The following is a 57138-nucleotide window of genomic DNA, read 5'->3' as shown; positions in this document are numbered from 1 at the left end:
GATAGCGTTGACCTTGACCTCTACGTGGGTCTGAAAGGCTTTTAAAAAAATCATTAATCTCCATTACAAAATATTATTTGGACAAAATTAATAAAATATCAGAACTTAACAACCCTGCTCTCAATAGGAGAGGGGTCGGGGGCGGCCGCCGCTGCGGTGAGGTTGAACACCAAATCTTTATTCAACAATTCTCATCATAAGCAAAATGTTTTTCTTATTTTCGCCTTTCATTCATCAATCTAAAACCCATGAACAAAAAACACTTCAAGCACATTCTGCTGATTCTTCTATTTATTCCCGCTGGGATTTTCGCACAAGGCATTAATTGGGACACTGACGGTACTTCTTACACACAATTGGAAGGTAGCCAAATCTCAAGAGTCATTTTGCCTTCTCTACAAAAAACTACTATCGTTACAGCGGATTTACTTACGCCAAAAGGGCAGTCACAACCTTTGCCTATCAGTGGCTATACTTTTTCGGAAGATGCCAAAAAAGTCTTGATTTTTACGAATAGCAAAAGAGTTTGGCGTTACGAAACTCGTGGCGATTATTGGGTACTTGACCTTGCCAGCAAACAGTTGAAGCAATTGGGCAAAGGTTTGCCAGAGGCTTCTTTAATGTTTGCGAAGTTTTCGGCAGATGGCTCAAAAGTAGCATACGTTTCAAAACATAATATTTATGTTGAAGACCTTGTTACCAACAAAATCAAAGCATTGACCAAAGACGGAACTACTAAATTGATTAACGGTACTTTCGACTGGGTTTATGAAGAAGAATTTGATTGTAGAGACGGTTTTCGCTGGAGTCCAGACGGAAAATCTATTGCTTATTGGCAAATTGATGCCAATACCATTCGTGACTACTTTATGTTGAATACTACGGATTCTATTTACTCGCAAGTAATTCCAGTAGAATATCCGAAAGTAGGTGAAAAACCTTCGGCTTGTAAAGTGGGTGTAGTAGATGTAGCAACTGCCAAAACTACTTGGATGAAAGTACCGGGAGAGTCAACCAATAATTATATTCCTAAAATGGAATGGGCGGCAAATTCTTCTGAAATCATTATTCAACAATTGCCTCGCAAACAAAACGAAACAAAATTGATGCTTTGCAATGTAAAAACAGGCGAAGCAAAAACTTTTTATAGCGAATCGGACAAGGCTTGGGTAAATGTAAACAACCGTGCAGGAGAATCTGTAGGTTGGGATTGGCTAAAAAATGGCAAAGAATTTATCTGGCAATCTGAAAAAGATGGTTGGAATCATTTATACATCATCGGTAAAGATGGCAAAGAAAAATTATTGACTGCTGGCGATTATGATGTAATTAGTCTATTGGCTTTCAATGAAGAAACGAATGTGATTTACTTCACAGCTTCGCCAGAAAATGCTACGCAACAATATTTATACAGAACTACTTTAGACGGAAAAGGTAAAGCTGAAAGAGTATCGCCATTGAACCAAGCAGGAACACATAGTTATAATATTTCGCCTACTGGAAAATTTGCTCAACATCGTTTTACAAGTTCAACGGTTAGTCCCGTAAGTGAAATGATTTCATTGCCAGACCACAAGCCTTTCAATGACGCTGAAAGTATCAATGCAAAAATCGCTAAACAAAAACCTAAAAAACAAAAGGTTGAGTTCTTGAAAATCAAGACAGAAGACAATATTACGGTTGACGCTTGGATGGTAAAACCTTATGATTTTGATTCTACGAAGAAGTATCCAATCGTGTTTTTTGTTTATACAGAACCTGCTTCGGCAACGGTAAAAGATACTTATTTTGCAGGCATGAATAATTTGTACATCGGCGATATGGCGAAAGATGGTTATATCTATGTTTCGATTGATGGACGTGGAACGCCTTCACCGAAAGGTCGTGAATGGAGAAAAGCGATTTACCGCAAAATCGGTCAAATCAATATCCGTGACCAAGCGATGGCTGCCAAAGAATTATTGAAAAATAAATATATCGACCCAACCAGAGTAGCGGTTCATGGTTGGAGTGGCGGAGGTTCAACTACCTTGAATTTACTTTTCCAATATCCTGAAATTTATCAAACAGGTATTGCGGTAGCAGCGGTAGCGAATCAGCTTACTTATGATAATATTTATCAAGAAAGATACATGGGGATTCCACAAGAAAACCGTGAGGATTTTGTAAAAGGCTCGCCAATTACTTATGCTAAAAACTTGAAAGGCAATTTGTTGTACATCCACGGAACGGGCGACGACAATGTGCATTATCAAAATGCAGAACAATTGGTAAATGAATTAATTAAGTACAACAAACAGTTTCAATTTATGGCTTATCCAAACCGTTCGCATGGTATTTACGAAGGCGAAGGAACAAGAGCCCATTTGAATACTTTGTTTACTAATTATTTAAAACAATATTGCCCTCCGGGAGGAAGATAGGTTGATTTGGAATTTTTTTTGGCTTTCGGATGTCAGATTTCGGTCTTCGGATTTCAGATGTTGGTTTTTAAATTTTATAGCTTTTGACTTTAGCTTTTTGTTCGTTTGAGAATACTCAAAACATCACTTCTAAGTAATGACACAAGTAAATCCAAAAACCGAAGACTGAAATCCGACATCTGATAACCGAAATCTGAACGCCGACATCCGAAAGCTATCTAAACATTAACAAAATGAAAAAAATACTCTCACTGATTTTCTCAGTTTCAATTTCATTAACAGCTTTTTCGCAGGCTTCTATCAAGGAGAGCGAAGTAGCACGCATCATCAAAACCCTCAGTGCGGATGATATGATGGGCAGAAGAACTTTTACGCCAGGTATCGAAAAGGCTTCTGTTTTTATTCAGCAAGAATTTAAAAAGATTGGCTTGAAACCTTTAAAAGGTTTAAGCTCTTTTGAGCAAAAATTCTCAATGTATTCGCTAAAACCTACGGAGGCTAAATTGACTTTAAATGGTGCTGATTTAGGCAAAGAAAATTTCTTTTTTGTTACTTCTTCCGAGTCTATTGCTTGGACTGAGCAGTCAAAACCAGAGATTTATTATATCAACGAAAAAAGTAATTTTCGTCAGGCTTTTAATCAAATCCGAAAGAAAAATACAGATGCGGTAATTTTGGTGAATCCGAAACATCAAAAAATGTTCTCGAATTATCGTAATTATTTTGGAGCAGGTTCTACCAGAGAAGCACTGAATCAAGATAAAACACAAGTATTTGCTTTGGCTGATTCAGTACAAGTAAATGCTTTAGCGGTGAATTTGAAAAATCAAGTAGAAACGCTTTCGTTGGCAAATGTGGCGGGAATGATTGAAGGCAAAAGAAAAGATGAGTTCTTAGTTTTTTCTGGACATTACGACCACCTCGGTTATATCAAAGCAGTTGAAGGTGATTCAATCGCCAATGGTGCTGACGACGACGCTTCTGGAACTACGGCTGTTATTTCATTAGCCAATTATTATAGCAAACAAGCAAAACCTGAGCGTAGCTTGATTTTTGTGTGTTTTACTGCCGAAGAAATTGGCGGATATGGTTCTCAGTACTTTTCAAAACAACTCAATCCCGACCAAATTGTAGCCATGTTTAATATCGAAATGATTGGCAAGCCTTCTAAATTCGGGGCAAATTCAGCATTTATTACAGGTTTTGAAAAATCAGATTTTGGAACAATTTTACAAGAATCCGTAAAAGGTTCGGTGTACAGTTTTCATCCAGACCCATATACTGAGCAGAATCTTTTCTATCGTTCAGACAACGCTACTTTGGCACGTTTGGGTGTACCTGCACATTCTATTTCATCTGACCAAATTGATATTGACAAACTCTATCATAGTGTAGATGATGAGTTTGAATCTTTGGATATTTCGCACATGACCAATATGATTCGTGCAATTGCTGTGGGTTCAAAAACGATGGCAGAAGGCAAAGCAACGCCAAAAAGAGTCAATAAAGCAGAGGTTGATTAATTATGAGTTATGAATTTTGAATTAAGAATTAATACTGTACGAAGGATTGTATTTTGTTCAAAAGCGTTCTTATCGTTAGCTTTTTTTGAGGTAGTGACAACCCTTGCAGTTGCCATTTAGAATAAGGTAAAGCAAGAGTTGCCAACATCAATATTACTTTAAAGGTAAAACTAAATACAGTACTAACTAAGAATTTAAGAATATCCAATAAGTAATTTCAAGACTAAAATAAAATGCACTCCTTTTTTGATTGGAGTGCATTTTATTTATACATAGCTTAGAGCTAACAAAATAACCACGTTATTTCACATTCTTTGCAAAATGCTTTCTGATAGCTGCCGTCCAGATTTTATAGCCTTTTTCGTTCAAATGTAATTTGTCTTCAATAAAAATATCTTGCATCAATTCTCCATTTGGCAAGTAAAAATCTTTTTGCATATCTATATACTGATACTTTTTCGACTGCTTACAAAAAGTTTGCAGTAATTGATTAAACCTTCTTTGCTTATCAAGAATATTAATCCTCAGAAGACAAGGACGAATAGAGCAAAAAGCAATTTTGGTTTTAGGCAATGTTTTCTTTACTTTCTCAGCAAAAATTTTGTAGTCTTCCAATACTTCTTCTGGACTTTTGCCCGATGCCAAATCGTTATCGCCTTCATATACAAAAATATATTTGGGCAAATACTTCGATACAATTCTATCAAAATATTCATTTACATCACTCATCGTAGAGCCACCAAAACCACGGTTAATAACATAATACCCCTCCATATCTTCTTTGTAAGTTTTCCACATCCGAATAGAGGAACTACCTACCAATAAAATTTGATGCGGCTGGGGCATCGAAACTAAATCGTGCATTTCAAATGCTACAATTTCATCTTCGTATCTTTTTTGAGCATACGAAACATGTACTTGATATAAGAAAAGAACAATAATTAATAAGATTTTTTGCATAAAAATGAGTTAAAATTTACAAAGGCAATGAACATAAAAATAATTAAAAATCATCATTATTTTCAAGCCTTTAAGATAGATTGTTATTGGGAATTTATATGATGTTACCAATTAATGGGCGAAAGTCCTCGGTTTAGCAAGTACTCGTTCGCTTTTGAAAAATGTTTTGTACCAAACCAACCGCCACTATTGGCTGCCATTGGCGAAGGATGTTTGGCTTTCAAAATCAAATGCTTTGAAGTATTAATAATTGCTCCTTTGTCTTGAGCGTACTTTCCCCAAAGCATAAATACTACACCTTCTTTTTCTTCTGAAATACATCTGATAACAGCATCGGTAAAATTCTCCCAGCCTTTTTTCTGATGCGAACCAGCCTCCGAAGCACGCACCGTCAAAGTAGCATTGAGCAATAAAACGCCCTGATTTGCCCAACGCTCTAAATTACCAGATTTGGGTACTGGAACGCCTAAATCGTCTTTTATTTCTTTAAAAATATTAATCAAAGAAGGCGGAGCAGGTATGCCATCATTTACCGAAAAAGAAAGTCCCATCGCTTGCCCAGCACCATGATATGGGTCTTGACCAAGTATCACTACTTTGGTTTCATCAAAAGGACATTTATCGAAAGCATTAAAAATTAATTTGCCGGGTGGATATACTTTTCCAGTGGCGTATTCATTTTTTACAAATTCTACTAAGTTTTTAAAGTACTCTTTTTCAAATTCTGGACTCAAGCGTTGCTTCCAAGAATCCTCCATTTTTACATTCATTCTTCAGTGGGTTTTAATTAATTTGTCAATTACATTGATTTTTCAGACAATCTAATGTAATTTTCGATAAAATATAACGTAAAAAATCCTAATAACAAAAATGGTGTCAGCTATCACAAATGGTGTAAAGGTAAGCGTTTTGACACACTTCCAAGCCGAATACTCAAATCCATTTCAAGGGAATTTTGTTTTTTCATATCATATTAAGATTCATAATGGAAGTGATTTCACGGTGAAATTATTGCGTCGTCACTGGTATATCCACGATGCCAACGGACTTGTGCGTGAAGTTGAAGGCGAAGGAGTTGTGGGTCAGCAACCTACTTTAGAACCCGGACAAAGTTATGAATATACAAGTGGCTGTAATTTGAATACTTCGCTTGGAAAAATGGCAGGAACATATCAAATGGAAAGAATTTTTGATGGAAAATTATTCAATGTAGTCATTCCAGATTTTACAATGATTGCTCCTTTCAGAATGAACTAACATGAATGCTGAGTGATGAGTTTTGAGTGCTGAATTTTCTTTTAAGAATGTGATAAATCCTCAATTCTTTATTCTCACTAAAACTATTGATACCAATACTTGCCTTAAATTGTTATTTTAAAATACTACTTATTTTGTTTAAAAGATATATCCAATACCTACTTGCTTCTAAAAACGAACACGCTATCCACTCGCCGTTTGTTTTTGAGCTTTACACACGCATTATCAAAGCTAAAGAGGCGAAATCAGAACAATTTCGTTTGATAGAATCACTCAGAAAGCGTTTGTTGAAAGATACTACGGTGATTGAAATTACAGACTTTGGGGCTGGCTCTAAAATTTATAATTCAAATCTTCGAGAAATCCGACAAATTGCTCAAGGTGCTGAAAAGCCTTCTAAATTTGGTAAATTACTCTTCCGTTTGATTCAGCATTTCAAGCCTAAAACTATTTTTGATTTAGGCACTTCTTTAGGAATGACTACCCTTTACGAAGCAAAAGCCAATGCCAATGCACAAGTAATTACTTTTGAAGGCTGCCCGACTACGGCAAAAATTGCTCAAGATAATTTCAACGCACTAAATGCTAAAAATATCGAAATCGTAGTCGGAAATTTAGATGAAACACTTCAATCAGAAATTCAGAAAATCGAGCAATTAGATTTCGCCTTTTTTGACGCCAATCATCGCTACGAACCTACGGTGAAGTATTTTGAAATCTGTTTACAAAAAGCCACCGAATCTTCTCTTTTTATCTTCGACGACATCCATTGGTCAGAAGAAATGCAAGATGCTTGGCATTATATCAAAGCTCATCCGCAAGTGATGATTACGATTGACTTGTTTTTTATAGGTTTGGTTTTTTTCAGAAAAAATCAACCAAAGCAAGATTATATTCTCAGATTTTAGGATTTATTTCAACCTAAAATTTTGTCGATACGTAAGAAAAAGGCTTTCTGAATGCTCGAAACTTCGATTGTTGAAATCCCAATAAGGTTCAAATCTGAAAGTTAGAAACAAATTATCAATCAGTTTCCAATCTTTCATTACTCTAACAATCAACAGTTTACGTTCTTTTTCAACGGTATTTGGATATTTGTAAACTCTTCCAACAGATTGGTACAAATCACCGCCAATTTCAGACATATATCCGCTCGACTGCCAATAACTCAGCATCAGATTTAGTACTTTGGTTTCCGTTAAAAGGTTTAAATAAATACCTGAGCCTTCCATAAAATAAGGATTTGCACCAGAATTTTGGCGGTAGCCCAGCCAATAATTTTGCGTTTTTACTTTCTGTACAAAACCTCTCATTCGCCATTCGGCTTCAATACCCAGAGCGGTATTCATTACCGTTATTACTTGTCCGCTGTCTTTGCTACTCGTAATTTGTCCGCCATGATGTTTCAAAGTCAATTGCAAAGGCAGAGAAAGCCTAAAGTTTTTCTTTTGGACTAAAGTCTTATTCCAAGAAATTCCTCCAAAAATTTGTTCTTGAAAATCAGAACCTTTGTAAATCATCTTTTGCCAGTCTATCCAGCTATCAAAAAAAGTTTTACTTTTTCTGATAGTGTATTGCAGACCGTACTCTTGTCGGTTTAGGATGACTCTCTCAAAATTCATCATGGGTTCTACCAAATGATGATTGAGTTGTCCTTCCAAATTTCCGAATAAAAATTGGGCTGAATCTTTCTGCACTTTTACTGTGAAAATGGGCTGAACCGCCGTAAAAGCATCATTGCCAAAATCTTTCCAAGCATATACTCCTGCTTCAACGCTAATATTCGGAGCAGGCTGATAAATCATTTTGGGAGAAAACTGATTCCCGAAAAGCGTGTAGCCATCCGCTATTTTACCAAAGTATTCATTATTTTTCAAAAAGCTAAAGCTATTGAACTGAAAATAAAGCTGTTGGTTTTTGGTGGAATCAATGCTTTGGAAAGTCTCCAAAGAAGTATTGTTTACCTGTGCATTCGAGCAAGCAGTACTAAACAAAAAAAGGGCGAGGTTTATTTGAAAAAATCGTTTGAACATTTACGCACAAAGTACTTTAATTTGCTGAAAAAATGGTAATTTCACCATAAAAAATTTTGTATTCGGGTCTTGAGTTCTACCAGTAAATTTCTTTCAAAAAAGAATCAAGATTGCCTATTGTAAACTGTTTTCAGAACAAAAAACAATAATAAAACTTAATGCTCCCGAATGATAACCAAAATTTAACCTAAAAAATCCATCATGGCAAAACAACAAGCGGAGGCAACGAATCCTGCCAACGAAAAATTAAAAGCATTACAAACAACGCTCGAAAAATTAGACAAAGCTTATGGTAAAGGAACGGTAATGCGTTTGTCGGATAGTAAAGTACTTGACGTACCCGTGATTTCAACAGGTTCATTAGGGCTTGATTTAGCTCTGGGTGTTGGCGGAGTACCACGTGGTAGAGTAGTTGAAATTTATGGCCCAGAATCTTCTGGTAAAACTACTTTAACGATGCACTGTATCGCTGAAGCTCAGAAAGCAGGCGGTTTGGCTGCATTCATCGACGCAGAACACGCTTTTGATAAAACTTACGCTGAAAAATTAGGCATTGATACAGCCAATTTATTGATTTCACAACCAGACAGCGGTGAGCAAGCTTTAGAAATTGCAGAACAATTGATTTCATCAGGTGCAATTGATATTTGTGTAATTGACTCCGTGGCGGCTCTTGTTCCAAAGGCTGAATTAGAAGGCGACATGGGCGATTCTAAAATGGGCTTACAGGCTCGTTTGATGTCTCAGGCTTTGCGTAAACTTACGGGTGTCATCAACAGAACTGGTTGTTGCTGTATTTTTATCAACCAATTACGTGATAAAATCGGCGTAATGTTTGGTAGCCCAGAAACAACTACGGGTGGTAACGCCTTGAAATTCTATGCTTCGGTACGTATTGATATTCGTAGAATCGGACAAATCAAAGACGGTGACAACGTAATCGGAAACCGTACAAGAGTGAAAGTAGTGAAAAACAAAGTAGCTCCTCCGTTCAAAGTAGTAGAATTCGACATTATGTACGGCGAAGGTATTTCTAAAGCAGGCGAAGTATTAGACTTGGCGGTAGATATGGAAATCGTGAAAAAATCAGGTTCTTGGTTTAGCTACGGTACAAACCGTTTGGGACAAGGACGTGACGGCGTGAAAGATATGCTGAAAGATAATCCAGATTTATTGGAAGAATTAGAAAACAAAATCAAAGAAAAAATCAAAGGTGACGAAAAAGCCTTGCTTGATACGCTTGAACCGAATATCGAAGACGATGGCGAATTATAGCCACAACGATTTTTTTTCAAAAAAACGTATTATTTCTATTAAAAAGGAGAAAACCAAACGGTTTTCTCCTTTTTTGTTAGTATTTTCAGCTAAAAATCTAAATCTCGATTTATAATTCGCTTCATTAATGTCTGAACATAAAAAACGAAGAAAAGTAGAAGTATGCCACAACTGCCATACACTTTTACAGCCAGAAGATAATTATTGCCCCCATTGTGGACAAGAAAACCACGACTTAAAAGTACCCTTGAGCCACCTTCTGCTTGAAGTAATTGAAGGCTTTACGCATTTAGATACCAAACTGCTGAATACTTTAAAATCTATTTTTCTTTCTCCCGGAAAGCTCACTAAAGACTTTTTAGAAGGACGACGAGGACGCTACATCCCTCCTATTCGTTTGTACTTCTTGGCTTCGTTTCTATTTTTCTTGCTACTCAGCACGATGATTGATAAGGCTTTGGACAGTAAAACTGGTGAAGATTTTATGAATGGCTTCATCGATAGTTTTTCAAACTCAAACAATAAGGCTAAAATAAAAGAATTAAATAAAGTAGTAAAAAATGCAAAAGCAGATTTAAAACAAATCAAAAATTCGAGTGATACCAATGGGCTTTATGCAGCACAAGTAAAATACGAGGCAGCTTTAGAGGAACTCAATGAAAATAAAGAAGAAGAAGGTGGCAGCAAATGGATTGATTTTGTAGAAGTAGATGCCTCGGAAATCTTGGATGAAATGAATATTCAACAAGAAGATACTTTACGAACACTCATCGAAAATTTGCCTAAACCTAAAAAAAGAGCAAGGCTAATTGAAATCCAAAAACAAATTGTATTAGATACCATCAATACAGAAGTACTCAACAATGTAAGCGAGGAAATCAACGATTATTTTACCGAAACACTGGGTAGAAAAAATCAGGTAAAGTATTCATTAAGATTACATTCATTAAAAAATAATGCTCAAATAAAAATCAATTATGATGCCGACACCGTCATTACGATTAAAGGAAGCGACGGCACTGTTGAAAACAAAGCCTACAAACAAAGGCTTTTGAAAATGTCAGACTCATCACTGGATAGCCTCTTGGCAAAGCGTAAAGCGGCGGGCAGAGACATCTCATTTTTTGGACTCAACGCATTAGAAAGAGGTTTTTTAAGAAATGTTACACACTATGAATTAGCTTTTCAGGAAGATGCCCAAGCGGCTATTAGGGAAATCATCCATTTTAGTATTGGCGTATTTTCGGTGATGATGTTTATCCTGATGCCTATCGTGGCTTTTTTATTGAAAATCATTTATAGCAAACGTACTCATAGCTTTTTTACTTTTCCACTAAGGCTCATTCGCTATTTATTCGACTGGATTTTGTATATCGTTAGAATACGTAAAATCAGAAAATATCAAAAGATTCCAAGAATTTTAGAAGGACACACTCGCTATTATTACGAGCATCTCATTTTTTCAATTCATATTCATAGCGTTTTGTTTTTGATGGTAGTATTTGTTGTAGGCGGAGGCGTATTGTTGGGTTATTGGAATTATGCCGTTCAATTAACCATGATTGGCTTTTTTGTGTACTTCATTGTTGCCTTAAAAGTAGTGTACCGACAAAGACTTTTTAAAACCATCTTCAAATCGCTGATTCTGTTTTTTATGTATGTGATTTCGTTTATTTCCATACTTAGCATAACAGGAGCAATCAAATTTGCGATGGAATAGGTTTTGGATTTCGGAATTCTGGTTTCAGATTTCGGATTTCGGCGGTCAGTTTTTAAAAGAAAAACTAATATTCCGATGACCGAAAGCTGAAGACGGAAAGCCAGCAACCGAAAGCTGAAAGCCGACAACCGAAAGCTAACAGCCAACAGCCAAAATCAACTCTTCTTTTCTCTTACCACTCGTAATTTAAAAGGAGGATTATCGGAAGCATCCATCAAAGAATTTAATACATTTTTGAGTTTTCCGAAAAAAGTCTTAGGTCTTGTAGTATCGCTTGAACTTTTTGGGTCGTTAAAAACAAATTTGATTTTCAATTTCCCTTTAGGATTATCAACGATAAAATTGAATGATGTCATTTGAATCATCGGATATGGGTCGATATCGTTAGCAAAAGAAGAAAAACTACTTATCGACAAGAATAGGCTAAAAATGAGGATATTTTTTTTCATAATACTTTAAGGAAAGTTAAGAGTTTATCAAAACAAAAATACAATCTGACTGATATTAAACAAGTATTTACATAAAAAAGCCCAAAGATTTAAACGATAATCTTTGGGCTTTTTTATGCAATGTGAATCTTTTAATTTTTTACACGCACTCTATTGAAGTACTTGTACAATTTCTGCATAGTTTTTTCTACTTCTTTGTCGGTTTCCAGCATAATACTTATCGTCTGAACCGCATGAATTACCGTACTGTGGTCTCTTCCTCCAAAATGATAACCAATAGATTTTAACGGCAAATTTGTAAACTCCTTCATCAAGTACATTGCAATTTGGCGTGGGAAAACCGTTTCTTTTTTACGACTTTTTCCTTTTAAGTCGGCCATATTTACATCAAAATGACTTGTTACAGCATCTAAAATAGAATCTACGGTTACTTCTTTTTCGTTATCAACCACAATATTTTTCAACGTAGTACGAGCCAACTCCATGTCTATTTCTCTACGATTCAAAGAAGCGTGAGCCATCAAAGACACAATTACACCTTCCATTTCACGAACGTTGGTATCAATACTATGTGCCAAATACTCTATTACTTTATCTTCAATATAAATACCGTCGGCTTGCAATTTCTTTTGCAAAATAGCGATACGTGTCTCGAAATCAGGCTGCTGAACATCTGCCGTAAGCCCCCATTTAAAACGAGAAAGCAGACGGTCTTGCATACCAGCCAATTCTCTTGGAGCTCTATCCGAAGACATAATAATTTGTTTACCTGATTGGTGCAGGTGGTTGAAAATATGGAAGAAAGACTCTTGTGTACGCTCTTTTCCAGCCAAAAACTGAACGTCATCAATAATCAACACATCTACTTGCATATAAAAATTGGAAAAAGCCTGCAAAGTATTGTTTTTGATAGCATTGATAAATTGATTACAAAATTTTTCGGAAGTAACATACAAGACAAACTTATTGGTTTGCGTGTTTTTGATATAATTTCCGATTGCTTGAATCAAGTGTGTTTTGCCCAAACCTACGCTTCCGTAAATCATCAAAGGATTGAAAGACGTAACACCCGGACGCTGTGCAACGGCTAAACCTGCCGAACGGCCCAAACGATTACAGTCGCCTTCAACAAAATTATCAAAAGTATAATGTGGATTTAGGTATGAATCAAGTTCTAAAGAATCAAGGTCTTTTAATTGAAAAGGACTTTCGTATAAAGTAGGCTCTGGCTTGCGTTGTGCCGCTACCGGAACAGTTGGTTTTTGGTTGGGTACATTATAGGCAATAGGCGGATTTTTTTTATCGCCTTTGTCCACAATGATAGAATACTCCAACATACCATTTTTACCCAAAGTGTAATCAATGGCTTTGCGAAGTACATGAATATAGTTTTCCTCAAGCCACTCATAAAAGAATTGGCTTGGCACTTGAATTGAAAGCGTTTGATTGGCTACATTTAAAGGTACGATAGGTTCAAACCAAGTTTTAAAACTTTGTTCGTTAATATCTTTATGTATAATTTCAAGGCACTTCGCCCAAACTTGCCTTGCTTGTAGTTGTGATGTTGGATGCATAATGTAACCTATATTGGCGGCAAAAGAAAAATATTTAATATAAATATCTTATTTTCATAAGTACGATTATCTGACTGAAAATCTTTATTCCCTTCCCAAAAAGGATGGCAAAATTAGTGAATTTTATCGGAGAGAAAAATCTATTTCAAGTCATTCACCTTTAAAATTATTTTCTTACCCATTTTAGGCAGAAAATCCTCTACAAAAAATACAAGAACATAAACGGATTTGGTAACTTTCTTAGTTTTTTTCGCAAAAAAAATCAAAATTCATAAATTTGATTAACTTTGAAAAGTTAAATATTTCAGAAAAAAAAATAATATGGCAAATCTACTTTTTGATGATTTTCAAAATCGCACGAAAGAGCAATGGAAACAACAAGCAATCAAAGATTTAAAAGGTAAAAGTTTCGACGACACACTTCTTTGGAATGTTGATGAAAATATCACTGTTGAACCTTATTATACTTCGGAAGACAACCTCGAAATAAGTATAAAGGCGATACAACAGGCTCAAGCTCAAAGAGTTAGCTCTCATTGGCAATATCGTGAAAAAGTGAGATTTACTTCTGAAAAAGAAACTAATGAACTGATAATCAGACTTTTAAAATCTGGAACAGATTCTTTTCAAATAGACTTAGGCAAGGAGTTACTTTCTGAGATTGAATTTAAGAAATTGTTGAACAATATCAAACTATCTGATACAGCCTTTTTTTTTAAAGTAGAAAATCAAGCCTTAGCATTAGTAAATGCGTTACAGAACATAGCTCCCTATCTTTGGAAAGGCGGAATCATTAATGATGCCTTTGGAAGATGGATGCAAACGGGTGAATGGGATAATAATTACTGGAAAAGTACAGCATCACTTCTTGGAAAAGTACAATCACATCCGCAATTCAAAGTACTTGTCATCAACAGTCATCATTTTCATAATGCTGGGGCAAATGTGTCGCAAGAATTAGCTTATACACTGGCCACGGCTATCGAAACAATTGATAAACTTTCGCAAGAAGGCGTAGCAATTGAGCAAATTTTAGCCAAAATTGAGTTTTCTATTTCTGTTGGTACAAACTATTTTGTGGAAATTGCCAAATTAAGAGCTTTGAAACTTTTATGGGCAAAGCTCGTCAGCGAAGGTTACGGGCTTGATATTTCGGTTGCCAACAGTACTTCGATACACTGCCAGACATCGGTATATTATGATGCGGCGATTACACCACATACCAATATGCTGAGAGCCACCACAGAAGCCATGGCAGCAATTATTGGCGGTTGCGATGCGATAAGTATCAATGCTTTCGATGAAAGTTTCAGTACTCCCGACGATTTTAGCCGCAGAATTGCCCGCAATGTTTCTATCATTCTAAAGGAAGAAAGTTATTTAGATAAAGTAATTGACCCTTCGGCTGGGAGTTATTTTATTGAAAACCTTACGCATCAGATTGCAGAAAATACTTTAAAAATTTTAGAAGAAGTAGAAAATAAAGGAGGTATTAGCGAAGCATTTACCCAAGGTTTTATTCAGAAGAGTATCAATGCTGAAAGAGAAAAACAAATTACGCAATTACAAAACAATCAAAATATTATGGTTGGCGTAAATAAATTTAGGTTTGATGAAAAACCATTTTCTAAACCAGCAAGTACAACGACACTAACATCAGAAACCATTTTTGCATTATTACCCAATTTACGTCTTTCAGAAATTTTTGAAGCGTAAAACTGTAAACGAAACAAAACCATGAGACCCAATATATCAAAAATCCATCTAAGTAAGACCGACCCACAGGAAAACGCCATTCAGTCTAATCAGAAATGGCGTTCTCCCGAGGGTATTTCTGTAAAATCCTACTTTACCGCCGACGACCTAAAAGATGCAGAACATCTGCAATTTGCGGCTGGTCTGCCTCCTTTTCTTCGTGGACCTTACTCGACGATGTACGTTCAACAACCGTGGACGATTCGTCAATATGCAGGTTTTTCAACAGCAGAAGAGTCGAATGCTTTTTATAGAAAAAACTTAGCGGCTGGTCAGAAAGGACTTTCAGTAGCTTTTGACTTGGCAACTCACCGTGGCTACGATTCAGACCACCCAAGAGTAACGGGCGACGTAGGAAAAGCAGGCGTTGCGATAGATTCGGTTGAAGATATGAAAATACTTTTCGACCAAATTCCATTGGATTTAATGTCTGTTTCAATGACCATGAACGGTGCAGTATTACCAATTATGGCATTTTATATTGTAGCTGCCGAAGAACAAGGCGTTTCGCCAGATAAATTATCAGGAACGATTCAGAATGATATTCTCAAAGAATTCATGGTGCGGAATACTTACATTTATCCGCCTACGCCTTCTATGAAAATCATTGCCGATATTTTTGCCTACACGGCTAAAAATATGCCTAAATTCAATTCCATTTCTATTTCGGGCTATCACATGCAAGAAGCAGGTGCAACGGCGGATTTGGAATTAGCCTATACTTTAGCCGACGGCTTGGAGTACTTGAGAACGGGTATCGAAGCAGGATTGGACATTGATAATTTTGCTCCACGTTTATCATTTTTCTGGGCAATTGGTATGAATCATTTTATGGAAATTGCCAAAATGCGTGCAGGACGATTACTTTGGGCAAAAATTGTAAAGAAATTCAATCCGAAAAGTGATAAATCGTTGATGCTGAGAACGCATTGCCAAACTTCGGGTTGGTCATTAACAGAGCAAGACCCATTCAATAACGTTACTCGTACTTGTATTGAAGCGATGGCGGCAACTTTAGGACATACACAAAGTTTGCATACCAATTCTTTGGATGAAGCCATTGCTTTACCAACCGATTTTTCGGCAAGAATTGCCCGAAATACACAATTATATTTACAGCACGAAACCAATATTACGAAAGTAGTTGATCCTTGGGGAGGCTCGTATTATGTTGAGTACTTAACCAAAGAATTAGCCAAAAAAGCTTGGGCTTTGATTGAAGAAGTAGAAGAATTGGGCGGAATGGCAAAGGCTATCGAAACAGGTTTGCCTAAAATGCGAATCGAAGAAGCGGCAGCCAGAAAACAAGCAAGGATAGATTCGGGCAAAGATATTATCGTTGGCGTAAATAAATTTACGATTGAAACTGCCACAGAACTGGAAGTTAGAGATGTGGATAATCAAGCGGTAAGAAATTCGCAAATCGAAAGATTGAATAAAATAAAAGCCGAGAGAAATCAAGAAGAAGTAACAAAAGCATTAGAAGCACTCACCAAAGCGGCACAAACAGGTGAAGGAAATTTATTGAAATTGGCAGTAGATGCGGCTCGTTTGAGAGCTACTTTAGGTGAAATTTCGGATGCTTTAGAAGTAGTTTTTGGAAGACATAAAGCCATTATTCGCTCCATTTCAGGAGTATATTCAGCAGAAGTGACAGACGACGAAAATTTCAGAATTGCCCGTGAAATGGCAAATCAGTTTGCCCAACAAGAAGGCAGAAGACCAAGAATTATGGTTGCCAAAATGGGACAAGATGGACACGACCGTGGAGCAAAAGTAATTGCTACCAGTTTTGCGGATTTAGGTTTTGACGTGGACATTACGCCACTTTTCCAAACGCCCGAAGAAGTAGCCAAACAAGCAGTAGAAAATGATGTTCATGTAGTGGGTGCATCAAGTTTGGCGGCTGGTCATAAAACCTTAATTCCGCAATTGATTGAGGAATTAAAAAAACAAGGAAGAGAAGATATCATGGTAATTGCAGGAGGCGTAATTCCTGCCCAAGATTATCAATACTTATATGATGCAGGCGTTGCAGGCGTTTTCGGCCCGGGAACTATCATTTCAATTGCCGCACAAAAAATATTAAAAGAGCTAATGCAGGCTTAATAAATATGAGTTATGAATTTTGAATTATGTTTTTCAGCTTCAAAATGATAATATCGTGATTTAAAATTCATAACTCACACTGTATCAAAGCTAAATTTTACTGGAAATTCAGTACGATAATTTCTGTTCATTCTAATAGCCAATCTACCCAAAACCTCCACTTCTTGCATCTTTCATCTTAAAGTCCAAAATCATAAAGCCTACATTCATAAGAATATCCCAAAAACACCAAACATCCACTTCTTGCATCTTTCATCTTGTGTCTTTCATCTTAAAGTCCAAAATCATAAAACCTACATTCATAAGAATATCCCATCATCACCAAACATCCACTTCTTGCATCTTTCATCTTGTGTCTTTCATCTTAAAGTTCAAAATCATAAAGCCTACATTCATGAGAATATCCCAACAACACCAAACATCCACTTCTTGTATCTTTCATCTTGTGTCTTTCATCTTAAAGTCTTAAAGTCCAAAATCATAAAGTCTAAAAATCACTCTTCAAATGAAATCCCCCTCCTATTCACCTTTTTAATCGAAGCGATTTTTTTACTTTTTAGTCTTTCCATCTTTGAGGCAAAAGTAGGTTCACTGGCTTTTCGTTTTTTAGGAACAAAAAGAGCTTTCTTGAGTAAATCATAAAATTTCTTTATCACAACGGTTTTGTTGCGTAATTGTGTCCGCTCTTCTTGTGAAACAATGATTAATTCTCCCTCTGAATTAATCTGATTTTTTAGTTTTTCTTGTAGTGTATTTTTCTGAATTTCGTCTAATAAAACGGAATTACTTATATTGAATCGGAGTTCTACCTTTGTAGCAACTTTATTGACATTCTGTCCGCCAGCTCCGCCACTTCTTGAGGCTTGGAACTGAAATTCTGGACTGAAATCTTGTTTTAATAGTTCGGATAGATTCATTTCTTTTAATTGTGATTGAGTGAGTTGTGATTTAGTGATTATTTATAGACTTTAAGACTAAAGGACAAAAGAAGCAAGATTGTGTGAATTTTATTGATATTTACTTCCAGTCATACGATAAGTAAACACCCATTCTATACCATATTCATCCTAAAACCAATTGCTGAAACCTGATAGCCGATGACCGAAAGCTGACAGCTCAAGGCTCGAAGCTCATAGCTAAATATGCCCGAAACAAACATACGAAAAATAATTCATATAGATATGGATGCTTTCTATGCTTCTGTGGAGCAGAGAGATAACCCTGCTTTGCGTGGAAAACCCGTAGCTGTGGGTGGTTCTCGTGAGCGTGGCGTAGTGGCAGCGGCAAGTTATGAAGCTCGTAAATTTGGCGTTCGTTCAGCGATGTCTTCTATGGTGGCTGCTCGTAAATGTCCGAATTTAATTTTTGTAAAACCTCGCTTCGAGAGCTATAAAGTGGCATCAAAGCAAATCAGAGAGATTTTTGCCGAATATACTCATCTGATTGAACCGCTTTCTTTAGACGAAGCCTATCTGGATGTCACCGAAAACCTAAAAGGCATGGCTTCTGCCACGGCAATTGCCAAAGAAATCAAAGAGAAAATCAAAGAAAAAACTCAACTGACAGCCTCCGCTGGGGTTTCTTACAATAAATTCTTGGCAAAATTGGCATCGGATTATAAAAAACCTGATGGACTTTTTGTGATAAAACCCAATCAAGGCGAAAAATTTGTAGAAGATTTAGAAGTATATCGTTTTCACGGCATTGGAAAAGTAACCGCCGAGAAAATGAACAAAATGAATATTTTCACGGGTTTGGATTTACGCCAATATGATGAAAATTTCTTGACCAAACATTTCGGTAAAGCAGGGAAATACTATTACAACATCGCCAGAGCGATTGACCACAGACCTGTAAATACTGAAAGAATCAGGAAATCTGTGGGTTCTGAAAATACTTTTTGGCGAGATTTAGAAACCAGAGTTGAATTGGAAGCTGGTTTAAAACCTATTATCGAAGACGTTTGGAAGTACTGTGAACGCACACAAGTATATGGCAGAACGGTTCATCTGAAAGTAAAATTCAAAGATTTCCAAATCATTACTCGTAGTAGAACTACACTTTCGCCCATTGTTGACAGCACTTTTTTTGAGAAAATTTCTTATGATTTATTAGAACAATTATACCCAATTCCGAAGGGCGTTCGCCTTCTGGGGATTTCACTTTCAAACTTAGAATTGGGCGACGATATGGTTGGGAAGCAATTGACTTTAAATTTTTAGACTGACTTTTATCATATCCGATAGTTTGTATTTTTTATTCAGATTTTCTAATTTGCCGTCGAAATCAAAAATAATTCAATATTTTCTCTTGAAAAGACTATTTTCCATAATTTTATTAGGACTTCTATTATACAATATGATGGGTTTCTCGCTTGTGTATTGGTTAGAAGAACATCATTCGATGAGTAGTTTTTTTAAAGTAAACAAGTATCAAAGGCTCGATGAAGACGAATACGTTACCTTCAAAATTCCTTTTTACTTGCCTTATCAATCCAACTGGGAGGCTGCTCGCCCAGTGGAAGGACAAATAAAACAAGGCGATAAGTATTATGAATTAGTAGAGCAAAAAGTTGAAAACGACACGCTTTATACAGTTTGTAAAACTGATAATAATGCTCGTTTTCGCTTTATGGAATTGGCTGAACATATCAACCAACATGTGAAGGATTCATCCAACGAAACGCCTAAAAAGCGACCTTCATTATTTAAAAATATTCTGAAAGAATATACTTCTTTAAGAACAAAGCACATTTTATTTGTAGTGGAATGGCTTCCAATTAGGCTTGTACCTTCCTCCTATTCTGAAAATATCGTAGCCTTGGCATACGATACTCATGCTCCTCCTCCTCGGTTTGTTTAAGGAAATTTTCTGTTTTAATCCAATTTGGCTAATGGTTTAACCATCAGCATTCAATTTCTTTTTCCTTTTAACATCCAAAGGTTAAATCATCGGCTGTGTCCTTTGAGTTTGCCTTGTAAAAATATTGATTTCCATGAACAACAGCATCGCAACATCTCAAAAACGTGACTTTTCAGTAATTTGGTTAAACCGTTTAGCTTTATTTATCGTCTTTTTCTGGTTTGGTTTTTTAAAAATAGTAGGTTTATCCCCTGCCGAACAAATTGTTAGTCAGCTTCATCACTTAACCATCGAAAAATTTATTTCAGTTAATGCTTTTATTCCTTTCTTGGGCATTTTTGAATGTGTAATTGGTATTATTTGGCTCTTTCCACGCTATACCAAAGCAGCATTTTATCTTTTTTGCTGTCAAATGGCAACTACGTTTTTGCCTCTTTTACTAATGCCTAACGAAACTTGGCAATCGTCCTTTGCATTGAGTTTGTCAGGGCAATATATCATCAAAAATGTTGTGCTGATTGCTTCGGCTTATACCGTTTATAAGGTAAAAGTTTTATCGGAAGAGTAGCCGTTTTAGTTGTTGAGGCTGTCCAAAAAAATAGCAACAACCAAATATTCTTTGGTATTCAACCTCACCCCCAACCCCCTCTCCTGTTGAGAGGGGACTTTTTAGCTCCAAAAGCTCCCCTCTCAACAGGAGAGGGGTTGGGGGTGAGGTCTTTCACAGAATAATCTTTGGTGTTATAAATTTTTTAGATAGCCTCAACAACTAAAGAACTTATTGAAGTATTTTTTTCTGAAAAGCTTCTAAATGGTCATCTGTAAAATCTAAATGTGTGACAAAACGTACCAAATGTTTGCCAAAAGTAGTGGCTCTAATCCCCTTTTCGTTCAATTGTTGAACATAATCGGATGAAAGGAGTTTCTCATTTAGTCTCAGAATGACAATATTGGTATCTACGGGTAAAATTTCTTCTACTTCTGGCAATTTTGCCATAGTTTCGCCAATAACTTTTGCTCTTGCGTGGTCGTCTCTAAGTCTTTCTACATGATTATCAAGTGCATAAATGCCCGCAGCCGCCAAATAGCCTGCTTGTCGCCAACCGCCTCCTAAGCGTTTTCTTACTCTTCGAGCTTTTTTTATAAATTCTTTTGAACCTAAAAGCACTGAGCCAACAGGAGTTCCTAATCCTTTTGATAAACAGACCGAAATAGAATCGAAAACTTTACCGTATTCTAATGGATTGTCATTCGTTTCTACCAAAGCATTAAAAATTCTTGCCCCATCTAAATGTAATGGAATATCATGAGCAAGGCATACTTGTTTTATTGCCTGTATGTCTGATAAATCATAGTATGCACCGCCCCCTTTGTTCACGGTGTTTTCCAAAGAAACCAATTTTGTAATGGGATGATGCAAATTGTCGGGTTGAATCGCCTCTTTGATTTGTTCAGCTTTTAATCTTCCTCTATCCCCTTGCAATAAGTTGACAGAAGCCATAGAATTAGCGGCGATTCCGCCACCTTCATATAGATAAATATGAGAAAGGGCATCACAAATAACCTCATCGCCTTGCTTAACGTGAACGTTAATGGCAATTTGATTTGTCATTGTTCCAGAAGTACAAAAAAGGGCGGCTTCATAGCCAAACATTGTAGCAGTTTTCTCTTCTAATGCTTTCACAGTTGGGTCATCTTCAAAAACATCGTCTCCGACTTCTGCCGAAAACATAGCTTCTAACATCGCAGGGGTAGGTTTTGTAAAAGTATCACTTCTTAATTCAATGGTCATTGTGTTGATGGTTTATAAAAGATAAAATATTATTTGTAAAGATAGAAATTCAAGGACACAGAGCGATGAGTAAGAAGTTTTTTTTGATAATTCGCCTTTATCAAAATGCTAATTATCTAAAAAATTTAAAGATTAGGATCAAACATCGACCTATTATTACTGGGCTTTAGTCATCTATTGTCAAGCAACATTAAATCATGATGGAACAATTAATAAATATTGTTAATCAAGAAGATATTCGACTGGAACAAAGAGTAAATCACTTAAATCAATGAACAATTCAGATAAAACAACAATGTATTTAAGTGAATCAACGATAAATTATTCCTTAGCAAAGAGCAATTATGGTCAAACATCAACCAATTAATATCAAGCATTGAAGTATTTATATTAATCAATAGGCAATTATCATTAAGCATTGTCCAATTAGTATTAATCATTGAAGTATTTGTGTTAATCAATAAGCAATTACTCTAAAACATTGACCAATTAGTATCAATCATTGAGGGCTTAAAATGTAATATCACCCAATTATAGCTCAACAAAGCAGTATTTTTGGCTTGTACGTCTAAAAAAAGACAACAAAATAGAAAGAAAGTACTACTTTTATTAGTCAATGTTATTTCTGTTGTTCTTATTTTTAAATCTAAATATTAATGAAAAAATCTTTCAAAACTGGAGCATTCTTTACTTTAATGCTATTATCAAATTTGTCCTTTTCACAAGTAACAATGAAGAAACTTTGGGAAAGCGACACAACCCTTACCACGCCTGAATCTATACTATTCGAGCCAAAATCTAAAACGGTTTTCGTTTCTTGTATCAACGGTGGCCCAGCAGCTACGAATGAAAAAAGCTTTATTGCTAAAATTGATTTAAACGGAAAAACCACACAATTAAAACTGACTGAAAACCTTCATTCTACCAAAGGCTTGGGCTTTTTAGACGGAAAGTTGTACGTGACAGAAATCTTTAAATTGGTAGAAATTGACCCAAAAACAGGCAAAGTATTGAATAAATACGAAGTGCCTGAAGCAAAATTCTTAAATGATATTGGTGTAGATACCAAAAATAAAATTGTGTATTTCACTGATATGCGTTCGGATAGACTTTGGAAATTAGAGAAAGGTCAAATGGTAAAAGTAGTAGAAGGTGGGCCACTCAAAAGCCCCAATGGTGTATTTTTTGAAAATGGCAAATTGATTATTGGCAATGGCGATGGTAAAATCTTGGCTTATGACTTACAATCACAACAATTTTCAACCATTGCAGAAGGCATGGGCGGTATTGATGGTATTTTATCAGATGGCAAAAATGGTTATTTCGCTTCTGAATGGAGAGGAAAAGTTTGGCACATCAACACAGAAGGAAAAACACAATTACTCCTTGATTTTGTGGATGCAAAAGTAAACACGGCTGATTTTGAATATATTCCAAGTAAAAAACTAATGCTCATTCCAACTTTCTTAAAGAACAAAGTGTTAGCGTATTCGGTAGAATAGTTCGATTTTGGATGTTGGATTTCGGATGTCGGATTTCAGCTATCAGCTATTTAAAACAAGCTAAAATAATAATTCTGAAAGCCGAAAGCAGACAGCCGAAAGCCAACAGAAAAAAAATTAACAATCATGGCAAAATATAATCTCACAGTAAATGGCAAAAAGTATAATGTAGATGCTGATGCCGACACGCCCCTTTTGTGGGTCATTCGTGATTACGTAGGTTTGAAAGGAACGAAATTTGGTTGTGGGATGGCTCTTTGCGGAGCTTGTACCATTCATGTTGACGGTCAGCCGACTCGTTCTTGTTCAACGCCGATTTCAACGCTGAAAGCAAGTAGCAAAATCACTACTATCGAAGGAATTTCTGCCAATACCGATAGTGCTGTTCAGAAAGCTTGGATTGAAGAACAAGTACCGCAATGTGGCTATTGCCAGTCAGGACAAATTATGTCGGCAGTAGCTTTATTGAAAGAAAAACGTAATCCAACCGATGCGGATATAGACGAAGCGATGTCGGGAAATATTTGTCGTTGTGGTACTTATCCACGTATTCGTAAGGCAATACATAGAGCAGCCGAGTTGATGAAAGATGGAGCAAATTCTTCGGGTAAGTAATCTCAAAACCACAAAAACATGACACAGAACAATTCACGCAGAGAATTTATAAAAGCCAGTACTTTTTTGGCAATTGGTTTTTCTTTGCCTTCATTCGGCAAAGCCGTAGGTCTTCATAAAATTGACAGCACAGCTACGGCTTTGGGCATTGAGCTAAATCCCTATATTTTAATCAATGACGACGGAAAAATTATTCTTTTCAATGCTCGTCCAGATATGGGGCAAGGTACTTATCAATCGCTTCCGCTTTTAATTGCCGAAGAATTAGAAGTTACTTTAGACCAAGTAGAAATCAGAAATACAGACGGACAAGGCAAATACGGAGCTCAACTTTCGGGAGGTTCTTCTTCCATCCGTACTCGTTGGCTACCGATGCGAAAAGCAGGTGCAGCAGTAAAAGAAATGTTGATAACAGCCGCCAGTAAAAAATGGCAAGTACCTGTTTCTGAATGCTATGCTTTAGAAGCAAAAGTATATCATAAACCGTCGGGGAAATCTTATACTTATGGGGAATTAGTAGAAGAAGCCTCGAAATTAGAAATTCCGAAAGAACCAAAATTAAAAGACCAGAAGGATTTTAAATTGTTGGGGAAATCGGTAGCTCGTCCAGAAATTCCTTCAAAAGTAAATGGAACAGCCGTTTTCGGAATAGACTCAGATGTACCGGGAATGTTATTCGCCAGCATCGAACGTTCTCCAACCATTCATGGAAAAGTAGTTAGTTTCGACGGTTCGGCAGCCATGAAAGTAAAAGGCGTAAAATATGTATTGAAAACAGAACGCAAAATGCCCCATAAAACAGTGGAAGCAGTAGCCGTTGTAGCGGATACTTATTGGGCGGCATTGAAAGGAAGAAGAGCTTTGAAAATCAATTGGGATGCACAAGGTTCGGATAAAATTTCAACAGATGCGTACTTTGCTAATTTGCGTACTTTGGCAAAAACCGAAGGATTTGAGTACAAAGATGAGAAAGTAGGAGATTTTGGTAAAAGCTTTGAAAGTGCTACCAAAAAAGTAGAAGCACAATACGAAACACCTTTCTTAGCACACGCTCCACTTGAACCAGAAAACGCTACCGTTTGGGTACAAGGTGATAAAGTAGAAATTTGGGCACCTATTCAAGGCCCTGACGGATTAATTCCACAAGTAGCACAATACTTGAAAATCAAACCTGAAAATGTAAAAGTAAACGTGCCATTTATGGGCGGTGCTTTCGGAAGAAAAGCTTATTTCGATTACGTAATGGAAGCGGCGAATCTTTCAAAACAAGTGAATGCTCCCGTAAAAGTAATTTGGACACGTGAAGATGATACTACACAAGGGCCGTTCCGTCCGGGAATGTTGTCGGCTATGCAAGGAGGTTTGGACGACAAAGGAAATGTAGTAGCACACAATCATAAAATTGTGGGTAGCTCTATTCAGCACCAAGTATTTGGCAATCCATTGAAAAATGCACCAGACGACTGGGCGATTGAAACAGCGAATACAGAAGACAGTCCTTATGATTTTGCCAGCCGTAGAGCAAGTTTCCATTTAGCAGAAACAGATATTCCAATTCTTTGGTGGCGTTCGGTATATTCATCAACGACAGCTTTCGGGCAAGAAAGTTTTATTGATGAATTAGCTCATGCGGCAAAAACCGACCCATTGGCTTTCCGTTTGGATATGTTGGCGGATGCTCCAAGATTCAGTAGAGTATTACAAACCTTAGCGAAAAAAGCGAATTATCATCAGAAATTGCCAGAAGGACAAGCCATTGGTATCGCCATTGCTCGTTCATTTGGAACGATTGTCGCTCATGCAGTTACAGTTTCAAAAAGTGGTAAAGGTGTTAAAATTGAGAAAGTAGTTTCAGTAATCGACTGCGGAATGACCGTGAATCCAGACAATATCAAAGCACAAACTGAAGGCAATATTGTGATGGGTTTGACCGCTGCGATTAAAAATGGCATTACTTTCAAAGACGGACAAGCCGAACAAAGTAATTTCCACCAATACAGTGTACTAAGAATCAGCGAAATGCCAGCAACCGAAGTACATATTATTGATAATCAAGAAGCACCGGGCGGCGTTGGCGAACCGGGTTTACCACCATTCGCTCCAGCACTTTGCAATGCGATTTATAATCTAACAGGCACAAGAATTCGTACTTTGCCTTTTGATATTGATAATATTGGATAAATTAAACCAAAAGAGGATTGTCGCAATGACAATCCTCTTTTGGTTTAATTTATTTTTGCAAAAGCAGTCTGTACAGCTCCTTTTGTATAATTCGGTGGAATGTAAGTATAAAAAGCCCGTTTATTGACATCAAACCAAATGATATTTTCCAAAGTTCCTTGATTCACTTGAGGGCCTAAGCTCACACGATAAGTAACTGGGTCTGCACAAGGGCTACAAGTAGATTTACTGACAGAAACTTTAGGATAAACCTTTGTTTCTCCAGGAGAATAAATATCATTACTAATTGAATTCACTACAATTCTGACACTATCTTTTGCTACTGCTTCAATTTGGAGTGAAACTGTCTTACCATTAATTGGATAAGATAATGATTTCCCAAAACTTTCATGACTTGTGGCTTCATAAGTTCCACTGATGGTTTCTGCAAGGCTTTTTAGAGATTCTTCATTGCTTTTCTGACAAGCCAATAATTGACTTGCCAATAGTACAATGAGCGTAAGTTTAGTTTTCATATTCGTTAAATAGAGTTTAAAATAGTTGATAAACTTTTCTGAATAACGAAAATGAATAAAGGCTTATTGAGACAACAATACAAAAAGCCTCAGGACTATTATTTATTTAATGCAATTTTCAGATGCTCTAAATGATGTTGGCTATGCCAAACGCCCATATCCAAAGCATCAGTCAGAGGAATGTAAATTTTACGAAGTGGGTGATAATACCCTTTTGTAAAATCCTCGGCGGTCATTTGTTCCAATAAATAAGTCCAACGCTGATGCGTACCTTCCAAAAGTGTAAGCGAAAAATCAATTGGAGCATTTTGAGCTTCCGATAAATTTGCCCAAGCGTCAATTTTAGCCACAACGCCCTGAGTATTTTCTTCTGTCAAAGCGTGTTTAAATCTGATATAATGTAAAATGTGCATATCAGCCACATGATTTACCACTTGTCTGACCGTCCAGCTTCCTTCACGATATTGTTTTAGTAAATCCTCCTCGCTAATGCCATTTGTAATTGCTCTGTACTTTGCAGGAAAAGTTTTTAATAAAGCGATTCTTTCTTGAATTTCGTCCCAAGTATAAGTTTCTTGAGGATTCCATTTGCCAATGGGATATTGTAGGGCTTGTAGTTCCATAAAAAGATTGTTTAATGAGAGAGATATGTTTAGATTTTGAAGTTGATAAAAAACTCTTGAAGCAATTTTCAGTAACAAGTATGATGTTGAAGAATAAGTCAATTCTCTCTCTTAACCTTTAGTCCGTAATTTTAGATACTTTCGGAACAATCTTTTTTCTAACTCTTCCTTATAATCAAAACTCTCATTGAACGAAAACGTACCTTTAAGTGATGAAACCATTGGTGTTAATTTAATTTGACCTTTATCAATCAATGATTTAGCATTCATAACAATATCTTTTAGATAAAACTTGTATTTATAAATTTATAAATAAATGCTCTTCCTTGCAAACTTTTAAATAGTTTCAAATTAAGTCAACAAAAAATCCTATCAAGTTTCAAAACCTGATAGGATTATGTTTGGCTAAATTGTTTTTCTTACAAAACTACATTCACAATACGTTTTGGCACAACTATTACTTTTTTAGGAGCTTTACCATCTAACCATTTTTGTACTACTTCATTGGCTAAAACGCCTGCTTCAATATCCGCTGGAATCGCATCGGTTGGGAAAGAGATATTGGCTCTTACTTTTCCGTTGATTGAAATCGGATAATCGAAATTGGCTTCTACTAATAATGAAGCATTGAATTTAGGGAAAGTAGCATAAGAAATTGTTCCTGCTTCATTGCCCAACAATACCCAAAGTTCTTCGGCAATGTGTGGCGTGTACGGCGACATTAAAATGACTAATTCTTGCAAGATTGCTTTCTTAGCACATTTCAATGAACCTAAATCATTCACACAAATCATTAAAGTAGAAACTACTGTATTGAATGAATAACGCTCTAAATCTTCTTCTACTTTCTTGATACAAGTATGCAATACTTTCAATTCTGCTGGCGTTGGGGCTTCATCTTTTACTTTGAAATTTCCCAAATCGTCATAGAACAAACGCCATACTTTTTTGATAAAGCGGAATGAACCGTCAATTCCATTGGTATTCCAAGGTTTGGCTTGTTCTAATGGGCCTAAGAACATTTCGTACAAACGCAAAGTATCTGCACCAACTTTATCAACTAAAACGTCTGGATTTACTACGTTAAACCAACGTTTTGACATTTTTTCAACTTCAAAGCCGCAGATATATTTGCCATCTTCTTCGGTAATAAATTCAGCCTCTTCAAAATCAGGTTGGAATGATAAATTCTTCTTTCTATCCTTAAATGCTTCTACGTCTAAAACATCATTATTTACGATATTTACATCTACATTTAAAGCAACTAAATCATACTTTATCAATCCTGCTTCAACACTTTTGAATGAATCATCAATAACAAAATCTGGAAAAACTAATTTATACAAATCAAGACTGGATAAATCACCATTAAGGAATTTTTTATAATAAGAGTAGCTAAAGAAATGATTTGTAAAGCTAATTTTATCATCTGGTTTTTGAAATATTGTTTCTTTTAATCGATACACAAAATTAGAACGCCCTTGAATCATGCCTTGATTAATCAATTTCTTGGCAAATTCTTCTTCAGGTACTAATCCTAAATCTTTCAAGAATTTATTCCAGAAACGGCTATACAATAAGTGTCCAGTGGCGTGCTCTGAACCGCCTAAGTATAAATCGACAGCTTTCCAGTAATTAATGGCTTCTTGTGAAGCAAATTCTTGCTCGTTTTGAGCATCCATATAACGATACCAATACCATGACGAACCTGCCCAACCCGGCATTGTTGACAATTCATATTCATACTCGCCTTTGTATTTCCAACCTTCTGCACGTCCTAATGGTGGCTCGCCCGTTTCAGTTGGCAAGTACTTGTCGATTACGGGTAATTCTAAAGGTAATTCGCTTTCTTCAATCAAATATGGTAAGCCATCTTTGAAGTATGCTGGCACTGGCTCGCCCCAATAACGTTGGCGACTGAATACCGCATTACGCAAACGATATTGAATTTTACCTTTACCAATGCCTTTTTCTTCCAACCATTTTATCAAAGTTGCCGTAGCTTCTTTGTAACCCATACCATTGACGATACCAGAATTGATATATTTCCCTTCTTTGGTATTATCAGCTTGTTGGTCAATATCTTTTTGTGCATCTAAAATTGGCACAATTGGCAAATCAAAATGTTTTGCAAAATTCCAGTCTCGTTGGTCGCCCGAAGGTACACCCATTACAGCACCTGTTCCGTAGCCTGCCAAAACATAATCCGCTAAGAAAATCGGTACTTTCTCATCATTGAATGGATTGATTACGTAGCTACCTGTAAATGCACCCGTTACTTTTTTCACTTCCGACATACGGTCTAATTCCGTTCTTGAAGCTACCCATTTTACGTACTCATCAACACTTTCTTTTTGTTCTGGTGTTGTCAAGAATGGAACGTACTCATGTTCTGGAGCAATTACCATAAACGAAACGCCATAAATTGTATCAACACGGGTAGTAAATACTTCAATAAATTCAGGAGCATTTTCTTGAACAGTCGAAGCATCAACTTTAAATTTCACACTTGCACCAGTACTTCTACCAATCCAGTTGCGTTGTTGTTCTTTCAAAGCATCCGACCAATCTACTTCGTTCAATCCGTCGATTAATCTATCGGCATAAGCAGTAATACGCATTGCCCACTGCTTCATTTTTTTCTGTTCAACAGGATAACCACCACGTTCTGAAACGCCATCTTTGATTTCATCATTTGCCAAAACTGTTCCCAAAGCAGGACACCAGTTTACAACCGAATCATCAGGGAAAGTCAAACGGAATTTCAATAACAAAGCTTGTTGCTCTTGTTCGCTCATGGCATTCCATTCTTCGGCAGTAAAGTTTGGCGTGTCTTCATCACAAACGGCATTTACGCCTTTGTTGCCCGAAACAGCAAAACGTTCAACTAAAGAAGCAATCGGTAAAGCCTTGTTAGCATCTTTATCATAATAATGCTTGAACAATTGCATGAAAATCCACTGCGTCCATTTGTAATATTTGGCATCAGAAGTACGTACTTCACGAGACCAGTCATAACTAAAACCAATTTGTTTTAGCTGACGAATATAAGTAGCGATATTTTCTTCGGTAGTAATCGCAGGATGTTGACCCGTCTGGATGGCATATTGTTCGGCAGGTAAACCGAACGAATCAAAACCCATAGGATGCAATACATTAAAACCTTTCAAACGTTTGTAACGAGCGATAATGTCGGAAGCAATATAACCAAGCGGATGCCCTACGTGTAAACCTGCTCCTGATGGATAAGGAAACATATCCAAAACATAATATTTAGGTTTAGCGTGGTCTATCTCAGTTTTATAAGTTTGGTTATCTTCCCAAAACTGTCTCCATTTTCGTTCTGTTTCTTTGAAATTGTATTCCATTTTTTATGGTGATTTATGCTCGTCGAAGGCAAAAATGCCTCGACTTTTTTGACAAATTTTTTAGAGTTGCAAAATTACAGGTTTTTTAAGACAAAAGTTCATTAAAACAAAACAACCTTGACTAAAGATAGTCAAGGTTGCAAAAAAGAGGCAAGAGGTAAAGTTTCTTTGTCTATTTTTCAATATCAATTTACTTATAACGATTTTCTCAAAATCATTTCCATTGGTACTTGTAATTGTTGGCGTTTTCCAGCTTGAATAATGTTGGCTGCCATTTTACCTATTTCACAAGGTTTTGAAGAAATAATACTGATACCGCCTGCTAAAATTTCTTTGTAGCAATTGTCGTTCAGCGAAATCAAACCTACGTCTTTTCCTAAAGTTAAATTTTGTTGTTCTACTGATTTGATTACTGCTACCAAATCAACATCATCCATTGTTAAATAAGCTGCTCCAGCACTTACTTCTTCTTCTTGGAAGCCGTCTAATACTTGGAAGTCAAAATGATTTGCTTCGCAGAAATCTCTGAAACCTGTGATTAATTCCGAATCAAAATACTCGTCTTCGGTAAGTACTAAATTAAGTGTTTTGTATTTTTTGAAATGCTTCAAGTTTTGTTGCATTACATTGTGTAGCTCCTGACCAGAGTTACTCAAAATACTTGAATTCATGCCATGCAAAGAAGCCATTGATTGCTCTAAAAAGATAAGACGTTCGCCCGAAATCTTCTTTAAACATTTAAGGTTTTCTTCGTTTTCCTCAATCAAATGAGGCATGATAACGTAGTAATGATAATTACCAAGATGGCTATTGATAATCTCTCTGAAATTATCGCTTTTGTAATTATAAGTAAAAATATCAACCGTTACATCTTTATTAGAAGCATTCACGAAAGCGTTGAAAATGGCTTTGTTGTTTTCGGTAATTTTTCCAACCAAGAAGAAAACCTTCGTTTTGGTTTTGGCTGATTTCCCAGAAATAAAGTATCCTTTTCTGAAAATAGAAGTAATAACTCCTAAGCGGTGAAGCTCTGAATAAGCACGCTCGACGGTATCACGAGACAAGTAGCATTCTTCGCTGGCTTCATTGATGGAAGGCAAACGTTCGCCCGTTTGTAAATTCCCGCTCTCAATGTCAATCAACAAAGTATTTACCAATTGTTGATACTTGGGAGTCTTTGAGTCTTGCTTGTTTTGAGAAAATTCTCTGAATGTCTTGATCATTTACTTAATTGGATAAAATTGGATTTTGAATTAGGGAATAGCAGGTAATAATATTTGTTTAAAAATTATCTCCTTCGGGTTCATAGTTAAAGGATTAAGTCAGTTTTCAGTACAATTTCGCATTTCAACCAACCGTATAAGCTTTGAATGACTAATATATACAATATCATTCAATTAGTTTAATTTTATATTGAAAAAGTACATTAACTGTTCTGTAAAGTTATATCTAAATTCGATAAAAGCGTTAGGACTAAACTTACAAATACTGGTACAAATATTGCAAAATCGCATTTTTTAGCGATTTGTGTCCTGTTATGACCTGTTTTTGGGTGACGGTGCAAAGCAGGATATTTACTTCGGAGGGAATAAGTTAATTGTTTCTTATTAGTTCAAAAACAAACTCATAGATGAAACCAATTACCAAATCGCAGATGGACAGCCAACAAAAAACACTGAAAATACTCCTTGTTTTCAGCAGGCTTAATGATTTCAAACATGAAATCTATGATGGTTTCATGGACAAAATTGGCGGGCTTGCTACGGTAGATTTGTACATTCACCAGTTCAGCACCCAAAACGCCTACCATTTCGAGAAGGTAATAAAAGATAAATTGAGCCAGTACGATTACTTTGCTTTTATGCTCCATGCGAATCATCCGAACGAAGATTTCTTGAAAACTGTCAATAGTATTCCGAAGGATAAATTATTGCTTTTAGAAAAACGCAATGAGTTTATCAAAGGAAAATACGCCTGCGTGTATCAGGATTTTGAACAAGATATTTATGAAGCTTTGCAAAAAGCGAAAGAATTAATCTTGAAGTACAATACACTAAATTGTATTGTACAGGAACATTATGCCAATGCGGATTATGTCTCGGAAGGACTCAGTCGTTTTGCCAAAGAGAATAATCTAAAATGTAATGTTTATAATGAAGTGATGGAAGAAACCATTCGCCCAAAAGAAGCATATTTGATTCTTTCAGAACGCTATTTGGCGGAAGCACTTGGGTATTGTAAAAATAAGAAAATGAATATTGGTGAAGATGTAGGCATTGTATCTTACAATGAAACGCCAATCAAAGAAGTACTTTCTGGAGGAATTACGGTAGTGTCAACAGACCATTTTCAATTAGGAAAAAATGCTGCCGATTTAATTCTGAGTGGTAAAAAAGAACACATCAGAAATTCATTTTTGTTTATTCAGAGAAATTCGTTGTGAGCTGGTAGCCTTGAGCAGTGAGCTTTGAGCTATGAGCCTAAAATTAAAAAAGCTCATTGCTCAAAGCTGACAGCTCAAGGCTCATAGCTATTAGCTTAATCCCAACTCAGTCCCAATAGAAACAATCCATTGCTCGAATAAATTCTTTTCAATATCGCAGGCTACTTGTGCGTGTTTTTCCCATTCTGGAGAAAACTCCTTGAGTTGCACAATCATCTCTGCCAAATGTCCTTCTTCTTCTACAATGATAGATTTCATGTTTACTTTAGAAGAAACTTCATCCAAAGCCTCTTGATAAGCAGGATACAATTCGTCGGCTCTTACTTCAATCGCATAAGTAACCAATAAATAAGCGGCGTACTTCAAAGCATTACCCGAAAGTTTCAATTCTTGCTTCAAATATCTACAAACATGAATATCTAACGAATGTAAGTAGGTATAACTGGCAAAAGGAGCAACCAAGTAAGCGTTTTCGTAGCTTGGAAAATCTTCAATTTTTCCCACTTTTTGGATTTGCTTTTTCAAATAAAAAGCGTGGCGAGCTTCTTCGGCAGCGTGTTTCAATACGATATAAGAAACCTTTGTTTTATCTTCGGAAGCTGATATTTTTCTTGCCCCAGTATTCTCCATTAAAGAGAGCGTGTTCAGGAATCGTGCATGAAGCGAGTCCGTGGCAATAATGTTTCGGAATATTTCTTGTAATTTCATACCCAAAAGTAATAAGCGATTTTCATTCAATTTTTTTTATCTTCGATTATTTCATCATAAAACTACAAATATGCAATTTCATTATGTAAAATACACGGCTTCGGAATTGGAAGAAGTAAGAAAAATTTTCATTGAATATGCTGATTTTTTGAAGATTGATTTATGTTTTCAGAACTTTGAAAAAGAAATACAAAGTCTTTCGTCGGTGTATGCTCCGCCAAAAGGCTGTATCATTTTAGCCAAAAAAGACGAAGAAGTGATTGGCTGTGTGGCACTAAAACCAATCGGTGAAGGCGTTTGTGAAATGAAACGTTTGTATGTAAAACCTTCTGCCAGAGGTGAAAAAATTGGCAGAAAGTTAGTAGAAGAGCTTATCGCTTTTGCCAAAAAGGCTGAATATCAAACCATGAAATTAGATACTATTACCAGCCTGACGGAAGCCATTTCACTTTATCGTTCGTTCGGCTTCAAAGAAACTTCGGCTTATGTCTATAATCCATTGAGCGAAGTATTGTACTTTGAGTTAGATTTATTAGGAGTAATTGGTAAATAGTGATTGGCGATTAGTTTTTCAATATTCTAATTATCAAATACTTATAATATTTTTCTTGATTCACAAGTCGTAATTCATAATTCACAACTCATAATTTATAATTCACAATTCAAACCTCATCAACAAAAAGTTCATGAACAAACTATCACAATTTAGACTCCTTTTTGCAATGATAATTCTGTTGGGCCTTGGCTCTTGGGGATTTTTAGTTCATAAAACAATCCATCAGATTTCGGCTTATGCTTTGCCCAAGAAATTATCTACTTTTTTTATGAAAAACGAAGACTACATGGTTTACAACTCTGTTCGTCCGGATGTTCGTAGAAATACTGATAAAACAGAAGCTCCGAAACATTTTATCGACTTAGACGCTCCTATTTTTGGGAAAGAGCCTTTGAAAGAAATTCCACAAGATTGGGATTCGGCAGTAAAAAAATATTCAGCCGATACGCTAAAAAAGTATGGCACTGTACCTTGGGTAATTGTAGAAGTACAAGAAAAACTGACAAATGCTTTCCGCAATAAAATGAAAGACAGTATTTTGTTTTACGCTGCCGATTTGGGGCATTATATCTCGGATGCTCACGTGCCTTTGCATACAAGTTATAATTACGACGGACAATTGACTAACCAAAAAGGGCTTCACGCACTTTGGGAAACAGGAGTACCCGAACTAAACCTTGAAAGCTATAATCTTTACACAAAACACAAGGCGAAGTATATTAAAAATCCTTTGGCAGAGATTTGGAAAGAAATCAAAGAGACCAATCAATTATTGGATGGCGTTTTCAAAGAAGAAATCAATGCAAGTGTTGGCTTTACAGAAGACAAAAAGTTTAAACGTTCGGAGCGATTTGGACAAATGAGAAAAAACTTTTCGCCAGAATTTGTAAAAGCTTATGGCGAACGCTTAGGAAATACCGTCAACGAAAGACTTTTGGCATCGAGTAGATGTACCGCAGATTTCTGGTACACTGCTTGGGTAAATGGAGGAAAACCAGATTTATCCGACCTTGAAAATACTTCAAAAGAAGATAAAGCCAAATTCAAAGCCGCCATCAAAGCTTGGAAAAAGAATGAATTGATTAAACAGGAATTGTTGCAGGCGAGAAAAGGGAAGAAAGAGGAATTGTAGCAAAAAATTAGCCTTGTCAAGTTTTAAATTTGACAAGGCTATTTTTTTAAAACCCAATCACCAAATTGCCCCCAAGCGTTCTACCATCATATACGGGTGTGAAAGTGATTTTTTGTTGTGTGTTTGGCGATTTCTTGCCTAATTTTTCTTTCAACCACGGATAAATTACATAAGCCGCTTTTGCCGAAAGTATCCCCACTCCTGCCCCAACTACTACATCCGAAAACCAGTGTCGATTATTCATAACTCTTAAAGCACCTGTGGTGGTAGCTATGGTATAAGCTCCTACGCCGTACCAAATACTTTCGTCGTTATATTCTTGGGCTAAAACGGTTGCTCCGAAAAAGGCATTGGCTGTATGTCCAGACGGAAATGAATCTTGACCTGAAAGATCAGGGCGAAGTACTTTTGTGGTATGTTTCAAACTAAAAACTGTTCCCGACATTACGGCTGCACCGATAAATAATACACCCATACGGTCACCAAAACTATGTTTGGCTTTTACGCCCACTAAATCAAGTCCTATAACTGCTACGTGTGGAGCATATTGAATAAAATCATCAACATTGGTTTTTAAATCTTTGTAGTATTTATCGTGCCATTCTAATTGCTCTTGTTTCAAACTTAAACTCTTGAGCAAGTAGCCACCCGAAAGTAAAGCCGCTGGGACGATTAGTTGTTTGACAGTTAGTTTACGAAAAGTAGAATCTCTTTCTTGTGAAAAAGCAGGTAAAGTACATTGCAAGTAAATCAAAAAGAGGAAAATTGGCTTTTTTATGCTATTCATTGGCATTTGGTTAAAATATTGTAGGCAATTTTTTAATCGTTGTTAGTACTGTACGAGAAAGTATAAAGGCTATTTTAGAATAGGAATTTCTGATTTCGGACAAAATTTAATAAAATACGTCACAAGAAGTAGTTGAATAAAGCCAAAATCTGACATCAGAAATCCGAAAGCAACAGTTTTACAATCCCGTGCAGCCTTAATCCGTTATGATGTCTAACGTAAATTTTTAAGCTCAATTATTTCTTTTGATATGTTCTTTGTAAATAGTTTTATCTAAATACTCGGAAGGCGACTTGCCAAATTCTTTTTTGAAAATACGAGTGAAGTACGATGGGTCGTTGAAACCAACTTTATAGGCTACTTCGGCAATAGAATAGTTTTCGCTTTCCAACAATTGTACTGCTTTTTTCAAGCGTACATTTTTAATGAATTCATTACCAGAAAAATTAGTCAAGCTTTTCAATTTACGATACAACTGCATCGTACTCATGTTTAGTTCCCTTTCCAAAAAGGCAATATCTAAAGCAGAATTGGTAATGTTTTCTTCAATAATTCTAACGGCTTTTTCTATAAAATGTTCGTCGGCAGCATTCAAAGTAATTTCCTTTGGATTCAGCTTGGTTTCGGTACTGAATCTTTCTCTTAGGTTTCGTCTGTTTTCTAATAAATTCTTTACTCTTGCTTCTAACAAACTGGCATTGAATGGCTTAGTGATATAATCATCCGCCCCGATTTCAAGTCCTAAAAGTTTGCTTTCATGGCTACTTCTTGACGTAAGAATAATCACAGGAATATGACTGGTACTTTGGTTTGTTTTCAGTGCTTTACAAAGGTCGCCACCAGTCATTTCTGGCATAATCCAGTCGGAAATAATCAAATCAGGTACTTGTTCATTAGCAATTTCCAAAGCTTTTTTCCCATTGTTTGCCTCTAAAATATTGAAATTATTAGCGAATATTTCCTTGATATAATTTCTTAAATCGTCGTTGTCTTCGGCAATTAGCAAAATTGGAGCATCTTTTTTCGGAAGTACCGCTTCGTTCGTTGCAGAAGTACTATTGGTTATTGGCACTAAAATCGGCTGAATTTCATTGGTACTTTCTTGAATCCAACTACTATCAAAGGCATTTTTGTCGATAGGTAAATGTATCGTAAAAGTACTTCCTAAGCCAATTCTGCTACTTACCAATACTTCTCCACGATGCACTTCTATCAATTCTTTACACAATGCCAAGCCTACGCCTGTGCCTACTACTTCTCGTTTGGTATCTTTTTGGTCAACTTGGTAAAAACGATTGAAAACATTTTGTAAATGCTTCCCGTCGATACCAATGCCTGTGTCGGACACTTCGATGATTACTTTCTGGTTATCGGCAGGATTCAACGAAACTTTTACTTTAATCAATCCATTGGCATCCGAAAACTTAAAGGCATTCGACAATAAGTTGGTCACTACTTTTTCAAGAATGTCAGTATCAAAATACGCTAAAATATAAGGTTGAGATGCCTCGAAGCTAAGTTCGATATTTTTTTGTTCCGCCAAACTTCTAAAAGACTCTGTGATTTGTTCTAAAAATTCAACGATGTCGTTCTGAGTAATAGAAGGCGAAAGTTTCCCAGCCTCTAATTTTGAAAGGTCGAGTAACTGATTGATTAATTTTTGTAACTGTTTGGCATTCCGATAAATAGCCTCAGTTCTTTTGCGTTGCGGCTGTGGAATGTCTTTGTTTTCTGTTAAATATTTTTCTAAAGGACTGATAATCAGTGTCAGTGGTGTTCTGAATTCATGTGAAATATTGGTAAAGAAATTAGTTTTCAAGCGGTCTAATTCTTGAATTTGTTCTTTTTCTCTTTCTTGTAATTGAAAATCTAATTTCAAACGTTCTCTGATAAGTACCACTCTTCGTAAAGCATACAAAGCACAACCGATTAGGATTGCATAGAAAGTAAGAGCCCACCAAGTTTTGTACCAAGGCGGTAAAATCGTAATACGAAGTACAGTTTCTGTCTGACTCCACACCCCGTCGTTGTTGGTCGCTTTTACTCTGAACAAATAACTGCCTGCATTTAAGTTGGTATAAATGGCAGACCGCTGTTTGGTTTGATTCCAATAAGTATCAAAACCTTGTAAATAATATTGGTACTGATTGTTTTTGAATTCTTGAAAATCTAAAGCGGTATAATCTATCGAAAAAACATTGTTGTCCGAATTCAAAACCAATTCTTCTGTTTGAGAAATATCTTTTTCGAGAGGTGAATCTTTGTCGCCTACCTCTACCAACTGGTTTGACAAACGAAGTCCAGTAATGTAAACAACAGGAGCTTTGTTACTTTCTGAAAGACTATCAGGATGAAAAATATTGAGTCCTTCTGTGCCACCAAAAAACATTTCGCCTTTGGTATTTTTGGCAAAGGAATTCAATAAAAATTCAGAACCTTGTAAACCATCTGCTTTGGTAAAGCTTTTGAAAGTATGACTATAAGTATTGAATTGAGTAATACCTTGATTGGTCGAAAACCATAAATTATGATGATTGTCTTCTAAAATTCCTTTGATAGTATTGTTTGGCAAACCATTTTCTTTACTGGCAACCCATACTTCAAAGGTTTTGCTTTGTGGATGATACAAATTCAAACCTCCGCCGTTTGTACCAATCCAAATTCTTTTCTGCGAATCTTGAAAAATTCTATTGATTTGGTTCGTACTCAACGCTCCTTGAAAATTGGTCTTTTTGAAGTGAACAATCATTTTCTTTTGAGCATCGTAGCAATAAATGCCATTATTGAAAGTAGCAATCCAAAGAATACCTTTGTCGTCTTCCAGAATAGAATTGATGTGCATTCCCAGCAAAATTCCTTTTTTGTTGAGAACTGGCATATCAGAAAAAGCCCCCGTTTGTTTATTGAAAAGCAAAAGTCCTTCTTCCTGCGTACCAATCCAGTATTGTTTGTCTTTTCTGGACGGAGCAATACAAGTAAGGTGTTTGTTATAGTTTTCGTTGACAGAAGTATAAGCACTGAAACTTCCACTACCTTTTCTTAAAATCCTTAAACCTACTTCCCAAGTAAGAATCAGCAAATCGCCGTCTTTGTCATAAAGTAGGTCGTTTACATCATCATAATTGTTCGTGACGATGCCTTTGTTGAAATAATGTGTAAAAGTATTTTTCTTTCTGTCTAATAAAGTCAGTCCATTATTACTGCCAATCCAAACTCTATTTCCATCACTTTCGCAAGCCACTGCTGTCACTTTATTGCGTAACAAACTATTCGAGTTAGTCGGTTGGTGTTTGTAAAGTGTAAACTTTTTTCTTTGTCGGTAATACACATTCAAACCTGCCTCCCAAGTACTTATCCAAACATTATCATCTCTGTCCACAAAAACACATTGGATAGCGTGTGAACTAAGCCCTGATTCAGAATCTGGATTCGAGCCAATGTAAGTAGGTTGGGCATAGTTTTCATTTTTAATGATAAAAACGCCATTGTCGGTAGCCACCCAAAGTACGCCTTCTTTATCATAGACCAAACTAATAATCATATTTTCATGATTATTTTTCAGAGGGTTATACAAAATTTGGGTATAAGCTTTCGTAAGAGGATTGAGCCGATAAAGCCCATTTCCACGAGTACCCAGTAAAATATTGCCTTTGGGGTCTTCTGCAATACAAGTAATTTGATTTTTTCGAGGCGAAAGGTTTTCAATCCGAATGGAATTGGCTTTATCGTTTTTGTCGATATAAGTAATTACGCCATAATGCCCACCCAGCCAAAGTGTTTTCTTTTTGTCTTGATACAAAATCGAAACGTCGTTGGTTGTTAGCAATTCGGTTTCAATCAACCGCCATTTGATGGTATTTTCTTTGTTATCAAAACACAATAAACCATAGCCATAAGTAGAAACCCAGATTTTATTGTCGTCGGTAGCAACGATAGAAGAGACATTCAGTGAGCTAATATTGGTATGGTCGTCGGCGTGGGTAAAATGAATGAAGCCACCTGTATTTTTATCTAATTTGTTTACACCACCGTCCGCAGTACCTACCCACAAATTACCATCGGTATCTTCGGTCATACAAGTAATACTGCTACTGCTGATACTATTTTTTTTATCAGCCGAATGACTGTAAACCTTAAAGTCGTAGCCGTCGTACTTGTTCAATCCGTCTTTAGTGGCAAACCAGATAAAGCCTTTTTTGTCTTGAAAAATCTTTCCAACCGTACTTTGCGACAAACCATCTTGTGTACCAATACGGCTGAATTTCAGTTGTGCCAACGAAGGAGTAAGCCAACTGTGATATATCAACAATATGAGTACAAAGCGTATATTCATCCAATATTAATCTTCCAAACGCAAGATATGAAAATTCTGATAAATTTTTGATTAATTCACCGACTGGTATAGGAGGAAACTCAGTATTCTTTCAAAAGTAAGTAACTCGTCTGGGTTTGCTCCGTTCCGTCTTAAAACATTTCTATGAGTGTTTGATAAGTCCAAAAAACGCTCATCATTCGTTAATCTGGCAGTAATAATCCCTTTGTAACTTCTGTGCGTTTGATTGTACAAATACTTACAAGGGCTTGAAGGTTGTAAGTTAAAGATATTATTAATGGCTTTTAAATTATCTGATTTATTCAAGAAAGGAAAGCCAGTATTTTCTAAAAATTCTTTGATAGCCTCGCAAGTATCTTCTAAATCATTTTCATTGAAAATTTTATACCGAAAATATTTTGCATCATTGAATTTCCCGATTGAAATTACCAAGGTATTTGAATCAGCCCAGTAATCACGGGTATTTCCCAAAAATTGTTGAGCGATTTGTTCTACTTGATGACTTCGGCAACCAATGTTTACCTCCAACCAAATTTCGTCTTGGTAAGCTGTTGCCGTAAAAATTACGTTCTGAAAGCCCGTTAGTGTATTTTTACGAAATTGTTTTTTTTCTGCCAATAAAACAAAATCATAATTCCTAAAAAAGGGTTCAAGCTTTTCGTAAAGAATGGTTTCAAAATGTTTTACAGCCATAATAACACAAAATTGGTTTTGATGAGTACATACAATTTTCCAAAATGCCTTCAAGAAAATTACCTTTTGATAAACTGTTTGACAAAATTGAATCCATTTATCAAATTCGACAAATAAATCTTGTGTTTCTTTGAACAGTATCGAAAAAAATAAAAAACTGTTGGGATAATATACAACACAATTTCTAAGGAAAGGGTTTCTTTTTAAAGGAACGTTCATTAGTACTCCTTCGTAACAATTATGCAAAAAATACTTATTATTTCAGACACTCACAGCTATCTGGACGAACGCCTAATGACACATATAGATTGGTGCGACCAAATTTGGCACGCTGGAGATTGGGGAAATGTAGCTCTTTCTGATACATTAGAAGCCCTAAAACCGATTCAAGGCGTTTATGGGAATATTGACGGTGAAACTTTACGACAAATTTACCCCAAAATCAATCACTTCACTTGCGAAGAACTCAGTATCGGCATGACGCACATCGCTGGAGCTCCATCCAAGTACAAACCTGATGCTTTAGCCTGTTTCAGTATCAAAACACCCGATATTTTTATTTGTGGGCATTCGCATATTTTACAAGTAAAACGAGATTTAGCCCGCAAAGGAATGTTGTTTATCAATCCAGGAGCGGCAGGCACGCATGGTTTTCATACTGTACAAACGGCGATAAAACTCAAGATTGAAGGCAAAAGAATTTTTGAAGTAGAAGTAATAGAAATGCCCAGACGCACTAAAGGCGAAATGTAAATGAAATCGCTACTTCTTTGAATGAAGAGCTTTCTGTACTTTTGTGGAGGTAGATTTATTTGCCTTGCAAAGGATTGTCATAGATTATGATTGACTCAGAAATTTTGAGTATTTTTAAGCAAACAAGCACAAAATATCATGGAAAATTTTCGGATAGAAAGTTTAGAAATCAATAAAATAGGAGCTTTTGAGCATCTAAAAATGGACTTTCCTAAAAAGACTGACCCAGAAAAAGCTGAAATCCATATTTTAACAGGAGAAAATGGAACGGGGAAGAGTACGATTTTGGAGGCATTGGCTGAAATTGGCAAGTATAAAATTGATAATTCAGAACAAAATATACTCTTAAATAAACTTATTGACAACAAAAGCTTAATCAACATAAAAACACATCCTGAAAAGCATTCTACTTCTTTTAGTTTTGAAGATATTTTACAAATTAACATCTCAAAATATTTGATTGGTAAAGATATTCAAACAAGGATTGATAATCGCTTTGGTGTTTCGTTTGCTCTATTTGCTTATTCTGGTTACAGACGAGTAAATTCGTCAAAAATGATTTCCATTGATAAAGTGAATTCTTTATTTCCTGATGCTCTACATGGTGCTTTAAGTTTTGAAAACTCTATTAATACTGATAAACTAACGCAATGGATAGGTTCAGCTATTGCACAAGAAGCATTATCAATTGTAAAAGGAGATTTTGAGCAAGCATCAAGATATAGAAATAATATTAAGTTAATAGAGGAAATTATTGAAGAAATAACGAATGAGCAAGTCAGATTCGACCTCAACGTTAATACAATGCACTTGAACATTATTTTTCATGGGCAAAGAATGGTTTTAACTACGCTACCTGATGGCTTAAAAAGTTTAATTTCTTGGATTGGGGATTTAGTAATGCGTATGTCTAAAATCGGATGGGCTTTTGATGTTCCCATCTTCGACCGCAATTTTATTCTTTTCTTAGACGAAATAGAAGTACATCTTCATCCAGCTTGGCAACGTAAAATTTTGCCTGTTGTACAAAAACTCTTTAAAAATGCTCAGATTTTTATTTCTACACACTCGCCCTTTGTAGTTGGTTCTGTGGACGGTGCTTGGGTGCACAAATTAAAGAAAGAGGGAGCTTATGCCGTTTTGGATGGCGAGCCTGTTTTGTCGGAAGATGCAGAAAGTTATGATACCATTTTAGAAGAGATTTTCGGCATAAAAGAGCGTTTTGGTAATGAGATTGAATCAAAATTAGATAGATTTAGAAAAATCACTAAAGAAATTTTGAAAGGAAATGAAGAAAATTTAGAAGAATGGAATGCTATCATTACTTTCTTCCAAAATCAAAATCGTCCTGATGAAATCATGGCTGTCATTGCTCCACAAGTACATCAAATTAACAGAATACGTAAACAAGTTATCGCCTAAATTTCCAATGTTTAAAATAACTCGACACCCAACTTCAGAACCTCAGTTTTTACAAGAAAAAGGCAAAGAGTGGACCGAAAAATTTATCGACGCTCGAAAAACAAATAAAAAACATAAACACTCGTGGAAAATTAAGAATATTAATTACCATGATGAAATAATAGAGACTCTTAAAACATTGACCCACGAACACTGTTCGTACTGTGATAAATATCCTCTTGATGCAAGAGCTAAAACAGACCTTCAAATAGACCACTTCAAACCAGTAAGCAGGCACGAAGAATTAGCTTACGAGTGGACAAACCTTTATTTGTCTTGTGCTGCATGTAATAAATCAAAATTAGCACAATACAGCGATTTGATTTTAAGACCAGATGCTGAGGACTATCATCCAAACGATTATTTTTTCTTTGATACAAGTACAGGAGAAATTTTGGTCAATGAACGTAAAGGAAAAGCATATACTGAACGAGCGAAAGAAACTATTGAAGTATTTAAACTCAACGATAAATCTATCGTTAAAATGAGATTAATAGCTATTAGAAACTTTAAAAAAGAGGAAGAGTTTGATATAAACGATTATGGATACCGAAACTTTATTGAAGAACTCCTATACTTTTATAAATAAATGTCAACAGAAAAACCAACCCCTTCATTCTTACTACGCCAAAAGTTTCCTTTTGAACCGACCAATGGTCAAATCGAACTTTTCTTGAAAATGGATAAATTTATCCCTAATCAAGATGATTTTGGGCCTTTATGTTTTTTGTTAAAAGGCTACGCTGGTACTGGTAAAACTACGGTTTTGAGTACCATTATGAAAGTATTGCCCAAATTTGGCTATAAGGCTATCCTCCTCGCTCCTACTGGTCGTGCGGCAAAAGTGATGAGTAATTACTCTAAAACTAAAGCCTTAACGATTCATAAGAAGATTTACCGACAAGTTGCTAATCAGTTTACAGGTAGTTTAGAGTTTCAGTTGCAAAATAATTATGCCACTAAAACGATTTTTATCATTGACGAAGCTTCGATGATTTCGGATGATGCCGAATTTGGCACGCCAGGACTATTGACAGATTTGATGAAATTCATTTTTTCGCATCCTGAATTAGACTATAATTTCAATAAAGTGATTTTTGTAGGCGATACTGCCCAATTGCCTCCTGTGGGCAAATTGATGTCGCCTGCTTTGGAAAAAGGCTACATGGAAGGACAGTTCCATTTGGGTGTAATGGAACAAGTACTTACCGAAGTGATGCGTCAGGATGCGGATTCTGGTATTTTGTTTAATGCGACCAATCTGCGAGATATTTTGAAAGATGAAAAACCGCAAATCAGTTTTAATACTAAAGGTTTTAAAGATTTCTATAAAATGACGGGCGAAAAACTGGAAGATGGTTTGAACTACGCATATCGAAAATTTGGTAGAGAAAACACTATCATTCTCACTCGCTCCAACAAAACAGCCGTACAGTACAACCGATACATTCGTCAACAAATATTTTCGATGGAGGATGAATTATCGGCTGGCGATTTATTGATGATTGTCCGAAACAACTATCATTGGCTTGGCGAAGATTCACCTGCGGGCTTTTTGGCAAATGGCGATTTTGTAGAAGTAATGAAAATTAGGGGTATTGAAGAGATGCACGGGTTTAGATTTGCTACCCTTACGCTTCGTTTGCTCGACTACGAAGAACATCCGCATATCGAAGCCAAAGTAATGTTGAGTACACTCTATACCAACACGCCTGCGATGTCTAAAGATGAAAACAAAGCCCTTTATGACTCTGTTTCGGCAGACTACGAGCATATTGCCAGCAAAAAACTAAGAAATGAGGAAATCAGAAAAGACCCCTATTTGAACGCCTTGCAAGTAAAATTTGCTTACGCTCTTACTTGTCATAAATCACAAGGTGGGCAATGGAATGCTGTTTTTATAGAACAAGGATATTTGACTGACGAAAATATCAACGAAGACTTTATCAGATGGCTTTACACGGCTGTCACCCGTGCAACCCATGAAGTGTTTTTATTGAATTTTCACAATGATTTTTTTGATTAGGAGCTTTTTTGTGGGCTGTGAGCCTTGAGCTATGAGCTTTGAGCTATCAGTATTGAGCCGTGAGCTGTGAGCATTGAGCTATCAGTCTTGTGTCTTTAGTCTTTTAGTCTCCAAGTCAAAAATCCCAAAGCTCATAGCTGATAGCTCAAAGCTGACAACTAAACATCACTTTCGTAAAAGTACTTTTTCAATACATATCGGATAGAATAATATGAATTAATCAAAGCTGTATGAATTTGTTTTCTGTCCATCCATTCCAACTTTTCAATATCTTCTTCAAACTGTGGTTTCATGTTAGAATCATCTAATAATTCCATCGAATACCACTTAGTTTGTTTCAAAATTGCTTCGTTTTTGTGCGTATAAGTATGATAAGTTGTGCAAATTTTCTCTTCCAATTTGGCTTTCACATTACATTCCTCTTCTACTTCACGCACAGCAGCTACTTTGAAGGATTCGCCTTTATCAAGCTTACCTTTTGGTAAATCCCATTTTTTTAAGCGATACATCATCAAAACTTTTCCATGTTCATTTCTCACCACACCACCAGCTGCTTTTACCACTTTATACTGTGATTTAATTTGGTCTTCGGTAGCTTCCTTGTTTTCAGAAACCAGTGTGATAGATTGTAAATGAGGAAGATTCTCGTTTTTAAGAATCGTAAACAAACGAGAAATAGTTGGGGACAACACATTGATAATCAAGACGTGTCCTTTTAAATTATTGACTTTAATTACTTCTAACTGAGCGTCTATCAAGTGATCAAATTCAGTGGTTGTAAGTGCTTGGGCTTTCTTTTTCCCAACGACTTTAATTAGTCTTTCATTAATGAAAATTATCATTTTTTGTTTTGATTGTTCCTTGTTGATTTGCCCTGTTACAGAAATGAATATGTATATTTCATCGTAAAATTAAACTTTTGTTACGAAACATTACTGAGAGTTTTTAATTTTGCTGTCAGATTTAACAAAAACTATCAAATGGCACAACCAACTCTTGCAGAAACCGTAGCCTCAATGCTACTCGAAGTCAAAGCTGTTAGGCTAAGTCCAGACCAACCATTCAAATGGGCATCAGGCTGGAATTCACCTATTTATTGTGATAACAGAATCACTCTTTCTTTTCCTAAAGTGCGTACTGCTATCAAAAACGGGCTTGCCTCGGCTGTTCAAGCTTATTGGGGAGATGTTGATATTATTGCTGGTGTGGCTACTGCTGGTATTCCACAAGGTGCATTAGTCGCTGATTGGCTCGACCTTCCCTTCTGTTATGTTCGTCCTGAACCTAAAAAACACGGAATGGGCAATCAAATTGAAGGACAATTAAAACCCGGACAAAAAGTAGTTTTAATTGAAGATTTGATTTCAACAGGCGGAAGTTCATTAAAAGCCGTAGATGCTCTTCGTGAAGCTGGAGCAAATGTGCTTGGAATGGTTTCTATTTTTACTTACGGTTTTGAAATTGCAGATAAAAACTTCGCTGAAAAAAACCTTAAAGTTTATACATTAAGTAATTATGAAACACTTATCAAAGAAGCTGTTGCTAAAAACTATGTTTCTGAAAGTCAATTAATTACTTTACAAGAATGGAGACATAATCCTTCTGAATGGAAAGCAAATTAGTATCGCCAAATTTTTAAGAATTTAATTATTAAAGCCTTGCAGTTGCCTTACAAAAAAGGTTATGGCAAGGCTTTGATAATTAAAACTATTATGAGTACGAATAAAAGCTAAAATCTGATTGCCGAAATCTGAAACCAGATTGCTCATAGCTTTAAAGATTAATCCTTATTTTTGCACCTTAAAACCAATTAAAAATGCTTACTCCAAAATCTCAAGGATATTTTTTTCCTGCCGAATGGCATCCACACGTAGCAACTTGGCTTACTTTCCCACATAACGACCACTCTTGGCAAGGTGACAAATTAGCCAAAATGTATCCTCAATACTTCAATTTTATCAAGGCGATTACTCAGGGTGAAAAGGTTTGTTTGAACGTAAATGATGAAAAATTACAGTCCTTTATTTTGAATGAATTACCCAAGTATGGTATTGATGAAACGCAAATTGAAATATTAATCAACCCAACGAATGATGCTTGGTGTAGAGACCACGGCCCTGCATTCTTGATTAATCCCGAAACTAAACAGCGTATGATTGTAAATTGGGGTTATAATGCTTGGGGCGGAAAATACCCTCCTTATGACGATGACAATAATTTGCCGAATAAAATTGCTGAATATCGTGGCTTGAATGCCGTTACTCCTGACATTATTATGGAAGGTGGTTCAGTAGAATTTAATGGAGCTGGTACGGTATTGACAAGCCGCTCGTGTTTATTGAATCCAAACAGAAATCCGCATTTAAACCAAGCTCAGATAGAACAATACTTGTGCGACTACTACGGACAAGAACAAGTACTCTGGGTAAATGATGGTATCGTGGGTGATGATACCGACGGTCATGTGGACGATACGGTGCGTTTTGTAAATGCTGATACCGTAGTGGCAGCAGTAGAGTATGATAAAAATGATGATAACTACGAAGTACTGAACGATAATTTACAGTTGCTCAAGCAAATGCGTTTGGTAAATGGCAAACAATTGAATGTAGTAGAGTTGCCAATGCCTTCGGCAGTAGTGATTGATGAATTCAGAACGCCTGGCTCTTATGCTAATTTCTTGATTACCAACGCTTCGGTAATCGTCCCGACTTATCAATGCAAAAATGATGACATTGCTTTAGATATTCTTTCTGGGCTTTTTAAAGACCGTCCAGTAATAGGTTTAGATGCCACAGATATTATTTGGGGACAAGGCAGTTTCCACTGTTTATCTCAGCAAGAACCTGCGGTTTAGTGTTATCAACCTACTGATTTAAAAGTTTTATGCCTTTAGGATAGTATCTAACTATTGAATTTATCCTTGTCAAGATTTATAATATGACAAGGATAAATTTATGCTCGCTTTTACTTCAAACCTTCTCAATATAAAATCTGCAAAAAATTAATTGTTTTACGATTCTGAGAAAAGATAAACCGTATTTTTGTCAGACACATTAAACTCTAAGCATTCATGTATAAAGTCCTACGAACACTTATCTTCTTTTTTTACACTTTTAGTTTTTCTACTACTCATGCCCAACAGTGGAAGGCTTATAGTTCATTTTCTCAAGCCAATTGTTTTTTTTTAGCCCAAGATTCGACCTTGTGGATTGGAACAGATGGTGGTATTTTGCACTATAATAAAGATTATCAACTTCTTGCTTCTTATAATCAGAATAATGGTTTAGATAGTACTATTACTTCTATTACTCAGGATGTTCAAGGGAATATTTGGGCTTGCTACTATGATGATGAACCCTTTAATAGATATTCTAAAACATTTATTTTTGATGGTAATTTTTGGATAAGCAATCAAGACTTAGATAGAAAACTTATTACAGATAGTCCACTTTTGTTTTGTGCTAAAGATGAGAGTTTATGGATAAGCTATGATAAAGCAAGTAAATTTGTAGAGGTAGGAAAAGATACAATATACACCTCTTACGACTGGGTAAATAGAGGGATAACTTCATTTAATAATAAAAGACTTTTAGTCGATTCCAAAGGGCATTTCTGGATAAGAATTGGAACATCTTTTTGGTTTTTTGATGGAAAGAAATGGACAAAATATGATAGTAGCAATAGTGCTCTTCCCAATAACTATGGACACAATAATTACTTTGCAGACAAAAATGACGTTATAGATAAAGATGATAATATATATTTTACAACTTATAATGGAATTTATAAGTTTAATATTCTCACTAAAGCCTGTAGTTTTATTCCTTTGGGATTTCCAAGGTCACTCTATGTAACAAAAAACAATAAGGTTTTAGTAGGACAATATCCACTTTACCAATTAGATGGAGATAAACTTTCTGTATTGGTCTCTGATGTTTATACAATCAATATTTATGAAGATTTTCGAGGAAATTTACTTTTAGGAAGTTATCCTCAACTAAATATATTTGATGGCAATACACTAAAAGATTTTCCTTTACCCAAAAACAATCTTTCCAGCAATGTAATTTCTAAAATTGTATCAGATACAAAAAATAATATATTGATTCAACCTTATTCAATGGATATTCAATATTTAAAGAATACAAATGATGAAGTTATTGATATTACCGACAATGGATATACCATAGCCCAAGGCGAAGGAGATGATTTGTGGGTAAGCGAACGCACTTCACTTACTCAAATAAAACAAGACAATGGTTTAAAATTAATAAAACACCCTTTGTTGGGTGTTGAATACGGTGTTGAAAAAATTGTAAAAGATAAAAATCAGCATATTTGGGCGTGGGACTATCAATATTCTTGGTCAACCAATCGCTACCAATACTATTTATTTTACTATGACAAAAGTAAATGGACATCATTTGTGTTTGATAATGATATTATAGACATTGCAGCGAGTCCTAATGGGGGGCTTTGTATTCTTAGTTCCAAAGGTTTCTTTACGCACGATGGCCTAAGTTTAAAAACCAGTAATTATACGAAAATACCTTCTAATATTTCAAGAATAGTGAATGATAATAATGTAGGTTTATATCTTATTACTTATAACAATAAAAATTACGAGGGCGAAATCTATCATTTGGTTGGGAATACCTTTGAGAAAGTACAAACTCCTGATGAGTTTAAAATATCAACAGGGTACTATTCCAATAACGATTTTATGATTGATTCAAAAGGTAGTTTTTGGAGTGTAGGAAATAAAATACAAAGATATGATGGTAAAACGCTCACTACTTTTAATAGTCCATTTCCACTATCCTATACTCATGCAATCCATGAATCTAAAGATGGTAAAATTTGGTTGGGGAGTTATACAGGACTTACATCACTTACGTTGGATTGTAAAAACCCTTTACCTAAATCCCTTCGTACTGAAAAGACAGAAGTGTTTGGAACTAAAGAAACCCAATTGTCTGTCAATGAGAGTTCTGCCAGCAGTTTTGCTTGGCAAATCAGTAAAGATAAAGGTACTACTTGGCGAGCTATCACCAATTTTGATTCCACTTATTCGGGGCATCGAACTAATAAATTAATAGTAAATCAAGCTAAACTTGGTAATAATAATATTGTCTATCGCTGTTTAGTCAATGGCGAATGTAACAGTGTATTGTCGGATACCATAAGTATTCAAGCCAAACAATGTGAATTACCACAAACCACGCTTCAACCCACCGCACAATCGACCACAGAAAAAAGTTCAGCTCAATTTGTTGTCAATGTTTCAGGTACATCAGCTTACCAATGGCAAGTAAGTACGGATAAAGGTATTACTTGGAACATGATTTCAAGTAGCGACACTTTATATCGAGGACAACAAAGTAATGTGTTAAATATTGTGTCCGCCAATCTTTCTCAAAATACTTATCAATTTCGCTGTGAGATAAAGAACAATTGTTATACGCTATACAGTAATGCTGCACCTTTAGAAGTAACAATGATTTTGGGACTTGATAATTTCGAGCGAACGGTACAGGCTTACCCCAACCCCGCCAATGATAAAATTTATGTAAAAGTACCTGCCAAATCCTACACATTGACTTTAGTAGATAGTAATGGTTCAACAGTCAAACAAGTATCAAATCAAGATTATATCAATGTAAAAGATGTATCAAATGGTTTTTACTTATTGTTAATCGAAAGTGGAAAAGAACGACAAAATATTAAAGTGCAGGTTGTGAAGTAGGAGTAAAAAACTATCTATGCATCAAGAAAAAATACAATTAAACGCTAAATAATCATGTACAAAGTCCTACGAACACTTATCTTCTTTTTTTACACTTTTAGTTTTTCTACTACTCATGCCCAACAGTGGAAGGCTTATAGTTCATTTTCTCAAGCCAATTGTTTTTTTGCAGCCCAAGATTCGACCTTGTGGATTGGAACAGATGGTGGTATTTTGCACTATAATAAAGATTATCAACTTCTTGCTTCCTATAATCAAAATAATGGTTTAGATAGTACTATTACTTCTATTACTCAGGATGTTCAAGGGAATATTTGGGCTTGCTACTATGACGATGAACCCTTTAATAGATATTCTAAAACATTTATTTTTGATGGAAGTACTTGGATAAGTCACCAAAACTTAGGAAAGGCATTTATAACAGATAAGCCACTTTTATTTTATGCAAAAGATGGTAGTGAATGGATTAGTTATGATAAAGGAAGGAAATTTATTCAAGTAGGGAAAGATTCTGTATATACTTCTTATGACTGGGAGAAGAATGGAATAAATTATTTTAACAATAAAAGTCTTATAGTAGATTCCAAAGGAAATTTTTGGATAAAAAATGGAAATTCCCTACTGAGTTTTGACGGTAAGAAATGGAATAAATATGATTATAACAATAGTTCTCTTCCAAATACATCCTTTTTCAAAGATGCAGTCATAGACCAAAATGATAATATTTTTTTATCAAACAATAGTGGAATTTACAGGTTTAACATCCTCATTAAAACTGTTAAATTTATTTCCATTGAATATGTTCAATCTCTTTTCGTAACCAAAGATAATAAGGTTTTAGTCGCTTCTATGGGTGGTATACATCCTGCATTGTACCAATTGGAGGGAGATAACCTCTCTACAATTACTATTATTTATTCAGCCGGTATTATCAGTATTTATGAAGATTTCCGAAGAAATTTACTTATAGGAAGTTATAATCAAATAGGTTTATTTGATGGTAATAGTTTAAAAAAGTTATCCCTACCCAAAAATAATCTTTCCAGCAATATTGTTTCTAAAATTATATCAGATACAAAAAATAATATCTTGATTCAACCTTATTATTTTGATAAAATTCAATACTTAAAGAATACAAGTGGAGAAGCTATAGATATTGCCTATTACGGATTTACCATTGCCCAAGGCGAAGGAGATGATTTATGGGTAAGCCAACAAAATATACTTACTCAAATAAAACAAGACAATGGTTTAAAATTAATAGAACACCCTTTGGATATAAAATATGGTATTGAAAAAATTGTCAAAGATAAAAATCAGCATATTTGGGCGTGGGACAATCAATATTATTGGTCAACCAATCGCTACCAAAACATTTTATTTTACTATGACAAAAGTAAATGGACGACATTTGTGTTTGATAATGATATTATAGACATTGCAGCGAGTCCTAATGGGGGGCTTTGTATTCTTAGTTCCAAAGGTTTCTTTACGCACGATGGCCTAAGTTTAAAAACCAGTAACTATACGAATATACCTTCTAATATTTCAAGAATAGTGAATGATAATAATGTAGGTTTATATCTTATTACTTATAACAATAAAAATTACGAGGGCGAAATCTATCATTTGGTTGGGAATACCTTTGAGAAAGTACAAACTCCTGATGAGTTTAAAATATCAACAGGCTACTATTCCAATAATGATTTTATGATAGATTCAAAAGGTAGTTTTTGGAGTGTAGGAAATAAAATACAAAGATATGATGGTAAAACGCTCACTACTTTTAATAGTCCATTTCCACTATCCTATACTCATGCAATCCATGAATCTAAAGATGGTAAAATTTGGTTGGGGAGTTATACAGGACTTACATCACTTACGTTGGATTGTAAAAACCCTTTACCTAAATCCCTTCGTACTGAAAAGACAGAAGTGTTTGGAACTAAAGAAACCCAATTGTCTGTCAATGAGAGTTCTGCCAGCAGTTTTGCTTGGCAAATCAGTAAAGATAAAGGTACTACTTGGCGAGCTATCACCAATTTTGATTCCACTTATTCGGGGCATCGAACTAATAAATTAATAGTAAATCAAGCTAAACTTGATAATAATAATATTGTCTATCGCTGTTTAGTCAATGGCGAATGTAACAGTGTATTGTCGGATACCATAAGTATTCAAGCCAAACAATGTGAATTACCACAAACCACGCTTCAACCCACCGCACAATCTACCACAGAAAAAAGTTCAGCTCAATTTGTTGTCAATGTTTCAGGCACATCAGCTTACCAATGGCAAGTAAGTACGGATAAAGGTATTACTTGGAACATGATTGCAAGTAGCGACACTTTATATCGAGGACAACAAAGTAATGTGTTAAATATTGTGTCCGCCAATCTTTCTCAAAATACTTATCAATACCGTTGTGAGCTAAAGAACGATTGTTACACGCTATACAGTAATGCTGCACCTTTAGAAGTAACAATGATTTTGGGACTTGATAATTTCGAACGGACAGTACAGGCTTACCCCAACCCCGCCAATGATAAAATTTATGTAAAAGTACCTGCCAAATCCTACACATTGACTTTAGTAGATAGTAATGGTTCAACAGTCAAACAAGTATCAAATCAAGATTATATCAATGTAAAAGATGTATCAAATGGTTTTTACTTATTGTTAATCGAAAGTGGAAAAGAACGACAAAATATTAAAGTGCAGGTCGTGAGATAACCGTAGCACGAGTTTCCAACTCGTATAAAAATGATGATAACTAAAAAAGGCACAGTAAATCATATAAGAGTTTTATTGTATGGTGAGCCTTTATCCGAAAAAATCAAAATCAGTTTTTCCAATAATACATACTTTGGTACTATTCCGCTTTCTTTTAATTATAACTGTAGTTGGAAGGTAGAACACTCATGTACTCATTGCCAACAGAAAGTTAGTTTTGGTTTATACTATGATTCAACGAAGTCTAATCATGCACAATTAAGCTACAATAAAATAGAGTATTTATGTTCAAAATACTTTACAACTTCATTTTTAGAAGAATTCCCATTGTTATTTAATTCAACTTCGGTAAAGGAGTTTCAAGGTGATTTTTTTATTATATCGAATGATATTTTTAGAGAAGAATATCCTGTTACATCCTCAATTGAGCCTATTTATTATACTTGTCTCAATTGTGATACTGAATACTTATGCAGATTTAGACAAGGTTTTCTAATTGAACCAGACCCACAATATACATCAGGAATGTTAGGCAAAATATTTATAGATGAAATCATTCAAGTAGTAACCAATGACAATAAAAAGGTAGCTGATTTGGTGAAAGTTCATTTAAAATGAAGTTTTTCGACTTTTATGACGAACAAATGTTAATAGTTTTCTTCTAAAAAATACTAAAATGAAGCTTATAGAAAACATACTCTTGATAGTTAATTCCAATGATTCAACTATGGAGAAAATCAAAAAACTGGGAATTATTAATACTACGATTGGTAATACTTATTTTATTAATCCATCATTTGAAGATTGTAAATTTTTAAGCTGTACCGTAGTAACTGGAGAAATTACTAAAATAGGAATTACATTATGTGAAAAACTAAGCCTTTATCAAATCAGCAATAAGCTTGAAGTAATGCCAATTGTCAAATATAATTTTTATGATGAAGTTAGTGTTTTTAATTTTCCAAAAAAGAATTATCATATATCCATTAGCATAAAAGGATATTATGAAAGTAAAGATGAGTGCTATTTTATTAATGACAAAGCTATTTCCTTGAAGGATATTTTTTTTGATGAATTGGACATAATACCTACTTTGAGGTAGTTCCAGCTAATTTCTTAACCAAATACTAAACACTATGGAAATAACCTTCACATACATTAAACTATTGAAGTTTAATTTGGAGTATTTAATCAAATGCCTTGAAGAATTAGAAAGCATAACAAAATTTTCTTCTTTGTTGAAATCTCGTGCATCCGACATTGTCGATTATTCAATTGAGAGTTTTTTTAAGAAATAAAACCCCCGAAAATCTAAGTTGGATAATGGAAGCAACCAGAACTTTTACACGATTTTATCCTGAAAATATTTATAATAGCAATGTTGAATTATTGGATGAAGAAATTAACAGACTATATTTATTTGATAGTAAAGATAAGCAATGAAATAAGTAATTCTTATAAGGCTTAAATGCATTCATTGGGCTAATTCCTCCATTGAAAAGAAAAATAAATATTGGGTTCAAACTTATTTTAAAGTAAAAAATCAAACATTATAACCATGATAGAGACAATAAAAGAAAAGATGTTTAGACTAATTAGTCTTTATCATTCTACCTATTCTGACTTGTTAAGTCAATGTAATTATCAAGAGACCTCTATTCTTCTGGATCGTTTAGACAGCGAAAATTCAGAATTTCCACTTAGTCCAGTTATTAAGGTAGTTTGGAGAAACAATCAAATTAAGCAGTCCTTTATTTTTAGATTATATGATAATTTCATTTGTGACTTTGAAATACTAAATGAAGTAACTCATAAAAAAGTCTCCATAAATGATTTTATAAAGAATAGAAAATTCAAAGATTTAGAAATGTATTTAATGGAGGGAAACATAAATGATAAATATCATACATATCTAATTGAAGTATTAAATATGATAAAATCGACTGATTTACTTTATATTTTAAAAGGAGAGAAATGGATTGATATTCCTTTTGATTGGCAAGGTCATAAATAAGTATTTTAACTGATTGGTATTTGTTTTTAACACAAATAAAAACCAAATAAAGCATGAAAGAAGAGCTAAAAAATCAAGCATTAAAATTCAAAAATTCTCCAGAGGGAAGTTTGAGTAAAAAAACTTACGATAGAGCTTATTTGCCTTTCCAAACTTATTTGGATAAGTATTATAAAGACGTGAATCTGAACTCATGGAATTATATCAATGAGAAATTTATTTTACCAATTTTTGATAATTCCGATTTCAATGTCTATTTAGCTTTTTTGAAAAAGACAAGACCTAATTTTTTACCTAATCAAGATAAAGCATTACTTTTTGCAGCTTCAATAAAGCATGATGACCGATTCAAAGAAGATTTTAAACTATTTTTTGCTTTTTTATATTCAATAGACTTTTACCAAGATTTATCATTTGAAGAATGGTTGAATGTTAAATATTGGAAACATCCGTGGTTTGTCGATAATGATGACATTACTATTTTGGAGATTTTAAAATATCAAAATGCTGAAAACTATCTTAGGGTGTTATTTGCTAATCTATCTATTTTTGAATCCTTCTAAACCATCTAACTAATACAAAACATCACTCCAAAATGACAAACAAGACACTTTTCAAAAAGAAATGTCGTAGATACTTATCCTTTTTTGAGGAAATGGAAGACTTTGAGGCTTTAGTACATGAAAATGGCATTGCTTACACTAAGGTGAGAGAAGAAGGTTTGACAACTACTGATTTATACTTTCATTCTCATAGTTTGCCATTTAAAATCAGAACTTTGATACTTAAAAAAAGTATCCCATTAGTAGAAAAGATAGTTCAAGAAGTAGTAGAAAAGAAGCCTGCAATGGAGCAACATACTATCAGAACTCATTTTGTAAGCTCAACTAAAAGCTCTCCTTTTTTGGCACTTCCTAAAGAAATGCTTGATGTTGCCAATGAAGTAATAGTTCTACAAGAATCAGACATTGAGGCTGCTGCGACTATCATCAAAGAATACTTTTATAGTAAAGAGACACAAGATTTTTTGAACTAGAAACCAGTAGCCTCTTCAGTAAAATATTGGAAGATACAGGTATTGATGTTTGGGAAGTTTTAGGCTTTCCTTGAAAATTGTTTTTCAATATTCATTTATAATAAAATCCACTCATGTTGTGGGTGGATTTTTCATTTCATTTGATGCGATTTATTTGAAAAATACAATTTTATTCACA

General features: G+C 35.3%; 46 protein-coding genes. 30 read left to right on the top strand and 16 right to left on the bottom strand.

Features of this window, described 5'->3' with window-relative positions:
* The first annotated feature begins 248 nt into the window (after positions 1–248).
* The gene (locus tag VB248_RS21780) at positions 249–2423 is read left to right on the top strand and encodes a S9 family peptidase (RefSeq protein ID WP_323298955.1); all 2175 of its coding nucleotides are present in this window, start codon (positions 249–251) and stop codon (positions 2421–2423) included.
* 233 nt (positions 2424–2656) lie between these two features.
* Positions 2657–3946 (top strand): M20/M25/M40 family metallo-hydrolase, encoded by a 1290-nt coding sequence (locus VB248_RS21775; RefSeq protein ID WP_323298954.1) that lies wholly within the window; start codon positions 2657–2659, stop codon positions 3944–3946.
* A gap of 300 nt (positions 3947–4246) precedes the next feature.
* Here VB248_RS21775 and VB248_RS21770 read toward each other — a convergent pair whose 3' ends face one another.
* Entirely contained in the window at positions 4247–4906 is a 660-nt protein-coding gene (locus VB248_RS21770; protein WP_323298953.1) for a GDSL-type esterase/lipase family protein, read from the bottom strand.
* A 104-nt stretch (positions 4907–5010) separates the two neighbouring features.
* On the bottom strand, positions 5011–5676 hold the full coding sequence (gene ung / locus VB248_RS21765; RefSeq protein WP_323298952.1) for a uracil-DNA glycosylase: 666 nt from the start codon (positions 5674–5676) through the stop codon (positions 5011–5013).
* 100 nt (positions 5677–5776) lie between these two features.
* Between ung and apaG the strand changes: the two genes are divergently transcribed.
* Both apaG and VB248_RS21755 read left to right on the top strand, forming a co-directional pair.
* Positions 5777–6163, top strand: coding sequence for a Co2+/Mg2+ efflux protein ApaG (apaG, locus tag VB248_RS21760; protein ID WP_323298951.1), 387 nt, complete (start codon positions 5777–5779; stop codon positions 6161–6163).
* A gap of 134 nt (positions 6164–6297) precedes the next feature.
* Entirely contained in the window at positions 6298–7071 is a 774-nt protein-coding gene (locus tag VB248_RS21755) for an O-methyltransferase (protein ID WP_323298950.1), read from the top strand.
* 3 nt (positions 7072–7074) lie between these two features.
* Here the strand turns inward: VB248_RS21755 and VB248_RS21750 are convergent, their stop codons facing one another.
* On the bottom strand, positions 7075–8157 hold the full coding sequence (locus VB248_RS21750) for a hypothetical protein (protein WP_323298949.1): 1083 nt from the start codon (positions 8155–8157) through the stop codon (positions 7075–7077).
* Between the two features lie 240 nt (positions 8158–8397).
* Here VB248_RS21750 and recA point away from each other — a divergent pair, with 240 nt between their 5' ends.
* Together recA and VB248_RS21740 are read left to right on the top strand one after the other, a co-directional pair.
* On the top strand, positions 8398–9471 hold the full coding sequence (recA, locus tag VB248_RS21745) for a recombinase RecA (protein ID WP_323298948.1): 1074 nt from the start codon (positions 8398–8400) through the stop codon (positions 9469–9471).
* 127 nt (positions 9472–9598) lie between these two features.
* The gene (locus tag VB248_RS21740; RefSeq protein ID WP_323298947.1) at positions 9599–11191 is read left to right on the top strand and encodes a DUF3667 domain-containing protein; all 1593 of its coding nucleotides are present in this window, start codon (positions 9599–9601) and stop codon (positions 11189–11191) included.
* Between the two features lie 155 nt (positions 11192–11346).
* Here VB248_RS21740 and VB248_RS21735 read toward each other — a convergent pair whose 3' ends face one another.
* Complete coding sequence (locus VB248_RS21735; protein ID WP_323298946.1) at positions 11347–11640, bottom strand: hypothetical protein; 294 nt, start codon at positions 11638–11640, stop codon at positions 11347–11349.
* A gap of 131 nt (positions 11641–11771) precedes the next feature.
* Entirely contained in the window at positions 11772–13214 is a 1443-nt protein-coding gene (gene dnaA, locus VB248_RS21730; RefSeq protein WP_323298945.1) for a chromosomal replication initiator protein DnaA, read from the bottom strand.
* Between the two features lie 321 nt (positions 13215–13535).
* Between dnaA and VB248_RS21725 the strand changes: the two genes are divergently transcribed.
* Positions 13536–14930, top strand: coding sequence for a methylmalonyl-CoA mutase family protein (locus VB248_RS21725; protein WP_323298944.1), 1395 nt, complete (start codon positions 13536–13538; stop codon positions 14928–14930).
* Positions 14931–14951: 21 nt separating this feature from the next.
* Positions 14952–17078, top strand: coding sequence for a methylmalonyl-CoA mutase (gene scpA, locus VB248_RS21720; RefSeq protein WP_323298943.1), 2127 nt, complete (start codon positions 14952–14954; stop codon positions 17076–17078).
* 494 nt (positions 17079–17572) lie between these two features.
* Here the strand turns inward: scpA and arfB are convergent, their stop codons facing one another.
* Positions 17573–17995 (bottom strand): alternative ribosome rescue aminoacyl-tRNA hydrolase ArfB, encoded by a 423-nt coding sequence (gene arfB / locus VB248_RS21715; RefSeq protein ID WP_323298942.1) that lies wholly within the window; start codon positions 17993–17995, stop codon positions 17573–17575.
* Positions 17996–18220: 225 nt separating this feature from the next.
* On the opposite strand from arfB, the gene dinB reads away from it, so the two are divergent.
* The 3 genes from dinB (at position 18221) to VB248_RS21700 (ending at position 20508) form a co-directional block, all read left to right on the top strand.
* Positions 18221–19300, top strand: a complete 1080-nt coding sequence (gene dinB, locus VB248_RS21710) for a DNA polymerase IV (protein WP_323298941.1) — start codon at positions 18221–18223, stop codon at positions 19298–19300.
* A gap of 136 nt (positions 19301–19436) precedes the next feature.
* Positions 19437–19940 carry a hypothetical protein gene (locus VB248_RS21705; RefSeq protein ID WP_323298940.1) on the top strand — a complete coding sequence of 168 codons (504 nt, stop codon included), beginning with the start codon at positions 19437–19439 and terminating at the stop codon, positions 19938–19940.
* Between the two features lie 133 nt (positions 19941–20073).
* Positions 20074–20508, top strand: coding sequence for a hypothetical protein (locus tag VB248_RS21700; RefSeq protein ID WP_323298939.1), 435 nt, complete (start codon positions 20074–20076; stop codon positions 20506–20508).
* A gap of 210 nt (positions 20509–20718) precedes the next feature.
* Here VB248_RS21700 and VB248_RS21695 read toward each other — a convergent pair whose 3' ends face one another.
* Entirely contained in the window at positions 20719–21732 is a 1014-nt protein-coding gene (locus tag VB248_RS21695) for a threonine aldolase family protein (RefSeq protein ID WP_323298938.1), read from the bottom strand.
* Positions 21733–22388: 656 nt separating this feature from the next.
* Between VB248_RS21695 and VB248_RS21690 the strand changes: the two genes are divergently transcribed.
* The 3 genes from VB248_RS21690 to VB248_RS21680 all read left to right on the top strand — a co-directional run bounded on the left by VB248_RS21690 (position 22389) and on the right by VB248_RS21680 (position 26030).
* Positions 22389–23234, top strand: coding sequence for an SMP-30/gluconolactonase/LRE family protein (locus VB248_RS21690; protein WP_323298937.1), 846 nt, complete (start codon positions 22389–22391; stop codon positions 23232–23234).
* 126 nt (positions 23235–23360) lie between these two features.
* Positions 23361–23849 carry a (2Fe-2S)-binding protein gene (locus VB248_RS21685; RefSeq protein WP_323298936.1) on the top strand — a complete coding sequence of 163 codons (489 nt, stop codon included), beginning with the start codon at positions 23361–23363 and terminating at the stop codon, positions 23847–23849.
* A gap of 18 nt (positions 23850–23867) precedes the next feature.
* Positions 23868–26030, top strand: a complete 2163-nt coding sequence (locus tag VB248_RS21680; protein ID WP_323298935.1) for a xanthine dehydrogenase family protein molybdopterin-binding subunit — start codon at positions 23868–23870, stop codon at positions 26028–26030.
* A gap of 44 nt (positions 26031–26074) precedes the next feature.
* Here VB248_RS21680 and VB248_RS21675 read toward each other — a convergent pair whose 3' ends face one another.
* The 4 genes from VB248_RS21675 to VB248_RS21660 all read right to left on the bottom strand — a co-directional run bounded on the left by VB248_RS21675 (position 26075) and on the right by VB248_RS21660 (position 31759).
* A complete protein-coding gene (locus VB248_RS21675) occupies positions 26075–26545 on the bottom strand; it encodes a hypothetical protein (RefSeq protein ID WP_323298934.1) in 471 nt (156 codons plus the stop codon).
* A 98-nt stretch (positions 26546–26643) separates the two neighbouring features.
* The gene (locus VB248_RS21670) at positions 26644–27168 is read right to left on the bottom strand and encodes a YfiT family bacillithiol transferase (protein ID WP_323298933.1); all 525 of its coding nucleotides are present in this window, start codon (positions 27166–27168) and stop codon (positions 26644–26646) included.
* A 419-nt stretch (positions 27169–27587) separates the two neighbouring features.
* Positions 27588–30536, bottom strand: a complete 2949-nt coding sequence (locus VB248_RS21665) for a leucine--tRNA ligase (protein ID WP_323298932.1) — start codon at positions 30534–30536, stop codon at positions 27588–27590.
* A 194-nt stretch (positions 30537–30730) separates the two neighbouring features.
* Positions 30731–31759 carry a GntR family transcriptional regulator gene (locus VB248_RS21660; protein WP_323298931.1) on the bottom strand — a complete coding sequence of 343 codons (1029 nt, stop codon included), beginning with the start codon at positions 31757–31759 and terminating at the stop codon, positions 30731–30733.
* Positions 31760–32166: 407 nt separating this feature from the next.
* Here VB248_RS21660 and VB248_RS21655 point away from each other — a divergent pair, with 407 nt between their 5' ends.
* Positions 32167–32979, top strand: coding sequence for a substrate-binding domain-containing protein (locus VB248_RS21655; RefSeq protein ID WP_323298930.1), 813 nt, complete (start codon positions 32167–32169; stop codon positions 32977–32979).
* Positions 32980–33069: 90 nt separating this feature from the next.
* Here VB248_RS21655 and VB248_RS21650 read toward each other — a convergent pair whose 3' ends face one another.
* Entirely contained in the window at positions 33070–33687 is a 618-nt protein-coding gene (locus VB248_RS21650; protein WP_323298929.1) for a hypothetical protein, read from the bottom strand.
* A gap of 70 nt (positions 33688–33757) precedes the next feature.
* Here VB248_RS21650 and VB248_RS21645 point away from each other — a divergent pair, with 70 nt between their 5' ends.
* Positions 33758–34240, top strand: coding sequence for a GNAT family N-acetyltransferase (locus VB248_RS21645; RefSeq protein WP_323298928.1), 483 nt, complete (start codon positions 33758–33760; stop codon positions 34238–34240).
* 133 nt (positions 34241–34373) lie between these two features.
* A complete protein-coding gene (locus VB248_RS21640; protein WP_323298927.1) occupies positions 34374–35375 on the top strand; it encodes a zinc dependent phospholipase C family protein in 1002 nt (333 codons plus the stop codon).
* 46 nt (positions 35376–35421) lie between these two features.
* Here VB248_RS21640 and VB248_RS21635 read toward each other — a convergent pair whose 3' ends face one another.
* From VB248_RS21635 to VB248_RS21625, 3 genes are all read right to left on the bottom strand, one after another.
* Complete coding sequence (locus VB248_RS21635; RefSeq protein ID WP_323298926.1) at positions 35422–36162, bottom strand: phosphatase PAP2 family protein; 741 nt, start codon at positions 36160–36162, stop codon at positions 35422–35424.
* A gap of 232 nt (positions 36163–36394) precedes the next feature.
* Positions 36395–40495 carry a hybrid sensor histidine kinase/response regulator gene (locus VB248_RS21630; protein WP_323298925.1) on the bottom strand — a complete coding sequence of 1367 codons (4101 nt, stop codon included), beginning with the start codon at positions 40493–40495 and terminating at the stop codon, positions 36395–36397.
* 51 nt (positions 40496–40546) lie between these two features.
* Positions 40547–41188, bottom strand: coding sequence for a hypothetical protein (locus tag VB248_RS21625; RefSeq protein ID WP_323298924.1), 642 nt, complete (start codon positions 41186–41188; stop codon positions 40547–40549).
* A gap of 240 nt (positions 41189–41428) precedes the next feature.
* Between VB248_RS21625 and VB248_RS21620 the strand changes: the two genes are divergently transcribed.
* The 4 genes from VB248_RS21620 (at position 41429) to VB248_RS21605 (ending at position 45428) form a co-directional block, all read left to right on the top strand.
* Complete coding sequence (locus tag VB248_RS21620; RefSeq protein ID WP_323298923.1) at positions 41429–41941, top strand: metallophosphoesterase family protein; 513 nt, start codon at positions 41429–41431, stop codon at positions 41939–41941.
* A gap of 138 nt (positions 41942–42079) precedes the next feature.
* The gene (locus VB248_RS21615) at positions 42080–43363 is read left to right on the top strand and encodes an AAA family ATPase (protein ID WP_323298922.1); all 1284 of its coding nucleotides are present in this window, start codon (positions 42080–42082) and stop codon (positions 43361–43363) included.
* A gap of 7 nt (positions 43364–43370) precedes the next feature.
* Complete coding sequence (locus VB248_RS21610) at positions 43371–43991, top strand: retron system putative HNH endonuclease (protein WP_323298921.1); 621 nt, start codon at positions 43371–43373, stop codon at positions 43989–43991.
* On the top strand, positions 43992–45428 hold the full coding sequence (locus tag VB248_RS21605) for an ATP-dependent DNA helicase (protein WP_323298920.1): 1437 nt from the start codon (positions 43992–43994) through the stop codon (positions 45426–45428).
* A 158-nt stretch (positions 45429–45586) separates the two neighbouring features.
* On the opposite strand, the gene VB248_RS21600 is transcribed toward VB248_RS21605, so the two are convergent.
* Positions 45587–46270 (bottom strand): NUDIX hydrolase, encoded by a 684-nt coding sequence (locus tag VB248_RS21600; protein WP_323298919.1) that lies wholly within the window; start codon positions 46268–46270, stop codon positions 45587–45589.
* A 138-nt stretch (positions 46271–46408) separates the two neighbouring features.
* On the opposite strand from VB248_RS21600, the gene pyrE reads away from it, so the two are divergent.
* The 9 genes from pyrE (at position 46409) to VB248_RS21555 (ending at position 56960) form a co-directional block, all read left to right on the top strand.
* Positions 46409–47050, top strand: a complete 642-nt coding sequence (gene pyrE / locus VB248_RS21595) for an orotate phosphoribosyltransferase (RefSeq protein WP_323298918.1) — start codon at positions 46409–46411, stop codon at positions 47048–47050.
* A 194-nt stretch (positions 47051–47244) separates the two neighbouring features.
* Positions 47245–48285, top strand: coding sequence for an agmatine deiminase family protein (locus tag VB248_RS21590; RefSeq protein ID WP_323298917.1), 1041 nt, complete (start codon positions 47245–47247; stop codon positions 48283–48285).
* Positions 48286–48501: 216 nt separating this feature from the next.
* Positions 48502–51177, top strand: a complete 2676-nt coding sequence (locus VB248_RS21585) for a T9SS type A sorting domain-containing protein (RefSeq protein WP_323298916.1) — start codon at positions 48502–48504, stop codon at positions 51175–51177.
* 54 nt (positions 51178–51231) lie between these two features.
* Complete coding sequence (locus tag VB248_RS21580) at positions 51232–53910, top strand: T9SS type A sorting domain-containing protein (protein ID WP_323298915.1); 2679 nt, start codon at positions 51232–51234, stop codon at positions 53908–53910.
* A gap of 30 nt (positions 53911–53940) precedes the next feature.
* Complete coding sequence (locus VB248_RS21575; protein ID WP_323298914.1) at positions 53941–54528, top strand: hypothetical protein; 588 nt, start codon at positions 53941–53943, stop codon at positions 54526–54528.
* Between the two features lie 58 nt (positions 54529–54586).
* Positions 54587–55012, top strand: a complete 426-nt coding sequence (locus VB248_RS21570) for a hypothetical protein (RefSeq protein WP_323298913.1) — start codon at positions 54587–54589, stop codon at positions 55010–55012.
* 456 nt (positions 55013–55468) lie between these two features.
* The gene (locus VB248_RS21565; protein WP_323298912.1) at positions 55469–55924 is read left to right on the top strand and encodes a hypothetical protein; all 456 of its coding nucleotides are present in this window, start codon (positions 55469–55471) and stop codon (positions 55922–55924) included.
* Positions 55925–55977: 53 nt separating this feature from the next.
* Positions 55978–56487, top strand: a complete 510-nt coding sequence (locus VB248_RS21560; RefSeq protein WP_323298911.1) for a hypothetical protein — start codon at positions 55978–55980, stop codon at positions 56485–56487.
* 32 nt (positions 56488–56519) lie between these two features.
* Positions 56520–56960: a hypothetical protein gene (locus VB248_RS21555; protein ID WP_323298910.1), complete on the top strand. Its 441-nt coding sequence runs from the start codon at positions 56520–56522 to the stop codon at positions 56958–56960.
* Positions 56961–57138 lie beyond the last annotated feature (178 nt).

This window comes from Arcicella rigui (assembly GCF_034929435.1).
GTDB classification, from domain to species: Bacteria; Bacteroidota; Bacteroidia; order Cytophagales; family Spirosomataceae; genus Arcicella; species Arcicella rigui.
The sequence above is the reverse complement of the archived record's forward strand: the minus strand, read 5'-3'. Positions and strand labels throughout refer to the sequence as shown.

Bases quoted from the DNA above. Each gene is read 5' to 3' on its own strand.
- VB248_RS21780 (WP_323298955.1), top strand. From the start codon at position 249: ATGAACAAAAAACACTTCAAGCACATTCTGCTGATTCTTCTATTTATT.
- VB248_RS21775 (WP_323298954.1), top strand. From the start codon at position 2,657: ATGAAAAAAATACTCTCACTGATTTTCTCAGTTTCAATTTCATTAACA.
- VB248_RS21770 (WP_323298953.1), bottom strand. From the start codon at position 4,906: ATGCAAAAAATCTTATTAATTATTGTTCTTTTCTTATATCAAGTACAT.
- ung (WP_323298952.1), bottom strand. From the start codon at position 5,676: ATGAATGTAAAAATGGAGGATTCTTGGAAGCAACGCTTGAGTCCAGAA.
- apaG (WP_323298951.1), top strand. From the start codon at position 5,777: ATGGTGTCAGCTATCACAAATGGTGTAAAGGTAAGCGTTTTGACACAC.
- recA (WP_323298948.1), top strand. From the start codon at position 8,398: ATGGCAAAACAACAAGCGGAGGCAACGAATCCTGCCAACGAAAAATTA.
- VB248_RS21740 (WP_323298947.1), top strand. From the start codon at position 9,599: ATGTCTGAACATAAAAAACGAAGAAAAGTAGAAGTATGCCACAACTGC.
- VB248_RS21735 (WP_323298946.1), bottom strand. From the start codon at position 11,640: ATGAAAAAAAATATCCTCATTTTTAGCCTATTCTTGTCGATAAGTAGT.
- dnaA (WP_323298945.1), bottom strand. From the start codon at position 13,214: ATGCATCCAACATCACAACTACAAGCAAGGCAAGTTTGGGCGAAGTGC.
- VB248_RS21725 (WP_323298944.1), top strand. From the start codon at position 13,536: ATGGCAAATCTACTTTTTGATGATTTTCAAAATCGCACGAAAGAGCAA.
- scpA (WP_323298943.1), top strand. From the start codon at position 14,952: ATGAGACCCAATATATCAAAAATCCATCTAAGTAAGACCGACCCACAG.
- arfB (WP_323298942.1), bottom strand. From the start codon at position 17,995: ATGAATCTATCCGAACTATTAAAACAAGATTTCAGTCCAGAATTTCAG.
- dinB (WP_323298941.1), top strand. From the start codon at position 18,221: ATGCCCGAAACAAACATACGAAAAATAATTCATATAGATATGGATGCT.
- VB248_RS21705 (WP_323298940.1), top strand. From the start codon at position 19,437: ATGATGGGTTTCTCGCTTGTGTATTGGTTAGAAGAACATCATTCGATG.
- VB248_RS21700 (WP_323298939.1), top strand. From the start codon at position 20,074: ATGAACAACAGCATCGCAACATCTCAAAAACGTGACTTTTCAGTAATT.
- VB248_RS21695 (WP_323298938.1), bottom strand. From the start codon at position 21,732: ATGACCATTGAATTAAGAAGTGATACTTTTACAAAACCTACCCCTGCG.
- VB248_RS21690 (WP_323298937.1), top strand. From the start codon at position 22,389: ATGAAAAAATCTTTCAAAACTGGAGCATTCTTTACTTTAATGCTATTA.
- VB248_RS21685 (WP_323298936.1), top strand. From the start codon at position 23,361: ATGGCAAAATATAATCTCACAGTAAATGGCAAAAAGTATAATGTAGAT.
- VB248_RS21680 (WP_323298935.1), top strand. From the start codon at position 23,868: ATGACACAGAACAATTCACGCAGAGAATTTATAAAAGCCAGTACTTTT.
- VB248_RS21675 (WP_323298934.1), bottom strand. From the start codon at position 26,545: ATGAAAACTAAACTTACGCTCATTGTACTATTGGCAAGTCAATTATTG.
- VB248_RS21670 (WP_323298933.1), bottom strand. From the start codon at position 27,168: ATGGAACTACAAGCCCTACAATATCCCATTGGCAAATGGAATCCTCAA.
- VB248_RS21665 (WP_323298932.1), bottom strand. From the start codon at position 30,536: ATGGAATACAATTTCAAAGAAACAGAACGAAAATGGAGACAGTTTTGG.
- VB248_RS21660 (WP_323298931.1), bottom strand. From the start codon at position 31,759: ATGATCAAGACATTCAGAGAATTTTCTCAAAACAAGCAAGACTCAAAG.
- VB248_RS21655 (WP_323298930.1), top strand. From the start codon at position 32,167: ATGAAACCAATTACCAAATCGCAGATGGACAGCCAACAAAAAACACTG.
- VB248_RS21650 (WP_323298929.1), bottom strand. From the start codon at position 33,687: ATGAAATTACAAGAAATATTCCGAAACATTATTGCCACGGACTCGCTT.
- VB248_RS21645 (WP_323298928.1), top strand. From the start codon at position 33,758: ATGCAATTTCATTATGTAAAATACACGGCTTCGGAATTGGAAGAAGTA.
- VB248_RS21640 (WP_323298927.1), top strand. From the start codon at position 34,374: ATGAACAAACTATCACAATTTAGACTCCTTTTTGCAATGATAATTCTG.
- VB248_RS21635 (WP_323298926.1), bottom strand. From the start codon at position 36,162: ATGAATAGCATAAAAAAGCCAATTTTCCTCTTTTTGATTTACTTGCAA.
- VB248_RS21630 (WP_323298925.1), bottom strand. From the start codon at position 40,495: ATGAATATACGCTTTGTACTCATATTGTTGATATATCACAGTTGGCTT.
- VB248_RS21625 (WP_323298924.1), bottom strand. From the start codon at position 41,188: ATGGCTGTAAAACATTTTGAAACCATTCTTTACGAAAAGCTTGAACCC.
- VB248_RS21620 (WP_323298923.1), top strand. From the start codon at position 41,429: ATGCAAAAAATACTTATTATTTCAGACACTCACAGCTATCTGGACGAA.
- VB248_RS21615 (WP_323298922.1), top strand. From the start codon at position 42,080: ATGGAAAATTTTCGGATAGAAAGTTTAGAAATCAATAAAATAGGAGCT.
- VB248_RS21610 (WP_323298921.1), top strand. From the start codon at position 43,371: ATGTTTAAAATAACTCGACACCCAACTTCAGAACCTCAGTTTTTACAA.
- VB248_RS21605 (WP_323298920.1), top strand. From the start codon at position 43,992: ATGTCAACAGAAAAACCAACCCCTTCATTCTTACTACGCCAAAAGTTT.
- VB248_RS21600 (WP_323298919.1), bottom strand. From the start codon at position 46,270: ATGATAATTTTCATTAATGAAAGACTAATTAAAGTCGTTGGGAAAAAG.
- pyrE (WP_323298918.1), top strand. From the start codon at position 46,409: ATGGCACAACCAACTCTTGCAGAAACCGTAGCCTCAATGCTACTCGAA.
- VB248_RS21590 (WP_323298917.1), top strand. From the start codon at position 47,245: ATGCTTACTCCAAAATCTCAAGGATATTTTTTTCCTGCCGAATGGCAT.
- VB248_RS21585 (WP_323298916.1), top strand. From the start codon at position 48,502: ATGTATAAAGTCCTACGAACACTTATCTTCTTTTTTTACACTTTTAGT.
- VB248_RS21580 (WP_323298915.1), top strand. From the start codon at position 51,232: ATGTACAAAGTCCTACGAACACTTATCTTCTTTTTTTACACTTTTAGT.
- VB248_RS21575 (WP_323298914.1), top strand. From the start codon at position 53,941: ATGATGATAACTAAAAAAGGCACAGTAAATCATATAAGAGTTTTATTG.
- VB248_RS21570 (WP_323298913.1), top strand. From the start codon at position 54,587: ATGAAGCTTATAGAAAACATACTCTTGATAGTTAATTCCAATGATTCA.
- VB248_RS21565 (WP_323298912.1), top strand. From the start codon at position 55,469: ATGATAGAGACAATAAAAGAAAAGATGTTTAGACTAATTAGTCTTTAT.
- VB248_RS21560 (WP_323298911.1), top strand. From the start codon at position 55,978: ATGAAAGAAGAGCTAAAAAATCAAGCATTAAAATTCAAAAATTCTCCA.
- VB248_RS21555 (WP_323298910.1), top strand. From the start codon at position 56,520: ATGACAAACAAGACACTTTTCAAAAAGAAATGTCGTAGATACTTATCC.